Source organism: Nonomuraea sp. NPDC003214, assembly GCF_053590035.1.
The window spans coordinates 1-52,675 of record NZ_JBSFSX010000024.1 but is presented as its reverse complement, the minus strand read 5'-3'; the positions used below and the strand labels follow the sequence as shown (position 1 = coordinate 52,675).

The window sequence follows — 52,675 nt, the reverse complement described above, 5'->3', positions numbered from 1 at the left end:
CTCCAGGGGCGGGGCGGGGCTGCGCAGGTCGGGCGCGGGCCTGCCGTACGGGAAGAGCCTGTCGACCTCGTGCAGCCAGCGCACCTGCGGGATCACCCACGACGCGCCGGGACGCTCGCCGCCCGGTTCGAGCGAGCCGAGCAGGCGGGTGGCGGTCTCGGCGGCCTTCTCGGTGAGCAGCGCGGGGTCGAACCAGCTCCGCAGCGACCAGGCGCGGCGCTGCACGGCCCGTTCGACCAGGGTGGCGAGCAGGCACTCGCGGCGGCGGGCCGGCAGGTCGGACCAGGCGCCCGCCAGGCTGCGCGGGACGCCGGGCAGCGGCCGGTTGCTGACGAACGCGAGCACGACCGTGTCGCACCAGATGCGCAGCCACGCCCAGTCGGGGGCGTCGGCGAGCACGTCGGCCTCGCGCAGCTCGACGAGCGTGCACGCCTGCCCGGTGCGGCACTGCGCGCCGCAGGCGGCCGAGCGGCGGCCGCGGATCGGCGGCGGCGGGCTCGCCAGCAGCTTCTCGCGTGACTCGCCGAGCGGCACGCGGACGCGCAGCGGCCGGTCCATCCCGTCGGCGAACACGGCGGCGTCGCCCGGCGGCAGCGACACGACGTGGCGGGACTGCTCGTCGCTGAGGTTCATGGCGGCGCCGACGAGCCGGCGGTCGTCCTCGGCGGGCAGCCGGTGCACGACCTTGAGCGCGGTGTTCTTGACCACGTCGGGGACGAGCTTGGTGGGGATCTGCTCGGCCACGACGATGCCCTCGCCGTACGCCCTGATCTCGGCGAGCATGCCGGCCAGGAGCTCGACGGCGTGGGTGGCGGCCCGGCCGGCGCCCCGGTCGCGCAGCAGCCGGTGCGCCTCCTCGATGACGATGACGTGCCGCAGGTCGGAGGTCTTCTCCTGGCGGGCGCGCATCCGCAGGTGTTCGACGATGCGGATGATCAGCGTGCCCATGAGGAACGCCTTGTCCTCGTCGTTGGCGACGTCCTCGATGGCGAGCACGACGTTGCGGCGCATGAGGCCGCCGATGTCGGCGGGGTGGCCGCCCTCGAAGAAGCGGCCCGCCGAGCCGACGCGCAGCGAGCGCAGCCGCAGCGAGATGAAGCCTTCCACGTCGGCCTGCACCTCGCGGCCGTAGCCGATCTCCTTGATCACGTCCATGGCGTGCTGCTGGAGCTGTTCGAGCGTCGGCACGCTGGGCGGCACCTTGGAGCCCGGCACCGCGCCGCCGGTGACGACGTCCCAGCCGGTGGCCTCGTAGACGCGCTGGAGGGCCAGCGACATGATCTGCGGGAACGGCTCCTCGGCGTCGAAGGCGGCCATGAACAGCGCCCTGACCATGTCGATGTGCGCCTGGACGGGGTAGCCGGGCTCGGGCTCCAGCGGGTTGATGCTGAACGGCACGCCGCCGGGCGCCGACGGGTTGATCACCGTGACGGGGCCGATCGACTCCACCCGGCCGGCCATGGCCGCGTACTCGGACTTGGCCGCCTCGATCGCCAGCCACGGGATGCCGGCGTGGCTGAGCTGTTCCAGCAGGTGCCTGACCGTCTGCGACTTGCCCGAGCCGGTGGCGCCGGTGACGAAGGCGTGCCGGTTGAGCGTGGCCAGCGGCACCCGGAACGAGCCGACGCCGCGGTCCTGGCCGTCGAGGATCTCGCCCAGCTCCAGCTCGCCCTCGCCCGCCTCGGAGGTCACGTCGAAGAAGCCGGAGTCGAGCACCCGCACGCCCGGCACCTCCCGCCTGGGCAGCCCGGCGAGCGCCGCCAGCGCCCCCGCCGTGGCCGCGAAGGGGGCGGCGGCGCCGTCGGCGGGGTCCTGCATGGTGATGGCCAGCGCCTCGGGCAGCGCGTGCACCGAGCCCTGGGCGCTGCGCAGCCGGTACGGGTGGTGGCTCATCTCGACCGAGCCGACCAGGACGGGCGCGATCTGGCCCAGCTCCTCGGCGGTGGCGGCCCCGGCCAGCACCCGTACGTTCCACAGCCCGGCCTCGCGGAAGGCGTCGAGCTCCTGCATCCGGCGTTCGGCCCGCTCGGCGTCGAACCTGGACCGCTCGGAGGCGTCGCCGTACTGCCTGAGCACGTTGAGCTGGGTGCGCAGGTGGGCCACCTCGGCGTCAAGGAGGTCGGTCGGCTCGGCCACGACCAGCCAGGCGAACGGCCGCGACATGAGCGTGACCAGCGTCGACTCGAACAGCGTGGGCCGCTTCAGCTCGTCCGGGTCGAGCCCGGCGGAGTCACGCCGGCCGCCGAGCGGCGGCGCCTGGCGGCCCGGGCACGGCGTCCACACCAGGTCGGCCAGGTCGGCCAGGTACTCCTCGTCGAGCTCGACGCCGCGCGCGCCGCCAGGGAAGAGCAACGGCTGCGGCCCGGCGGGCCGGCCGGGCGCGTCGGGCGAGCGGCGCGGCTGGCGCGGCGGCGACAGCGGCCCGGCGTTGGTGATCAGTTCCAGCGGCGCGCCGGAGCCGCGCGACAGCCAGCCGATGACGAACGGCCGGTCCCGCTGGGCTGCCGACAGCACGGCGGGCAGCACGGTGACGAAATCCCACTCCGCCGACGAGCTGCGCGAGGGTGCTGCGATGGACTGGATCCGGTACCAGGGCCCGCTCAGCGACACACTCGGCTGCATTTCATCCCCCCACAGACGGTCGTTCAGTAAAACTCCGCCCCCCGCCAGCGCGGCACCTCGGCATTGACCATGTCATTGCCTGTCCTTGCGCCAGTCCAGGCGCGGCGGGGGCGGGCCCAGGTTCGGCGGCGGCTCGCCATCGCCGTTCTCCTGGTGTCCGGCGCCGAGAACGGCGTCGCGGACGTCCTCCAGCTCGCCCAACGTGGTCTTGGGAAAGGTGAGGATGGCCGGGTTGGCGTCGGCCAGGCGGACGCGCCGGCCCTGCGCGGTGGCGTCGGTGACGATCACCGACGTGGTGGGGAGCTGCTGGAGCTGGTGCGGTTCGACGAGGAACTCGCGCGAACGCTGGAGCACCCGCTCGGTCTCGGAGATCTTGTCGGCGGTCCTGCCCCACTCGGTGGACTCGGTGATGTCCTCGGCCAGGTCGGCGTGGCTCTCGGCGCGCTCCTGGCCGCCGTCGTCGAGCTGGTCGATGGTGGAGGTGTAGCCGCCGTCCAGGCGCGGCAGCGAGTCGCTGATCGTCTCGGTGAGCTGGGCCAGCTCCAGCCGGTGCTCGGTGCCGACGTGCTCGCTGGCGACGCGGGCGTCCTCGGCGTTGCCGAGCCGCATGAACGCCACCGCCGCGTGCCCCCGGCCGAGCCGCTCGCGCACGGTCGGGGTCAGCGACCGGTACGTGAGCACGAGCCCCGTACGGGAGGTCTCGCAGGCGTCCATCAGCCGGTCGAGCACGTCGCCGCGGAGCTTGTCCGCGCCCGCCACGATGATCGTGTGATACCAGGGCCGGTCGGAGGCGGGCGACTGGCGCAGGATGTGCGTGAGCGCCGTCGCGACGTACGTGCCCAGCACCCGGTTGCCGAAGACGCCCGCCTGGCGGTCCATGCTGACGACCCGCAGCCTCGCCGGGGGCAGCCGCACCGCCTGGGTGCCGAGCGTCTCCAGCTTGCGTAACTGCGACTCCAGCGCCCAGGCGCGCTCGATCACCACCCGGTCGCTGACGCCCCGCCCGAACAGCGTGCCGATGCGCTCCAGCTGCGACGCCGTGATCAGGCCGAACCGCAGGTCGTCGCGCGGGTCGCCGACCTGGGCGAGCGCCCGCAGCGCGGCCGTGACCTGGCTGATCGTGGCGTTCTCGCCGAGCACCTCCAGCACCCGCTCCAGGATCGCGTTGTCGAAGCTGAGGTCGCGGGTGGTGCGGTGCTCCTCGCTCACGCTGACCACGTGCGCCAGCACGTCGGCGAACGCCTCCGGCTTGAGCGTCGCGCCGAGGTCGAGCCGGGGCAGGTCGACGGGCAGCACCCAGACCAGCGGATCGTCGCCGCCCTTGCGGGCCAGCTCGATCAGGTCCTTGGCGATCGCGCCCTCCGACAGGTCGAGCACGGTCAGGTGGCCGCCGCTGTAGAGGCGGGTGGCGCCCAGCAGCGTGATCAGCGCCGACCAGCCGGGCAGCGTGCCGCCCGCCACGTCGACGCGGTCGATCTCGTCGGGGACGGCCACGGCGTACCAGTTGAGCTGGCGGTCGTGGCGCTCCTTGACCTCCTGCCACTCCCGGTAGCGCTGGGCGTGCTCCTCCTGGGCGCGGAACAGCTCCCGGTCGCGCTCCTGGCGCTGCCGGTCGGCCCGCGCCTGCTGCTCGGACACGCGGTACTTCACCGCCCGGTCGCCCTGGAGGATCGCGTACGCGCAGATCGCCGCCACACCGCCGGCCGCCGCTATCCCGAGGAGCGCGAACGACCAGTCCAGGTAGCCGGCGACGGCCACCACCAGCAGCAGCGCGGTCAGCGCCAGCATGAACATGCGCACGAACCGCACCGGCCGGTTGAGCATGTCCTCCTGGAGCCGCTCGCGGCGCAGCAGCTCGGGGTCCGGCCCGTCACCGGCCGCCGGCGCCTCCTCGGCGGGCGAGGGGCGCTTCGGCGGCGGGCCCGGATCGGGATGGAGCAGGAGATACTGCCAGCCCAGATAGATGCGGTCCGACTGGAGCTGTGCGTGATCGGGATGCACGTCCGCCACGTGACCCCCTCCGGCTGCCCTGTGTCATGACAGCGTAAAAGCTACAACCCCTGCTGTGGCAGGGTTCGCGGCAATTCGGCCAGCGCAATGGGCGCATTGGGGTGAGTGGGATGAGTGTGACCTATTACCATCCATACCCATGACGGAACCCTCCGGCGGCAGCGACAAGCCGAGACGCCCGGTAGCGGTGCCCGCCCTGGCCCTGGTGGCGCTCACCGCCATCGGCGTCACCGCCCTGCTCGGGGGCCTCAACGAGGCGCCCGAGGCCCCGCCGCCCAAGGTCAAGACCGGGCAGAGCTTCGACCAGGGCCAGTTCGAGACCCAGTTCGTGGAGTCGAAGGTCACGCTGGAGCGGGCGCAGATCGGGTCCGCCGAGAACAAGCGCTTCCTCGACGTGCTCTTCAAGGTCACCAACAAGACCGACGAGACCATCTCGGTCGGCCACCTGCCCAGCGACAAGGGCAGCGGCTACAGCTTCGGCGGCGCGCTGCTCAAGATGACGCCCGAGATCAGGACGAAGTCCGGCGGCCGGCTGTTCGTCACGTCCAAGGGCGCCGAGTCCGCCCAGCTTCATCCCGGCGTCCCCGTCACCGTGGTGGCCCGTTACGAGCTCGACGCCGCCGCCGAGCCGCCCGCGGAGGTCACCTACGAGCTCGGCGTGTACGAGTCCATCGAGAACCCTCTCACCGGCGAGACCAGCTGGATCCTGCCGAGCGAGGACGACCCCCTCGGCAAGCCGGGAGCGACCGAGGTGGCCGCCACGGTCACCCTGCCCGTCAAGCGTGAGGACGCCTGATGACCGCGCAGACCGTGGCCCCGCGCCGCTCCCGACGTCAGGCCCCGCGCCGCCGCGGCGCCGGCGCCGTCCTGCTCAGCACCCTGGCCGGGATCGTCCTCGCCGCCGGCGCCGTGGGCGTCCAGTCGCTGCGGCTCTCCGTCGAGGAGACGGGCGCCCCGCTCACGTACGCGGGCGCCAAGGGCGAGATGGTCGACGCCGGGCGCTTCTCCGTCCGCGTACGCGACGTCACCACCGCCAGGACCGTCAGGAACCAGGACGAGGTGGTGACCGCCGAGCAGGTGTTCCTCGTCGTCGAGGCCGAGGCGACCGTGCCGAAGGAACCCCTCCACCTGGGCCCCGCCGTGCTGCTCGCCGCCGACGGCAAGAAGTACACCGCCACGGACAAGGTCGACAGGATGGCGACGCTGGCGTACCCGTGGATCCAGCCGGGCTGGACGACCTCCGGGCGGTTCGTGTTCGAGGTGCCCGCCTCGGCGCTGGAAGGCGCGCAGGTCGTGTTCCGGCTGCCGATCGCCGGGCTGTACGTCGAGCCGATGCCGCCGGAGGCGCAGGTCGACCTGGGCATCGACGCGGCGACGGCCAAGAAGCTGAGTTCCGCGCCCGCGGACGTTGTCGACCTGGGCGAGAAGAAGTAGACGATGAGCACTGACGACCGCGACTGGTTCGCCCCGGCCTCCGGCCGCCCGGCCCGGCCCGACGACCGGCCCCCCGCCACCCCGCCCCCGGCCGGCTCGCCCCTGGGCGGCTCGCCGTACCCGGAGGGCCCGCCCCAGGGCGGTCGGCCGTACGCGCCCCAGGACCCGGGCCCTCAGCCCCCGTCGCAGGGCGGTCCGCCGTACCCCGGCGGGGCGCCGCAGGGCGGCCAGCCGCTCCCCGGTCGGCGCCGCCGTTCCAGGCCGGTGCCCCCCGGCCAGGGCACGCCCGGTCACGCCGCCCCGGCTCCAGGTCAGGGCAGGCCCGGGGCGCCTCCGGGGCAGCAGCCGTACCCGGGGATGCAGCGGCGCGTCGGCGCGCACCCGGACCAGCAGGTGTGGCCGCCCATGCGCCGGGAGTCCACCAGCTCCACGCAGCCGATCCCGGCGATCCCCAGCGCGGGCCCGCTGCCGCCCGGCGCGGCCCAGCCGCCCGGCCTCGCGCACCCGCCCGGCGCCCCCGCGCAGGGCCCGCAGGCCCGGCCGGGGGCGGCCTCCGGCGACGCGGAGCCGCCGGGCGACGACGACCGGACGGCGGCGCAGCCGCCCAAGCGCCCGCGTACAGTGCTGCTGGGGGTCGGCGCGGTGCTGGCGCTGGCGCTGAGCATCGGCCTGCCGACGGCCGACCGCTACCTGTTCTACAAGAGCGGCCAGCCGGGCGAGACCGTCCACGTGGTGCCCGCGGGCCAGGAGAAGACGTTCGAGCACGTGACGTGGAAGTCGTCGATCGAGCCGATGGAGGCCCCGCCCGGCGGCAGGCACAACACGCCCGACAAGCAGTGGCTCAAGATCGTCGTCACGCGGAAGGCGGCCGACGAGACCGGCGCGGTGCTCACCGGCGTGCCGGAGCTCACGCTGGAGGACAGGCGGGAGCGCACCTGGCGGGTGGAGATCGTGGAGAACGACCTGCCCACGGACAAGCACGAGGTCGGCGTCCCGTACTCCTACACGGCGGGCGCGGTCGTGCCGAAGGCGGTGGCCGCGGAGGTGGAGCTGCATCTCGCGCCGGACATCACCTACCGCTCCGACACCCCGGTGGACAAGCTCATGGCGATCAGCCCCGAGGACGAGGCGAAGGCCGCGCGCAACGACGTGCTGGTGTTCAGGCGGTGATGTCCTCGCCCTGCAGCCGTGCCCTGGTGGCCGCGATGTCGAAGGCCGCGGCCAGCACGCTGTAGGTCAGCACGGTCACCAGGAGCTCCTTGACGAACGTCACCGGGTAACCGGCGTAGAGCCACATGAACGGCACGTCCGACCCGACGAGCGTGCGCACGGCCCGTTCCAGGTAGTCGGCGCCCACGTGGATGCCGGTGTAGAGCAGGCACATGAGCCCGAACAGCGCGGCCCCGCCCTTGATGGTGATGCGGAAGGCGTTGACCACGGGCACCCAGCGCTCGATGAAGCCGCCGGCGACGCGGTCCACGGCCGACTGGGTGATGGTGTGCGACTTCTCCAGCCGGTCGACGCCCCGCTCCAGCTTGGTGCCGCGCAGCGCCCTGCGGGTGTCGTCCACGCTTCCGCCGAACACGAGGATGGCCACGGCCAGCCAGGTCAGCGGCACGGCGAGCGCTTCGGTGATGTGCGGCCAGACCTCGCCGAACCAGTTCCAGAACGCCTCCCAGCCGGGCACGCTCTGCTTGGCCTGCTCCCAGAAGCTCTTGGTGCCGTCGACGACGGCCCGGTGCTCGGCCCATTCGCTGCGGGCCAGCGCGATGTTGTAGAGGGCGTTCAGCGCGCAGAACACGAAGGAGAACTCGGCGAAGGCGGCGGCGATGCCGGAGTAGCGGCCGGTGCCCCGTTCGACCATCCGGCCGAACAGCAGCCGCAGCCCGAACGTCACGACCATCGCGGCGAGCGAGACCCGCCAGTCCAGGCTGACCAGCCCGAGCCCGTACGTGACCTCCTCGTTCGTGCCGTTGGCCACGTTGTTGAGTATGGGCGTGTAGAAGTTGTCGTCCAGGTTGTGGAACAGGTCCATCTGCTGGAAGTCGGCGGCGTCCTCGTAGAACAGCGACCAGGCCATGTAGATGACGGCGAAGGCGGGCGCGACCCGGTTCAGCGAGTACCAGAACTGCTCGTCCGGCTGCCCGTCCGCCCGTCTGGCCCGGGTCTCCATGAGCGCGCGGCGCAGCGACAGGAACATGCCGGTGATCACCGTCATCGAGACGAGGATGATCACGGTCAGGAGCACGTACGCGAGGATGAGCCGCGGCTGCCTGAAGCTGCCGTGCTGGACCTCGGTGGCCGCGTAGAGGAGTCCCCAGCGCAGCAGCTCGCCGACGGAGAACCACAGGATCAGAGGCAGCGCGCACCGCCCTGCGAGCCTGAGCGCGTGCAGGGGCAGCGAGAACGGCGACGGCACTCGCTGAGCCGGTTCGGGCCCAGGCCGGGGCGGTGCCATCACACCTGACGATCCGGACATCTGCTGAATCGTAGCGGTCTGCCCCAAGTGCCGCAGCAGCAACTACGGAATGCGGCCTCAGGCCCCCGCGTCCAGGCGGCGGGCCAGGTCAGCCAGCTCCGGCAGCCGCAGCACTCGGTCACCCGCGCCCGGCAGCGGCACGTGCAGCGGCTCCGTCCAGCCCGCCGGAATCGCGCCGGACCCGTGCACCGCGCCCGCCAGGCCGCCCGTCACCGCGCCCACCGTGTCGGTGTCGCCGCCCACGTCCACGGCCGCCCGCAGCGCGTCCTCGAACCCCGACGTGGTGCGCACCGCCCACACCGCCGACCCCAGGCACGGCCACACCGCGCCGTTGAACTCCGTCGCCTGGTCCGGATGCCAGCCGGGCGCCAGCACCACCGCGTAGCGCTCACGGTGCTCCGCCGGCACGTGCGCGAGCGCGTCGCCGATCGCCGCGAGCGGGTCGCCGCCGTCCAGCGCCACGCGCAGCAGCTCGTGGTAGATCGCCGTGCCCGCCCACGCCGCCGGGTCGCCGTGGGTCAGCGCCGCGATGCGCCGGGCGGCGTCCATGCTCGCCTCACGGCCCTGGCGGGCGAAGTAGACCGCCGACGTGGTCGCCCGCATCAGCGACCCGTTGCCGGCGGCGCGGCGGGTGCTCTCGAAGTGGAACGCGGCCGCCAGGTCCCACGGCATGCCGTTCGTCAGCACCTGCTCGGTCTGCAGGCCGATGTCCTTCGGCTCGGCCGCCGCCCACCGCTGGAAGCGCGCGAACACGTCCGGCAGGTCCAGGCCGCCGCGCTCCAGCAGCGACTCGCCCAGGTGGACGGCCATCTGCGTGTCGTCGGTCGCCTCGCCCGGGCCCCAGCCGCCGCCACCGCACATCTCCCCCTGGCCGCCCGCCTTCGGGAAGCGCGCGCTGAACGCGCCCGCGGGGCCGAACTCGAACGGCGCCCCCAGCGCGTCACCCACCGCCGACCCGACGACCGCCCCGACCACCCGTTCCGTACGCTCCATCCCGGCAGCCTACGACCCGCCCCTGCCCTCCTGGGAGACACTGCCCTTTTTGAGAGGCCATGCCCCATTTGAGAGGCCATGCCCTTTTACCGCCTCAGGCGGCCGGGCGGCAGGAGCGGCAGGGGCGGTAGCCGGCGGCGCGGGCCTGGGGAAGGGTGCGGAAGCCGTGCCGGTGCGCCGGGGTGATGCGCCGGGCGTTGTGGCAGGTCGGGAAGCAGACGATGCCGGTGGTGTCGCTGGCCAGGTAGAAGACGCGGGAGCCCGCCAGGGCGCGGAGCCGGCCGAGGTCGACGCCCTCGGCCGCGAGCAGGCGTTCCTTGGCTTCGGCGCCGAAGACGTACTCGCCGGTCGCGCCGTCGGAGCGGATGACGCGGTGGCACGGGACGAGCAGCGGCACCGGGTTGCCCGCCAGCGCCGTGCCCACGGCGCGGACGGCGGTGGGGCGGCCGATGCGGGCGGCGATCCAGGCGTACGGGCGGACCTCGCCGCGGGGGATCGCCCGGGCGGCCTCCAGCACGTCGCGCTGGAAGGGGGTCAGGTCGCGCAGGTCGAGGGCGAGCGTCGCGGCGCGGCCGGTGCGCAGGGCGGTCACGAGCCCGGCGGGCGGCCGGGCGGCGGGCAGCAGCGGCCGGGAGAAGCGGTCGTGGAAGGCCGCGGCGAACCCGTCGTGGTCCTCGCGCACGTACGCGATGCCCTGGTCGGTGAAGGCGACGGTCACGTCGCCGACGGGGCCGGGCACGCGCACCCAGCGGGCGGCGACGCGGTCGAGCAGCCCGGCGGGAGCGTCGACGCCGAGCCCGGCCAGCCGGGCGAGGAGCGGGTCGGTGGCGTGGTGGGTCATCGGGCACCTCCCAGGGCGCGCAGGCGCTTGAGTCCGCGCGAAATGTGCGACTTGACCGTGCCCTGCGGGATCTTGAGCACGGTGGCGATCTCGGCGACGGGCAGGTCGACGACGTGCCGGAGCACGACGGCGGCACGCTGGTCCGCCGGCAGGAGGCCCAGCAGGGCGTGCAGTTCGTCGCCCGTCTCGCGGCGGACGGCGCTCTCCTCGACGCCCTCGCGCGGGTCGGGCGTCTCGATGGGCTCGTCGCGCAGGTCGGGCGGGGGCTTGCGGGAACGGGTGCGGGCGCAGTTGCGCCAGAGGTTCATCAGGATCGTCAGCAGCCAGGCGCGAGGCTGAAGCGCGGCGATGCGGTCGGAGTCGTAGCCGGTCAGCGCCCGGTACGCGCGCAGGAACGCCTCGGCGGTCAGGTCCTCGGCGTCACTCCATGCCCCGCTGAGCCGCAGCGCGGTGGTGAAGACCACGCAGCGGTGTGCGGAGTAGAGCTCGGCGAAGCCCTCGTCGAGGTCGTCGAGCAGTGCTTTGCGCACCGGGTCGAGGCAGTCGGTCTGGCTCACGTTCAGGAGAACACCGGCGAGCGCGATTCGGTTGCACGCGAGAAGCCCGCGCCCCCGGGAAGGGGACGCGGGCTTCGCGTGACATGGGTCAAACCGCTACGGCCAGCTCGGAGACCTCGCCCAGCCGCGCTTCCACCTGGACGTCGCGGGTGACGCCGCCGCCGGCGATGATGCGCACGGTCCAGTCGCCGGGCGCCGCGAAGAAGCGGAAGACGCCCTCGTCGGACACGACGACCTCACCGGTGAACTCGCCGGAGTGGTCGAGCAGCCGCGCGTAGGCGGTGCCGGCGCCGGTCACCCGGCCCTGGATGACGGCCTGGTTGGACAGATCGATCCCGGCCGGCAGCGCGATGGTCTGCTCCGGCGCTCCGCAACCCTGTGCAGTGCTCATCAGCGGGCCTCCCCCAGCTCGATCGGAACGCCCACGAGCGAACCGTATTCGGTCCACGAACCGTCGTAGTTCTTCACGTTCGCCTGGCCGAGCAGCTCGTGCAGCACGAACCACGTGTGCGCGGAGCGCTCGCCGATGCGGCAGTAGGCGATGGTGTCCTTGCCGAAGTCGACGCCGGCGGCGCCGTAGAGGGCGCGCAGGTCGTCGTCGGACTTGAAGGTGCCGTCGTCGTTGGCCGCCTTGGACCACGGGATGTTGCGCGCGGTGGGCACGTGGCCGCCACGCTGCGCCTGCTCCTGCGGCAGGTGGGCGGGGGCGAGCAGCTTGCCGGTGAACTCGTCGGGCGAGCGCACGTCGACCAGGTTGAGCTTGCCGATCGCGGCGACGACGTCGTCACGGAAGGCGCGGATGCTGTCGTCCTGGTTGGACACCACGTAGGCGGTCTTCGCCCGCTGGGGAACGTCCTTGACCAGCTCGCGGGAGTCGAGCTCCCACTTCTTGCGCCCGCCGTCGAGCAGCTTGACCTGGTCGTGGCCGTAGAGCTTGAAGTACCAGTAGGCGTAGGCGGCGAACCAGTTGTTGTTGCCGCCGTAGAGGATGACGGTGTCGTCGTTGGCAATGCCGCGCTCGGAGAGCAGGGCTTCGAAGCCGGTCTTGTCCACGAAGTCGCGGCGGACCGGGTCCTGGAGGTCGGTCCTCCAGTCGATCTTCACGGCGCCACGGATGTGGCCCTTGTCGTAGGCGCTGGTGTCTTCGTCGACCTCGACGAGAACGACACCGGGGGTGTCGAGGTTGGCCTCGACCCAGTCGGCGTCCACCAGGACGGCGGAGCGGCTCATTGGGAAACCTCCAGTTTGGCGGCGGGCAGGAGACGGCGGGTCAGCGGATTTCTGTCGCAGCCGAGGCGCATTCCCCAGGCTGCAGTGAGGAGAGCATCCCGATGACACCCCTCGTGGGGGTGGTGATGGCAGGCGCCACGCCGGAGCACGGCAGATCGGCACGCATCAATGGGATGCTCCTGAAGGGTCGGGTGGGGGCGCGGTTGGAACGCGCGTAGACCGTCCTCAGGCAGCGCGACAGAGCGCGGTGGCGACGCGGCAGAAATCAACCGCGCGCCGCTTCGTCAGCAGCTCTGTCGATGGGTTCACAGCGACGACACTACATCGCCGTCTCGCCATCTGTCACATCTCGTCCGAGTCATGGGATGGATCGTGAGACAAAGCACTGGCCAGCGCGTGCAGCACGTCGGCCTTGCGCGGCTGCCCGGCCGCCTTCTTCACCACTTTTCCCGCGGAATCGAGCACGAGCACCGTCGGCGTCGCCGTCACGCCGATCCGCCGCACCAGGTCCAGCCGCGACTCGGCGTCGATCTCCACGTGGGCGACGCCGGGCACCAGGGCGCTCACGTCGCTCAGCACCCGGCGGGTGGCCCGGCACGGCTGGCAGAACGCGGTGGAGAACTGGACGAGCGTCGCCCGCTCCCCCAGCGCCGCGCCCAGCTCGGTCTCGTTCAGCAGCACGTCCGGTGCAACCAGCGGGGGCCTCCGGTCAATTCCTCGGGTCAATTCCTCGGCACGGCGCTCACGTACAGGTCGCCCTTGACGCCGACGACGTCGAGCCGGGCGATCTGATCCAGCGGGATGCGCGTGCGCACGGAGAACTGCGGCGCGGAGCCGGTCCAGGACCCGGCGGTGTCGCGCCCGCCGTCACGGCCGCGGACCACGATGCGGCCCTCCGCGTCCGGGGGCAGGCCGGTGACCACGACGTGGAGCTCGGCGCCGTCCTCGGCAGGCTGTGCCCGCACGGTGACGTCGCGGCCCTGCCGCGCGCCGGCGAACTCGCGCTCCTCCGCCGATTCCATGAAGAGCGACGGCGCCTCGGACTCGCGCGCCGACGGGGTCGCCTTCGTGCGCTCGCTGGACGACGGGAGCGGCTCCGCCTGGTCGGACCCGGTGGACGACGGCAGCGGCATCGCACGCTCGGGCCTGCCCGTCGACGGGAGCGGCATCGCCTGGTCGGCCGCCTCCTCGCTCGTCAGAGGCTGGTTCACCGTCGACCGGGCGGCGGGCGCCGAGGCGGCCTGCTCCGTGGCGCCGCCCTGCTGGGTGACGCCCCACACCGTGCCGCCCACGACGAGCGCCGCGGCCGCCGCGGCGACGACGGTCAGCCGCCTGCCGCGCCGGTGACGCCTGGCGCGGTCGTCGAGCAGCCGGTCCAGCACCGCCCGGGGCGGGCTGGCGACCAGCTCCACGTCACGTTCCGACACCTTGCCCAGGAAGCCGGCGACCCCCTCCAGGTCCAGCAGCTCGGCCCCGCACGCCTCGCACGTGGCCAGATGGGTGTCGATCTCCTCGGCCTCGTCCGGCTCCAGTGCGCCCAGCGCGTGCGCGCCGAGCGACAGCCGCACCTCCTCGCACGTCATCACGGCGCCAGCCCCCGCTCCTCCAGGGCGAGCTTGAGCGCCCGCAGCGCGTAGTAGGTGCGCGACTTGACGGTGCCCGGCGGGATCCCGAGCTTCGCCGACGCCTCCTTCACCGATCTCCCCCGGTAGTAGACCTCCAGCAGCACGTCCTTGTGCTCGGGCCGCAGCTCGGCCAGCGCCTCGGCCACGGCCCACGACTCGACGGCGCGCTCCAGGTCGTCGTCCGCCGGCAGCACCGCCAGCGCCTCGTCGCCGATCTCCGGCGGGCGCGCCTTGCGGGCCCGGTGCTGGTCGACGACGAGGTTGCGGGCCACGGTGAACAGCCAGGCCCTGATCGGCCGGTCGGCGAGCGCGTCAGGATGCCGCCACGCCCGCAGCAGCGTCTCCTGCACCACGTCCTCCGCCCGTCCCGAATCGCCCGTCAGCCGCAGCACGTATCCGTACAGTGGCCCTGCGTGCTCGTCGAACAGGCTTCTCACAAGCTCCTCGTCGGCGGTGCCAGCTGGACTCACACCCTCTTCACGTACGGGGCGCCGGACCGGTTCAGCGTCGTCCACGGAATCAGCCACGCAGCGGCACGTCGGTCCCCTCGGCGGAGATCTGCAGCCCGCCGGCCACGCTCTTCACCTCGGTGACCTTGACGTCGAAGGGCAGCTTGCCCTTGAACGGGACCGTGTAGTTGACCAGCCGGGCGAGCTGGTCGGGCACGCCCTCGATCTTCTCGGCCTGGAGCCGGATGCCGCCGTCGGCGAGCTCGGCCCGCATCTCGGCGGTGAACTTCACCTTCTGCGCCCCCACCATCAGCTCGCCGGAGGCGACGAACCTGTCGCCCTTGCCGCTGACCTTGATGCCCTGCGGGGCGAAGCGGTCGATCGTGGCGCTGGACACGGTGCCGGTGACGGCCAGGCGGCCGGCCCGGATGTCGGCCCGGTTCTGGATGACGTCGGTCAGCGGGGCGGTCACGTCGTAGGCGGCGCCCTTGAGGTTCTCGATCGGCACGCCGCCGTAGCTGAGCGTGCCGAGGTCGAAGCGCACCTCCGGGTAGTGGCCCGAGATCGCCTGGGTGAGGAAGGGGATGCCCTCGATGGTGACCTCGGGGGTGCCGGTGACGTCGGTGGCGGCGGCGATGCGGTTGGCCAGGTCGCGCTGCACGCCCGCGACCGCGACCCGGTCGAGGACGACCAGGAGGACGATCAGCAGCATCAGGAAAACGAGCAGCTTGCGCATCGGGCTCCCTGTCTCACGCGGGGGGTCATGAGCTTATCGACTGATTCCCCGCCAAAGCGCGCCATCACCCACCGGCGAACGGCGGCAACACCTCGACGGTCACGCCGTCGCCGAGAGGCACCTCGTCATGCGGCCTCTTACCGACGGGAGAACCATCGATCAAGAATGACGACCTGCTCACGATCCGAGCGAGTTCGGCGCGGTTTTCTGTGATTTTCGTCATGAGTTCGCCAAGCGTGGCGGCCTCGAACGTTTCTTCCGCCACTCCGGCCGCCTGCTTCGCCGCCGCCCAATAACGCACTTTTCCCAAGGCCATCAGTACCTCACCGTAGATTCTCCACCATTGTGCACGTTCGTTAACACGGATGTTTCATGAGAGCCGTTGTTCACCCCCTGGACGCGCAATGTCCGCGACAAAGCCGTGGGATATCCTCGCCTACGGGACCTGGGCGACGTAGCCCCCGGGTCCCTGCGCGTTTAGGAGGCCGAGATGAGCAACCTGCTCCTGCTGACCAACGCCCTCGAACCGTCGTCCGAGGTGCTGCCGGCGCTCGGGTTGCTGCTCCACTCGGTCCGCGTCGCGCCCGCCGAGGCGTCCGCGCTCATCGACGCCCCGCCGTCCGACGCCGTGCTCGTCGACGCCCGCAAGGAGCTCGTGCAGGCCAAGAGCCTGTGCCGGCTGATCCGCACCACCGGGATCGACTGCCCGCTGCTGGTGATCGTCACCGAGGGCGGGCTGGCCGCGATGACCGCCGAGTGGGGCGTGGACGACGTCCTGCTCGACAGCGCCGGGCCGGCCGAGGTGGAGGCGCGGCTGCGGATGGCCGTGGGCCGCATGTCGCAGGGGTCGGCCGAGGAGGTGCCCGACGAGATCCGCAGCGGCGACCTGTCGATCGACGAGGCCACCTACACGGCCCGGCTGCGCGGCCGGGTGCTCGACCTCACGTTCAAGGAGTTCGAGCTGCTCAAATACCTGGCTCAGCACCCCGGCCGGGTGTTCACCAGGGCGCAGCTCCTCCAGGAGGTCTGGGGCTACGACTACTTCGGCGGCACCCGCACGGTCGACGTGCACGTGCGGCGGCTGCGGGCCAAGCTCGGCACCGAGTACGAGTCGCTGATCGGCACCGTGCGCAACGTGGGTTACCGCTTCGTTCCCGATCGGGCCGATTCCGCGCACGTATGAACCGTTGACACCTGCCTTGATCGGAGTTCAACTGATCTGACAAGTGTCGAGTCGTGGACGCCGCCGTCCCGGGGAATGGTGGTGGCGGTGAGCCCTTTCCGGTCGCTGGCCGACGAGAAGGCCCGGATCTACCGGCGCAACGAGCACATCTGCTCGCCGCTGCGCCCGGCGAGCCGGGTGCACCTGATCGACTACGGCTTCGCCCGCGAATACCTGCCGGGCGGCGACCGCGAGGTCATCCACGACCTGCGCTCCGCCGGCGACCTCGTGGGCGAGCTGGCGTTCTGGAGCCCCGGCGAGCGGGTCAGGATCGACGCGCTGACCGAGGTGCGGGCCTGGCCGATCGACCTGCGGCGGCTGCGCGAGCACGTGGCGGCCAGCAGCGCGGCGGCGACGGCGCTGGTGCAGGAGCTGTTCGCGCGCAACGTGGCCGCCCGCCGGCACGAGGCGCTGTCGCGGGCGCCCGTCGCCGCCCGGCTGGCCGTGTGGCTCTTACAGCTCGACGAGCGTTACGGGCTGGCCTCCGAGGCGGCGCCGCCGCTGTCCATGGAGACGCTGGCCGACCTGGTCGGCAGCTCCGCCGACGTGGTGCAGCGGCAGCTCGCCGACTGGACGCGGCGCGGCTGGCTGGTGCGGCCCGGCTACCGGAAGCTGGTGATCGCCGACCCGGTCGCGCTGCGGGCCGCCGCCGGGAGCTGGGAGCACCTGGCCGAGCCGTGGACGGGCCGGGTGACGCCGTTCCTGGCCAAGCCGGACGCGCCGCTCGTCGCCGGCGAGGTGCCCCGGCCGGCGCAGCTCCCCGCCGACGTGCCCGACTTCACCGGCCGCCAGCAGAGCCTCGACCTGCTCACCTCCTGGCTGGAGCGGCCCCGCCGGACGAACACGCTGGTGGTCCAGGGCCTGCCCGGCGTCGGCAAGACCGCGCTGGTCACGCACTGGGCCCACCTGCACGCCGGCCGGTTCCCCGACGGGCAGATCGTCATCGACCTGCGCGGCCAGTCGCCCAGCCAGCCGCCGATGAACCCGGCCGAGGCGCTGGGTCAGATCCTGCGCTCGCTCGGCGTCGGCGAGCACATGCCCGCCTCCGACGAGGCCGAGCTGATGCTGCTCTACCGCAGCAGGCTGGCCGGGCGCCGGCTGCTGATCATCCTGGACAACGCCGCCGACCCGGCCCAGGTGCGCGCGCTGCTGCCGGGCAGCAAGGACTGCGTGGTGCTGGTGACCAGCAGGACCAGGATGGGGCCGCTGCGCGCCACCGGGCACGCCGACCTGATGGACGTGCCCGTGCTCGACCCGGGCAACGCGGTGGCGCTGCTGGTGGCGGTGCTGGGCGAGGAGTCGCCGCGCGCCGCCGACCGCGACGGGCTGGCCGAGCTGGCCCGCGTGTGCTCCTACCACCCGTTCGCGCTGCGCATCTCCGCCGCCAAGCTGGCCGAGAACCCGGAGCTCAGCGTCGCCTCCCGGGTGCGCGAGCTGCGCCGGCCCGACCTGCGGCCGACGTTCTCGGGCGACCCGGAGGAGGCGTTCCGCTCGGCGCTCGACCTGGCGTACGAGTCGCTGGACCCGGCACAGCGGCGGGCTTTCCGGCACGTCGGGCTGCTGCCGGGCGGGGCGTTCACGCCGGAGGTGCTGGCCGCGACGCTCGGCGTGCCGGTGAGCGAGGCGGTGACGGCGCTGGCGGGGCTGCACCGGGCGTACCTGGTCGAGCCGCTGCCCGGGGCCCGCTACCGGGTGCACGACCTGGTCAAGGGGCTGGCCAGGGAGCTGGGCAGGCACGCCGAGGCGGGCGTGCGCGAGGCGAGGGTGCGGCTGCTGGACCACTACCTGGCCAAGGCGGCCGATCCGGCGACGCCGGGCGAGTGGTTCGAGGCCGAGCGCCGGGCGCTGGTCTCGGTGACGCGGCTGGCGGAGGAGACCGGCGCGCACGGCATCGCCTGGCGGCTGGCCGAGGCGGTGTTCGAGCCGTTCAGGCGGTTGCGCTACTACGAGAACAACCTGGAGATCCAGCAGGCCGGGCTCGACTGCGCGCGGCAGGTGGGCAACCGCCGGGCGATCGCGGTCATGCGCAGCCATCTGGGCTCGATCCACCGCGCCATCGGGCCCTCCACGCGCGCCGCCCGCTACATCGGCGAGGCGCTGGCCGACTTCGACCTGCTCGGCGACCGGGAGGGCCGGGCCAGGGCGCTGAACGACCTGGCCGAGGTGCACGGCATCGCGGGCAACGGCGAGGAGGCGCTGAAGTGCGCGGGCGAGGCGCTGGAGCTCTACCGGGAGATCGGCGACCTGACCGGGGTGGCCGACAGCCTGCACACGCTGTCGCGACTGCACCTGTCGCAGAACCGGCACGAGCTGGCCCTGGACCACGCCGGGCAGGCGCTGGAGGTGCGCGAGGAGCTGGGCGACCGCCGGGGCACCGCGCAGAGCCTGATCATCCTGGCCCGGGTGCAGCAGAGCCTCGGCGAGCCGAACGCCGCCCTGTCGGAGGGGCTGGAGGCGCTGTCCATCTGCCACGAGCTGGGCGACGAGCACGCCGAGGCGGAGACGCTGCTCTGCCTGGCCGACGTGTACGACGCGCTGCGGCTGCCGCAGGACGCCCAGCGTGACGCGGAGCGGGCGCTGGCCGGCTACACGGCCACGGGCGACCAGCACGGCTACGGCCGGGCGCTGTGCACGCTGGGCCGCATCGCGCGCAACGGCTCCCGCTACGACGAGGCGCTGGACCGGTACGAGCAGGCGCTGGCCGTACAGGTGGAGCTGCACCACGAGCAGGGCCGGGCCGAGACGCTGGGGGACATCGGGCTGGTGCACTGGCGGCTGGCCGACTACCTGCGCGCCGACGACCACCTGAGCCAGGCGCTGGCGATCAGCCGGGTGATCAGCGACCTGCCGGCCGAGGCGCGGATGCTGAACCGGCTGGCGCGGGTGCGGCGGCGGCAGGGGCAGCCGCAGGTGGGGTTCGTGTACGCGCTGGAGGCGCTGGACATCGTGCAGGGGCTGGGCAACCGGCGGGCCGAGGCGGACGTGCAGGAGACGCTGGCGTACACGTACCTGTCGCTGGACCGGCACCGGGACGCGCTGCGGGCGGCGCTGGCGTCGCTGGCGATCCGGGAGGAGGTCCGCGACGACCGGGCCAGCGCGCTGCTGTCGGTGGCGCAGGCGCTGCACACGGCGGGCCGGCCGGCGGCGGCGCTGGAGTACGCGGCGCGGACGGTGGAGCTGCAGCACGAGACGGGCACGCGGGACCGGTGGGCGGCGGCGCTCACCACGCTGGCGATGATCCTGCTCGACCTGGACCGGCCGGAGGAGGCGCGGGCGTACGCCGAGCAGGCGAGGGACGTGCACCGGGGCTGCGGGACGCGGCGTGACCTGGGGTGCGCGCTGCGGGCGCTGGGGCTGATCGCGCGGCGGCAGGGTGACGCGGTGGCGGCGGCGGAGCTGCTGGGCGAGGCGGTGCGGACGCTGGAGGAGGTGGGTGACGTGTTCGAGGCGCGGAAGGCCGCCGCAGAACTCCGCGAAATGTCGTGATTTTTTGGGCCTTAGGTCGCAGATCTTGGCCCGGGTTCCCCCGTTAGCTGGTCTCACCAGCTACTCCAAGCGGAGGTGATCCGGATGCTCAAGAACCATCTGCGTCAAGACCTTCAGTGGCTCAGGCGACAGGCGCGCAAGGACAGGCGGATCACGCTGACCGTGCTCGCCATGGTGTCGATGGCCTGGGTGCGCCAGCTCGTCCCCGGGGCCGCGCCGCCCGCCTCCGCGCCGCTGCTCGCGCTCTCCGCCGGCCTGCTCGCCTTCTCTGCGGCCGGCTGGCTGGTGGCCGCGTTCTTCGTGGCCAGGGCCGGGCGGCGGCGCGGGCGCGAACCCGTCGAGGCGCTGCGCTGGGCGGGGCGGATCTCCCGGGCCAAGGAGTGGGCGTTCGGCTCCCTCGCCGCCTACGTGGCCTGGCACGTGCTGCAGTTCGTGACCGCGCTGCTGCTCGCCTGAGTCACGTGCAGTCCGGCGGGAACGCGGCCCGGTGCGGCCCGTGGTCGGGGTCGAGCTCGTGCCTGATCCCGCGGCAGGCGTCGAGCATCGCCCCGTACAGCGACCACAGGCCGACGTGCTCGGTGTCCTTGAAGGTGTCGGCGACGGCGCGGTCCTCCTGCTCGCCGTCGCGCAACGCCTGGCGCAGGGCGGCGAGGTCCTCCTCGGTGCCGCAGCCGACCTGGAGGCCGCCGAACGCGGAGAAGGCGCGCGAGATGGCCTCCAGCTCGTCGCCCAGCGCCACCGGCAGCAGCGCCGCGTCCACGTCCGGCAGCCCGCGCGCGCCCACGACCAGGTCGTTGAGCGCCCTGGCGATGCCGCGCAACTGCTGGCAGGCGTGGTCCAGGGCGGTCATGGCCTCGGCGACCTGGTCCAGCCGCTCCTCGTATCGGCGGGGCCGCACGCTCAGCCGTACGGACTCGACGGCCTGCTCGGCGACCTCCTCGCTGTCGTCGAGGTCGCGGGCCAGCTCCCGGGAACGGTCCAGCCACTCGCGCGACTCGTTCTCGCCCCACCGGCCGTACAGGCCCTCGGCGATGTCGCGGGCCAGCTCCGCCAGGTCGGCCGAGCGCGCGGCCAGGTCCTTCTGCGCCTCCTCGATGTAGCGCGGCGGCAGCACGAGCAGGTTGGCGCCGATCCCGACGCCGACGCCGAGCAGCAGGTCGGCCAGCCGGTACATGCTGTAGGTGCTGCCCAGCGCGAACACGAGCAGCGCGGTGATCGGGATCTGCACGTTCTGGCTGGGCAGGTTGAGCAGCCGGGTCAGCACCAGCCCGGCGGCCACCAGCAGGCCCAGCGTGACCGCGTTCGCGCCGATGAACATGATCAGCGCGATCGCCGCCGTCACCCCCACCACGACCGCGCCGATCTGCTGGGCCCCCCGCACGACCGTGCTGTAGGCGGTCACGGACACCGTGGCGAGGACGCCGATCGGGGCCAGCACCGGCATCGGCGTCTTCATCACCACGGCCGCCAGCCACCAGGCCACCATGCAGGCGACCGTCACCTTGACCGTCTGGGCCAGGGACTCCCGCTCGGTGCGCAGCCAGTCGCCGAGCCCCAGCCGCCGCGCCTGCTCCAGCACGACCTTGCCGTGCCGGGAGATGCGCTTCAGCGGCGGCAGGCTCCTGCCCCGTCTGCGCGATTCCTCCTCCACACCCGGGTCCTACCCAGCATCACAGTGGGTAGGAGCCTGGTGACTGGAGGTGTCACAGGTGGATGTCGAAATATCGGGGCAGCTCGTGGTGCCCGAACACGCCCTCGGCGTGGTGGTGTTCGCGCACGGCAGCGGCAGCAGCAGCCTGAGCCCGCGCAACCGCTTCGTCGCGGACGCGCTCAACGAGGCGGGGCTGGGCACGCTGCTGTTCGACCTGCTCACGCCGGAGGAGGAGGCCGACCGGGGCAACGTGTTCGACATCGAGCTGCTGGCCGGGCGGCTGCTCGCGGCGACCGCCCTGGTGCGCGAGGACCCGGGCGCGACCGGGCTGCCGGTCGGCTACTTCGGGGCCAGCACCGGCGCCGGGGCCGCCCTGTGGGCGGCCGCCGAACCGGACAACATCGTCGCCGCCGTCGTCTCCCGAGGCGGCCGTCCCGACCTGGCCGGGCCGCGCCTGGCGTCGGTACGGGCCCCGACGCTGCTCGTGGTGGGCGGCGCCGACGAGCCGGTGATCGAGCTGAACGAGGCCGCCCAGCGGGAGCTGAACGCCGAGAGCGAGCTACGGATCGTCCCCGGGGCCACCCACCTGTTCGAGGAGCCCGGGGCGCTCGAGACGGTCGCCGACCTGGCCCGCGACTGGTTCACCCGGCACTTCACCGGCCGTTGACCGGGCTCCAGGTGTATTCGACGACGTCCAGCTCGAACCCGGCGTTGAAGCGTTCCACGAACGCGCGGCCGGGCCTGCCGCCCATCCGCTCGTAGAAGGCCCTGGCCGCGGCGTTGTCGCGCAGGACCTCCAGGTAGACGGTCTTGCCCGGGTGGTGCTCGGCGGCCCAGCCGAGCCCCCGGTCCATCAGCCGGCGGCCCAGGCCGGACCGCTTGAGCGTGGGCCGCACGTGCAGGTTGTCCAGCAGCACCCGGCCGTCGCGCTCCGGCACCAGATACGCGAACGCGCTCACACCCGCCTCGTCCTCGGCCACCAGCAGGCAGGGCGGGTCACCGCCGTTGAGGTGGACCTCGCTCTCGGCCCTGGCCCGCCACAGCTCGCGATGGGTCGCGGGCAGCGGCCCCTCCAGGTAGGACTCCGGCATGATCCCGGCATAGGCGGTGCGCCAGCTCTCGGTGTGGAGAGCCGCGATGGCGTCGGCATCGGCCGCGACGCCCGTTCTGATGTTCACGGAAGCCGAGGCTACCGGCGGGCCTTGCGCCCCTCCGACACCCGCTTCCACACGAACACCCCGACGGCCAGCACGATCAGCCCGATGACCACGTACGTGAGAATGCCCACATACCGTTCGACCAGTGACCACTGCTCGCCCAGCAGGTAGCCGGCCATGACGAGGGCGGTGTTCCACAGGAAGCTGCCCAGCGTGGTGAAGAGCGTGAACGCGGGCAGCGGCATCCGCTCCACGCCGGCCGGGATGGAGATCAGGCTGCGGAAGATCGGCACCATCCGCCCGAAGAACACCGTCTTGCGCCCGTGGCGTTCGAACCACGCCTCGGTCTTGCGCACGTCGTCGACCTTGACCAGCGGGACCTTCTCGGCCAGCGCGTGCATCCTGTCGCGCCCCAGGGCCGCGCCGATGCCGTACAGCGCGAGCGCGCCCGCCACCGACCCGACCGTCGTCCACACCAGCACCTGCCAGAGCACCAGCTCCCCCCGGCTCACCGTGAACCCGGCGAGCGGCAGGATCACCTCGCTCGGCACCGGCGGGAACAGGTTCTCCAGCGCGACGGCCAGGCCCGCCCCCGGCGCGCCCAGCGATTCCATCAGACCCGTGACCCAGTCGACGATCCCGTCTGCCATGCCTTGTCTCTAGCCCGTGGCGGCGTGCCTATGCGCTACATCTTCGGCCGGGCAACGTTGTGGCAACCCTCCATAACCCCGGCGGACGTTCTGGTGTGGGATCGGACCCGGCAGCAAAAACCTAGCTGAGGAGCGGGAATGTACCGATTGCGCCTCCCCATCGTGGACGTGGCCCGGGTGGCCGTCTTCGCCGCGCTGATCGCCGCGCTCGGCCTCGTCCCGGGGCTCAACCTGTTCGGCCCGGTGCCGATCACGCTCCAGACGCTCGGCGTCATGCTCGCCGGGGCGATCCTCGGCTCCTGGCGGGCCGCGCTGGCGATCGCGGTCTTCATCCTGCTGGTCGCGGCCGGGCTGCCGCTGCTGGCGGGCGGGCGCGGCGGGCTGGCGGTGTTCACCGGGCCGTCGGTCGGGTTCCTGCTCGGCTGGCTGCCCGGCGCCGCCCTCATCGGGTGGATCGTCGAGCGCGGCGGGCGCTCCCCGGGCATCGGACGGCTGCTGGTAGCCTCCCTGGCCGGTGGCCTCGGGGTCGTCTATCTGGTGGGCATCCCGCTGTGGGCGCTCGTCGGCGGGCTGACGCTGGGGCAGGCGGCCCTGCTCACGCTGGGGTTCGTGCCGGGTGACGTGGCCAAGGCGGTGCTGACGGCGTTCGTGGCGCGCGGGACCCAGCGGGCCTACCCCGACGCGGTCCCGGCCGTGCACCGCGAACGGCTCCGAGCCGGAAAGGAACTCTGAACCTGGCATGCCAGTCGCAGCACAGGTATTGCGGCACGCCGCGTCCCGTCCCGGCCGCCTCGCGCTGGCCGGGCCGTCGGGCGAGCTCTCCTACGGCGCCCTGGCCAGGCGGGCCGAACGGCTCGCCGCCGCCCTCGCCCCTCTCCCGGCAGGCGCCGCGACGCCCCTGGCCGTGATCCGCGCGGCCGACCCCGTCGACCAGCTCACCGCCGTGCTGGCGGTCGACCTGCTCGGCGGGACGCCGCTGCTGTGCGACCCGGCCCGCGAGGCGCCGCCCGAGATCCCCGCGGCCCTGACCCTCGACGCCGTCCCGGCCGGCCTGCCGGACGCCGCCTTCACCGGCCGCCCGGCACGGCCCGGCGACCTGGCGTGGGCCTGCTTCAGCTCGGGCAGCACCGGCCGCCCGCGCGCCGTGGTGCGCACGCGCGGCTCGTGGACCGGCTCGTTCGAGCCGTTCAGCGAGCTCACCGGCATCACCGCCGACGACGTGGTGCTGGTGCCCGGGCCGCTCGTCTCCTCCCTGTACGGGTTCGCGGCCGTGCACGCGCTGGCCGCCGGGGCGACGGCGCTGGTGCCCGGCCGCTGGTCGCCCGGCGCGCTGGCCGGGCAGCTCGCCCGCGCGACGGCCGTGCACCTGGTGCCGCACCGGCTGCCCGAGCTGCTGGCCGATCGGCCGGCGGGCAGCCCGCTGCGGGTGGCCGCCGTGGGCGGCGCGGCACTGGCCGAAGGGCTGCGCGAGCGCGCCGGGATGCGGGTGGTGTCCTATTACGGGGCCACCGAGCTGTCGTTCGTGGCCGCGGACGCCGACGGCACCGGGCTGCGGCCGTTCCCCGGGGTGGAGATCGACGTCCGGGTCAAGCCGGGCCGCGACCTCGGCACCGTGTGGGCCCGCTCCCCCTGGCTGGCCGAGGGCTACGCGGCCGGGGCGAGCGGACCGCTGCTCCGCGACGGCGACGGGTGGATGAGCGTCGGCGACCTGGCCGAGCCGTACCGGCCGGGAGAGTCGCTGCGGCTGCGCGGCCGGGGAGACGGCGCGATCCAGACCGGCGGGGCGACCGTGGTGCCCGAGGACGTCGAGGAGGTGCTGCGGGCCGTGCCCGGCGTGGGCGACATCGTGGTGATCGGCTCGCCCCATCCCGACCTGGGCTCGGTGGTCACCGCGATCGTCGAGGCGGCCGGCGCGCCACCGCCCAGGTCCGCGCTGGAGGCCGTCGCACGCGGCGGGCTCGACCTGGCGCAGCGGCCCCGCCGCTGGTACGCGGTCCAGGAGCTGCCGCGCACCGCGACGGGCAAGCCGGCCCGCGCGCTCGTCGCCGCCCGGCTCGCCGACGGCGACCCGGCCCTGCGGCGGCTGTCCTGATGGACGCGCCCGTGGTGGTGGCCGCGCGCCGGACGGCGATCGGGACGGCCGGGCACGCGTTCAAGGGCGTGGGCGCCGACCGGCTGGCCGCCCCGGTGATCGCGGCGGTCGTCCGCGACGCGGCCGGGCTCGGGCTGCCGGTGGACGACGTGATGCTGGGCAACTGCATGGGTCCCGGCGGCAACCTGGCCAGGGTGTCGGCGCTGGGCGCCGGGCTGGGCCACGAGGTGCCGGGGGTCACGGTCGACCGGCAGTGCGGGAGCGGCCTGGCCGCCGTCCTGCTCGCCGGGCAGGCCGTACGGAGCGGTGAGGCGGAGCTCGTCGTGGCGGGCGGCGTGGAGAGCGCGTCCACCGCGCCGCTGCGCACCCGCCGTGGCGAGGCCGAGCCGTACGAGCGCGCGCCGTTCGCCCCCGACGGCCATCCCGACCCGGAGATGGGCGCGGCGGCCGAGGCGCTGGGCGTGGCCAGGGGTGTCGAGCGGGACCGGCAGGACCGCTACGCGCTGGCGAGCCACGCCAAGGCGGTGGCCGCGCGGGAGGCGGGCCGGTTCGCGGCGGAGATCGTTCCCGTCGAGGGGCGCGACAGCGACCAGCGGCCCCGGCTGCTGCGCGAGGGGTCGCTGGGGCGGCTGCCGGCGGCGTTCGTGCCGGGCGGCGCGGTGACGGCCGGCAACTCGGCGCCCAACAGCGACGGCGCCGCCGCGGTCGCCGTCGTGCCCGAACGGCTGCGGGCCGGGCTGCCCGGGCTGCGGCTGGTGGCCGGGACCGTCACCGGATGCGATCCGGCGCTGCCCGGATGGGGGCCGGTGCCCGCCGTCCGCCGCCTGCTCGCCCGTACCGGAGTGACGATGGAGCAGGTCGCGGCGGTGGAGATCGTGGAGGCGTTCGCGGCGCAGACGCTGGCGGTGACCGACGCGCTGGGGCTCGACCCGCTCGGCGCCGACGCCGGGCGGGTGTGCGCCGACGGCGGCGCGCTCGCGCTCGGGCACCCGTGGGGGGCGAGCGGGGCGGTCGTGGTGACGCGACTGTTCACGCGGCTCGTCCGGGCGGGCGCGCCGGCGGGGACGCTCGGGCTGGCGACGGCGGCGGTCGGCGGCGGGCTCGGGGTCGCCGCCCTGTTCGAGGTGGTGTGAATGATCGACCTGGCTGACGTGCACGTCCGGCTCGGGCAGCGCGACGTGCTGCGCGGCATCACCGCCACGCTCGCGGAGCGGCGGATCGGCGTGGCCGGCGCCAACGGCTCCGGCAAGAGCACGCTGGCCCGGCTGTTCAACGGGCTGGCGCTGCCCTCGTCCGGCACCGTGACCGTGCTCGGCGACGACACGCGGCGGCACGCGGCGCGGATCCGGCGGCGGGTGGGGTTCCTGTTCACCGATCCGGACGCGCAGATCGTGATGCCGACCGTGGCCGAAGACGTGGCGTTCTCGCTGCGCCGCCACAAGCTGCCGGCCGCCGAGGTGACGCGGCGGGTGTCGGCCGTGCTGGCCCGCTACGGGCTCGACGGGCACGCCGACCACCCGGCCCACCAGCTCTCCGGCGGGCAGAAGCAGTTGCTGGCGCTCTGCTCGGTCCTGGTGCTGGAGCCGGAGATCCTGGTCATGGACGAGCCCACGACGCTGCTCGACCTGCGCCACTCCCGGCTGGTCGCCGAGGTGCTGCGCGAGCTGCCGATGCAGGTGATCGTGGTGACGCACGACCTGCCGCTGCTCGACGGGTTCGACCGGGTGCTGGTGCTGGACGAGGGCCGGATCGTGGCCGACGCGACCCCCGAGTCGGCGCTCGCCCACTACCGGAAGCTCATGGCGTGAGCGGCGCGAACGGCCTGGCCGGCATCTACGTGCCCGGGAGCTCGCCGCTGCACCGGCTGCCGGTGGGCGTCAAGCTGCTGGGCCTGGCGGTGTGCTGCACGGTGCTCGTGCTGCTGCGCTCCCCGTGGGCGATGGGGGCGGCGGCGCTGGTGACCGCCGGGCTCTACGCGCTGTCCGGGGTGGGCGCGGCGGCGGCCTGGGCGCAGATCCGGCCGGTGCGCTGGTTCGCGGTGGCGCTGTTCGCCGTGCAGTGGGTGATCGCGGGGCTGCCGACGGCGGCGATGCTCACGTCCAGGCTGGTCCTGGCGGTGGCCCTGGCGGCGCTGGTCACGCTCACCACCCGCACCTCCGCCATGCTGGCGACGCTGGAACGCGGCCTGCGGCCGGCCCGGCGGCTCGGCGTGGACCCGTTCCGGCTGTCGCTGCTGCTGTCGCTGACCATCAGGACCGTGCCGGTGATGGCCGGGCTGGCGGCCCGGGTCAGGGAGGCCCAGCGGGCGCGGGGGGTCGAGTGGAGCCTGCGCGCGTTCGCGGTGCCGCTGGTCGTCAGCGCGCTGCGGCACGCCGACGCCCTGGGCGAGGCGCTCAGCGCGCGCGGCCTCGACGACTGATCAGTCGATCGCGGTGTCCCCGAGCGACTCCAGCAGCCCGCGCAGCAGGGCGACGAACGTGTCGCGGTCGGCCGGGGCCAGGCCGGACAGCAGGCGGGCCTCGTTCGCGACGTGCTCGACCAGGACCTTGTCGACGAGCTCCAGCCCGCGCGGGGTGAGCCTGATGCGGACCGAGCGCCGGTCCTCCACGTCGCGCACCCGCTCGACCAGGCCCTTGGCCTCCATCTTGTCGATCCGGTTGGTGATCGCGCCCGAGGTCACCATCGCCGCCTTGAGCAGCGTCCCGGCGCTCAGCTCGTACGGGGCGCCGGAGCGGCGCAGCGTGGCCAGCACGTCGAACTCGAAGCTCTCCAGCCCGTGCGCGCCGAACACCTCCTTGATCCCGCGCTCCAGCAGCCGCGACAGCCGCGACACCCGGCCGACGACCTCCATCGGCCACACGTCCACGTCCGGCCGCTCGCGCCGCCACTGAGCGGTGACCGCGTCCACCGCGTCGCCCATCGGTAATCCTCTCAACATTAAGAGACTTGACGTTCGCTGAATCAATATGCTGTTATCTCAACGTTGAGATTATCAATGAGGAGGGAACGTCATGGCAACCATCGCCGCGCCGGCGGCCGTCCGCCCGAGCCGCGTCGGCGACCTCGTGCTGGCTGCCCTCGCCCCGATGAGCTGGGGCACCACCTACGTCGTGACCACCACGCTGCTGCCCCCCGACCGGCCGCTGCTCGCCGCCACCCTGCGCGCCCTCCCCGCCGGGCTCGTGCTCCTCGCCGTCGCCCGGCGGCTGCCCACCGGCTCGTGGTGGTGGAAGTCCGCGGTGCTCGGCATGCTGAACTTCGGGGCGTTCTTCCCCCTGCTGTTCTTCGGCGCCTACCGGCTGCCCGGCGGCGTCGCCGCCACCATCGGGTCCGTGCAACCGCTGGTCGTGGCGCTCCTGTCGATCCTCGTCCTGTCCACGCGCCCCGCCCGAGCCGTCCTGTACGCCGCCCTGGCCGGCACCGGCGGCGTGGCCCTGCTGACGCTCACCTCCGAGGCCCGGCTCGACCCGCTCGGCATCCTCGCCATGCTGGCCGCCACCTCCCTCATGGGCCTGGCCATCGTGCTGGCCAAGAAATGGGGACGGCCCGAGTCGCCGCTCGTCATGACCGGCTGGCAGCTCACCATCGGCGGCCTGGCCATCGCGCCGCTCACCCTGGCCGTCGAGGGGCTGCCCGCCACCCTCACCGTGCCCAACCTGCTCGGCTTCGCCTACCTGGGCGTGTTCGGCACCGCGATCGCCTACGCGCTGTGGTTCCGCGGGATCGACCGGCTCGCGCCCACCTCCGTGTCGCTGCTCGGCCTCACCAACCCGCTCGTGGCCACCGTCGCCGGGCTCGCCGTGCTCGGCCAGACGCTCAACGGCTGGCAGATCGCCGGCTTCGTCCTCGCCCTCGGCGCGCTCGTCGCCGGTCAGACCTTCGCCAGGAAGTCCTGAGGACGCTCACCGATCCCCGGGCAGCGCCCGGCCGCCGTGCTCCCGCTCCTCGACGAACCGGGCGATGACCCGAGCGCACTCCAGCGCCTCGGCCTTCGCGGTGTCGACCTCCAGGTCGTAGCGCACCCCCTGATGCACGATCCCGGCCTGCGACACCGCCATCCCCGCCACCCGGTCGCCGCGCGCCGTCTCCCGCGCCGCCGCGACCGCCGCCTCGCACCTGACGCCCACCCACGCCACGTCCAGCCCGGCCAGGGCCCGCACCCACCGCTCCTGCGAGGCGGCCCCGCCCAGGAACACCTCGTCCACGATCACCCGCGCCCCCGCCCGCGCCATCGCGGCGACCCCGGCGGTCCAGGCGGCGTCCAGCCTGCTGAACTCCGGCCCGACGCTGATCCCCCCGTCGGGCGCGAACTCGATCCCCGCCTCCGACGAGCGCATGGCGACGGGCATCGCCTCGATCATCGTGTCGACCCCGAGCGTCAGCCACGGCTCCGGCAGGATCGCCTGCAGACACCGCGCGATCCCGGACTTCCCCGAGCTGGACCCGCCATTGAGCACGATCACCTGAACAGCCATCGCGCCACGATACCGACCCCCGCCTCCCGGCGAGCGGTCAGCGGACGTACACGGCCGGGGCGGGTGGGGTGGGCATGGCGTTCCCGATGAAGAAGCTCGGGTGCGGGGGCTGGTTGTAGGCGGTGTTCTGCCAGGCGAGCGCGACCCGGTACTGCGGGTCGTGCAGCAGGGTGTGGATCTTGGTGGTGGTGACGTGCGGCGTCGCGTAGATGCGCAGGGCGCGGTTGTCGGTCGTCGGCCAGATGACCTCTTCGCGCCAGTCGCCCAGGATGTCGCCCGACAGGGACGGGGTGGCCTTGGTGCCGTTGTTGGAGTGGACGCCCGAGGCGGTCAGCAGCCGGGTCTCGCCGCCGGTGCCGTACTTGTCGACCCTGGTCTGGTCCAGCAGTTCGCGGACGGGGTCGCCGTCCCACCAGGACAGGAAGTTGGCCGAGGACGGCTGGCGGCCGATGACGGCGCCGGAGGTGTCGCGCAGGCCGTTCTGGCCGGCGCCCGCGGCCCAGGACTCGGCGCCGGGGCTTCCCGCGTGGATGTCGCCGGCGACGCCGCGGCCGGGGCCCTCGCCGGAGGAGCTGCCGGTGCGCCACAGGGCCGAGCCGGTGCGGGCGTCCAGCATGTAGAGGCCGGGAGGGGAGGACGATTCGGAGATCTTCACGTACTCCTGGCCGGGCCTGCCGGGGTCGAGGTCGCCGAGGTGGGCGGCGTCGCCGTGGCCCCAGCGGGTGTTCCACAGGCCGCGGCCGTCGTCGTCGATGGCGGCGGCGCCGTACACGATCTCGTCGCGCCCGTCGGCGTCGACGTCGCCGATGGTGAGCGAGTGGTTGCCCTGCCCGGCGTAGGCGCTGTTGCCGGGGCTGTTGGAGTCGAACGTCCAGCGCTTGGTGAGGCGGCCGTCGCGGAAGTCCCAGGCGGCGATGACCGAGCGGGTGTAGTAGCCGCGCGCCATGATGAGCGAGGGCCGTTCGCCGTCGAGGTACGCGGTGCCGGCCAGGAAGCGGTCGACGCGGTTGCCGTAGCTGTCGCCCCAGGAGGAGACGTCGCCGCGCGGCGGGTCGTAGGGCACGGTCGACATGGCGGCGCCGGTCTGCCCGTTGAACATGGTGAGGAATTCGGGCCCGGTGAGGATGTAGCCGGCGGAGTTGCGGTGGTCGGCTCCGGCGTCGCCGATGACGGCGCCTCGGCCGTCGACGGTGCCGTCGGCGGTCTTCATCGCGACTTCGGCCTTGCCGTCGCCGTCGTAGTCGTACACCTGGAACTGGGTGTAGTGGGCTCCGGCGCGGATGTTGCGGCCGAGGTTGACGCGCCACAGCCGGGTGCCGTCGAGCTTGACGCCGTCGACGTAGACGGGGTCGGTCACGCCGGACTGGGAGTTGTCCTTGGCGTTGTTCGGCTCCCACTTCAGCACGAGGTCGAGGCGGCCGTCGCCGTCGAGGTCGCCGACGCTCGCGTCGTTGGCGTGGTGGCCGGAGGACGGCGGGCTGACGGGCACGTCGAGGTAGCCGTTGCCGAAGCGCAGCGACGGCTCGGACGCGGGCCCCTCGGCGCCCCCGGTGACGGGCCGGACGGTGTAGGTGGCGTCGGCGGCGGCGCCGGGATCCAGGTAGTTGGTGGAGTTCGTCACGGTGGCGATGCGGGTGCCGCCCCGGTAGACGTTGTAGGCGGTCTCGCGGGCCTCGGTGCCGAGCAGCCGCCAGGACACCAGGTTGCCGCTGCCGGAGCGCACGCTGACCAGGCCCCGGTCGAGGTCCTCGACCTGCTTGCCGCCCTCGGGACCGGGCGACGGCGACGGCTCGGCGCCGGTGCAGGCGACGCCGTTCAGGGCGAAGGACTCCGGTACGGGGTTCGCACTGCCGTTCCAGGACGCGTTGAACCCGAAGCCGACGCTGCCCCCGGCCGGGAGGGCGGCGTTGTAGCCCACGTCGGTCATGGTGACGGCGGCGCCGCTCTGGCTCGCCTGGGCGTTCCACGCCTGGATGATCTGCTGCCCGGCCCCGTACGTCCAGGTCAGCCGCCAGCCGTCGACGGCGTCGCCGAGGTTGCGGATGGTCACGTCGCCGGTGAACCCGCCGGACCACTGCGAGGCGACGGCGTAGTCCACGTCGCAGGCCACGGCGGCGGAGGCGGGTAACTGCACGGCCAGCGCGCCCGCGACCGCGAGCCCGGCCGTGGCGGCCAGGCAGGCGTTGAATCGATTCATCGCGAAGTCCCAACTACGGGGAGGACTGAGACGCCTCAGACGCTAGGAGCCGCCCGCGCGGTGGTCAATCACGCGGGCGGCCGCCGTTGTATCGATTCAGGTCAGGCCCCGGCCGGAGCTGAAACTTTCAGCCCGGTCCAGAAGGCGTACCGGTGCTCCCCGGCGAAGTCGACGGGCCCGGTCGCGTCCGGCGCGAGCGCCTGCACGTACGGCTCGGGCGCGGTGAAGGCGGGCCAGCCGGGGTCGCCGTCGCGGGCGAAGGCGGCCCAGCGGCCGATCATGTACTCGGCCAGCCGCCGCTGCCCCTCGTCCAGCGGCTCGTTGTAACCCACGTCGAACAGGTACGGCAGGTCGGCGGCATGATAGGCGCCCATGTCGTACGGCTTGGGGAAGGCCGCGAACCAGGGCGCGGCGGCGTCGGCGAACTCGTAGGCGTAGGCGGCGGTCCGCCGCGACAGAGCCGCCCCGGTGTCGAGCGCGTGCCGCGCGTACTGGGCGTCGGTCAGCGCCGTGGCCAGCGCCTGACCCGGGGAGGCGTAGGCGTCCGCCGGGTACTCGGCCAGCACCGCGTCCGCGTCGCCGCCGAAGGCCGCGCGCACCTCGTCCGCGTAGCGCCCGGCGGGGATCGGCCCGCCGTGGACGGCCATCTCCAGCCCCCACACGTGCATCCGCTGCTCGTGCCGGTTGATCCCGAACAGCACCGGAACCGGGTGGAAGTCGCCGGCCCGCACCGCCGCCGCCGGATCGACCGGCAGCGCCCCGCCCCCGGCGACCGGCCCGAACCCGGGCTGCGCGGGGTCGGCGGCAGCCCGCAGCAGCTCCTCGACCGGGACCTCGCGCAGCCGGCCCAGGTCGGCCAGGCCGAGCCGCGCGACCAGCGCCTCGCCCTCCCGCTCGGCCTGCGCGCGGGGGCGCGGGTTGTTGCCCAGGGCGAGCGAGGGCGCCCACGGCGCGGTCACCGGCGCGCTCTGCAGGATCGCCCGGTGGAACAGCCCTGCCGATCCCGGCATCACCAGGTGGGCCCCGGCGGCGACGCCTCCGGACGACTCGCCGAACAGCGTCACGTTGCCCGGGTCGCCGCCGAACGCCGCCGCGTTGCGCCGCACCCAGCGCAGCGCCTCCTGCTGGTCGAGCAGCCCGCAGTCGGCCGACTCCGGGTCGAGCGCCGGATGGGCGAGGAAGCCGAGCGCGCCGAGCCGGTAGTTGACGGTCACCACGACCACCCGGCCCTGGACGGCCAGCCGCCGGGCGTCGTAGAGGTGACCGGCGCCGTCCTTGAAGCTGCCGCCGTGCAGCCACACCATCACGGGCAGCCCGGCGCCCTCGCGGGGCGCGGTCACGTTCAGGTAGAGGCAGTCCTCGCTGAGGCTCCCGGCTCCCAGGTGGTCGCCGGTCTGCGCGCACATCGGGCCCGGCCGGGTGGCGTCCAGCGGCTCGGTCCAGGCCGCCGCCGGTCGCGGCGCGCGCCAGCGCAGCTCGCCCACGGGCGGGGCGGCGTACGGGATGCCGAGGTAGGCGCGGTGGCCGGCGGTGACGAGCCCGCGCACGGGGCCACGGTCGGTGAGCACGATGTCCATGCCCGGAACCGTACCCCAGATTTGGGCGATCGCGCAAGACGAACGCCTAAGGCGAACGCTCGTCCTCCCGGCGGGCCTTGGCGCGGCGCTTGCCCTCGTGCATCGCCTGCACCCGCGCCACCGGGATCGTGTGCCCCTCCTCGATCAGGTCGGCGGGCAGCCGCTGCTCGGCGGGCATCAGCTCGGCCCACGGGTCACCGTCGCCGAGCCTGTCCACAGCGGTGTGGACGGTGAAGTCACGCGGCGACACCCGGTCCAGCTCCTCCCACGCCACCGGGAACGAGACCGGCGTGCCCGGCCGGATGCGCGGGCTGTAGGCGGCCACCACCGTCGCCCCGCCCGCCCGGGTCGAGTCCAGGAACACCTTGCCGCCCCGGTCCTCCCGGATGAACGCCGTCGTGGCCAGCGACGGGTCGATGCGCTCGGCGCGCGCCGCCAGCGCCCGGGTGGCCGCCGCCAGGTCCTCCATGCCGATCCCGGCCACCACCGGCACGAACACGTGCACCCCCTTGGCCCCGCTGGTCTTGACCGCCCCGGCCAGCCCGCAGTCGGCCAGCGCCTGCCGTACCAGCATCGCGGCGGCCACCACCGCCCCGAACCCCTCCCCCTCGGGCGGGTCGAGGTCGAGCACCAGGTGGGTGAAGTGATCACCCCGCACCAGCGCCGGGTGGTACTCGACCGCCCGCTGGTTGCCGAACCACAGCAGCGTCCGCCGGTCGTCGCACAGCGCGTAGGTGACCCGCCTGCGGGACGCCTCCGCCCACATCGACGTCGTACGGATCCAGTCGGGGGCGTACTTGGGCAGGTTCTTCTGCATGAAGGGAGCCTGGCCGGGTCGCACCCGGATCACCGACAGCGCCCGCTCGCGCAGCCCCGGCAGCATCCGGTCGCGCACCGCGTCGAGGTAGTCGACCAGGTCCCGCTTGGTCGCCTCCGCGCCGTCGAACAGGGGCTGGTCGAGGTTGGTCAGCGCCACCCCGTCGCGTGTCTCATCGCTGGTCACCCGGTCTACGATGCCCACCCGGACCGGATCGACGCAAGCATGGTCAAAACGCGGTCAAAGGCGGCGGCACTGGCCTTCCTTGTCGCCGTCGACGGAGTTGCGGCCGCCGGTCGGCCGCGGGCTGTTGTCCTCGCACTGCAGGTTGCCGTCGACCTTGTTGCGGTGGACGCGGACGCCGCCGCGGTTGTCCTTCACCTGGATGTCGCCGTCCACCCGGTTGCCCTCGACGCGCTGGCGGCGGTCGTTGTCCTCAAGCTGGATGTTGCCGTCGACCCGCGAGGAGGTCACCGTGGTGGCGCCCCCGTCCTCCACCTGGATGTCGCCGCCCACCACCGAACGGGAGGTGACCGACACCGAGCGGGCGCCATCGGCCTGCACGTTGCCGTCGACCTTCACCCGCTTGGCCAGCAGCGTCGCGCCCTTGCCCACCTTCACGTCACCCTCGACCCGGGTGCCGGACAGCTTGCACGTGGCGCCCTTCGGCACATACAGGCTGTCCACGCTCACCGCGCCGATCGTGCCCCGGCAGGTCCTGTCGTCGGCGAGCGCCGGACCGGCTGCCACGAACCCGCCGAACACGGTGGTCAGCGCGGCGCCTGCCAGAACCAGCTTGACGTTCCTCATGTCGTTTCCTTCCCATCGGTGCGGACATGAAGAAGCATCTCGATCAGCGGTGAGGGCCCGGTGAGGCGAACATTAGCCCTTTCTCATCCAAATGCCCCAGATCGCCCCAGAACGTCAGACCCACAGATAGTCGTAGTCGGGCGACGCCGGGCGGATGTGCAGGCCGCCATCGCGTACCTGCCACTCGTCCTGGCCGTGGACCTCGTGGAAGACGAGGAACAGGCCGCACACGCGGTCGCCGTCCTCGTCGGCGGCCGGCAGCGCGGCGACCGCGCGGACCCGCTCCTCCAGGTCGGCCAGCAGAGGCGCGGGGACGGCCCGCAGGTAGGAGGCCACGTCGAACCAGCCCTCCGGGAACGACCAGCCCGGGTCGTCCCCGATGACCCGCGCGGCCTCGTCCCGCAGCCCGTTGAACTCCAGCCAGCCGCGAACGTAGACGATGGCGCCCATGAGCCCATCATGGTGCCATGACCGTCCCCGACCTTCCCGCCGACGGCGGTTTCCTGCTGCGGCCGTGGCGGCTGACCGACCTGCGCGCGGTCGCCGAGGCCGCCGCCGACCCGTACATCCCGTTGATCACCTCCGTTCCGGCGGTGTACTCCGACGCCGAGGGCGCGGCCTTCGTCCGCCGCCAGTGGGCCAGGGCCGCCGACGGCGTGGGCTACTCGTTCGCGATCGCCCGCGACGGCCGCGCCGTCGGCCAGATCGGGCTGTGGCCCGGCCCCCACGGCCGCGCGAGCGTCGGCTACTGGGTGGCCGGATCGGCCAGAGGGCAGGGGGTGGCGTGCGCGGCGCTGCGCGCGGTGGCGTCCTGGGCGTTCGGCGAGCTGCGGATCGCGCGGCTGGAAGCGCACGTCGAGCCGTGGAACGCGGCGTCGTGGAAGGCCGCCGAGAAGGCCGGGTTCACGCGGGAGGGGCTGCTGCGGAAGTGGAAGGAGGTGGGTGGGGAGCGGCGGGACATGTACGTGTACGCCAGGGTCGCGGGCTGAGGTTTTCCGCAGGCGGGTGTGCGGTCCGCCGCATGGTACGGCCCCTCCGGCGTCCCTAGCGTTGAGGTCATGATCCTGACGAAGACCGTGGCGCTCGCCCTCGCCCTGACCACCGTGGCGCCGACGCACGAGCAGTTGAGGACCCAGCTCGACGCGCTGGTGGACGCGAAGGCCATGACGGCCGCGCTGGCGCTGGTGCGCGAGGACGGCCGCGACCGGGCGATGGCCGTCGGCGTGCGGGACGTGCGCTCGAAGGCGCCCGCCGACCCGCGCGGCTACTTCCGCGTCGGCAGCGTGACCAAGACGTTCGTGGCGACCGTGCTGCTGCAGCTCGCCGACGAGGGCAAGCTGTCCCTCGACGACCTGGTGAGCAAGCACCTGCCGGGCGCGCTGCCCGAGGACAGCCAGGTCACCGTCCGCCAGGCGCTCAACCACACGAGCGGCGTCTTCGACTACGCGGGCGCCGGCATCCCCGGCTGGTCGGCGCGCGACTACCGGCCGAGGGAGACGCTGTACGACCAGACGCCGCAGGAGCTGCTGGCCGTAGGCCTGTCGAAGCCGCCGTACTTCAAGCCGGGCCAGGGCTGGCGCTACTCCAACACGAACTACGTGATCGCCGCCATGCTCATCGAGAAGCTGACCGGCAACCCGTACGCGAAGGAGATCGAGAACCGCATCCTGCGCCCGCTGGGCCTGCGGCACACGCTGCTGCCCGGCCACCGCAAGGACCTGCCGAAGCCGCACGCGCGCGGCTACGCGCCGTACCAGGGCAAGATGGTCGACGCGACCCGGATGAACCCGTCCCTGGAGTACGGCGCGGGCGAGATGATCTCGACGACGGCCGATCTGGCGACGTTCCTGGACGCGCTGCTCGGCGGCAAGCTGACCAGCGGGCAGGCGCTCAAGCAGATGCGCACGATGGAGAACGCGGGCCAGGGCATGGGCTACGGGCTGGGCCTGCAGGCGTTCCCGCTGCCGTGCGGGGGCAAGGTGTACGGGCACAGCGGCGGCACGTTCGGCTACCTGACCTACGCGCTGCGCTCGGACTCGGGCCGCACGCTGGTCCTCTCGGGCAACCCGTACACGGGCGAGACCCCCGCCGACGCGCTGCCGAAGGTGCTGGCGACGGCGTTCTGCTGAGCGAAGGCTCAGTCGAGCACCGCCTCGACCAGGAACCGATGGTTGCGCACCGGGAAGCCGCCGTCGGACGTGATCCGCTCGTGCAGGGCGCGGAGCGGGCCCGCGTGGCGTTCGTGGTCGAAGCCGCGGATCTGCCACGGGACGGCGCGCAGGTGGAAGACGACGGCGCCGATGTCGTGGAAGACGTACTCGGTCATCTCCTCCCGGGCGTCGGCGATGCGCAGGCCCGCGCGGCGCAGGCGGCGTACCGCGACGTCGAGCGTCCACCCGTCCGTCGTGGCGGCGGGCGGAGCGCAGAGGGCGGCGTTCAGCTCCAGGTCGTTGCGGCTGCCGACCTGCTGGGTGAGCAGTCGCCCGCCGGGTTCGAGCACGCGGGCGACCTCGGCCGCGTCGAGCCCGCCGTGCCGGTTGAGCACCAGGTCGAAGGCCGCGTCCCGGGCGGGCAGGCGCTCCGCGGAGCCGCCGAGCACGGCCACGCCCAGCGGCCCGAGCCGCCGGGCGGCGACGGCCAGGTTGGGCGGCCAGCCCTCCAGAGCGACCGTGCGCGGCGGCAGCGGCGCCAGGGAGGCCAGGACCTCGCCGCCGCCGGTGTCGACGTCCAGCGGGCGGCGCGCCGAGGCGAGCAGCGCCGACGCGCGGGCCGCGTAGCTCCACGACGGCGTCCCGCCGCTCGTCCTGCCCCGCAGCCAGGCGAAGTCCCATCCGCGCACGGACGCCCGGACCGCCTGCTCCACCAGATCCTCGTAGCCGGTCACCCGATCACCGTAGTGACGCCCGGCCGCGATCACAGCCCCTTTTCCGGCCAGGGTCACCGTCAGGGTATCTTGACGGCATGACCTTGAAGCTGAGCGACATCCCCGGCCACGAGGGGTTCACGGCACCCGTGCTTCCCGACGGCGAGCTCGCCCGCTCGGGCAGCGCGTTCACCAGGACCTTCATCGGCTACCAGGCCGCCTGCTCGTGCGGCTGGGCCGACCGGCGCCGCTTCCCGCCCTCGCCGCAGGGCGCGAAGGAGGCCGAGGAGCAGTGGTACAAGCACGCCGGCCCGCTGCTCGCCGCCGCTCCGCCCAACTGGCTGGTGATCAAGTCGAACCTGCTGTGCGAGCAGGTCGCGAACCTCACCGGCGACCGCCCGCTCGCCGCCCTCACCCTGCTCGCCCAGGTGGAAGCCTGGCAGCGCGCCCTGCTCGACCGGGCCGTGGCCGCCGCCAGGGCCGGAGGGGCGTCGTGGTCGCAGGTCGGCGACGCGATGGGGATCTCCAAGCAGGCCGCCCACGAGCGGTTCAGGGACGCCGAGCCGGTCTGAGCTCACCAGCTCAGCGCCTTCGGCCGGCCCGCCGGCTCCGGCTCCCGCCCGCGCAGCACCGCCACCCCCAGCGGGACCAGCGCCACGCACAACAGTACGGTGACCAGCACGTCCGGGATCGAGGCGCCCTTCAGCACCCCCACCCAGGTGCCGCCCGCCAGCAGCAGCATCAGCGCGCGGGCGGTGCCGAAGACGCCCGCGCGCCAGGCGGCCACGGCCAGCAGGAGCGTGCCCGCGTACTGGCCGACGGAGGCCATGACCGGGATGTGCCACGGCCCGTACGCGATGTCCACGTACTCGGCCATCACCCCGTCCGTCGCCCGCCCGAGCCCGGCGGATTCGGTGAGCTGGAACGCGGTCTGGTCGGCGCCCGCGAAGTACAGCCGGGCGAACAGCCCGGCGACCAGCAGCGCGCCGCCCCAGAACGCGAGCCCGCCCCCGGCCCGCTGCGCCAGCGCGACGAACGCCGGGAAGAGCAGCATCATCCCCAGCGCGAACACCCCGTACGCGAGCGTGATCAGGGCGGGCTCGGCGGTGTAGGCGAGCAGCTGCCCGTAGGCGGCGAACGGCTGCTCGTCGGCCCACGCCCGCTGCTCGGGGCTGAGCGCGGTTACCGTGGCCACGTAGCGCAGCAGGTAGCCGGCGGCCAGCACGACCGGCCCCGCCACCAGGGCCGCGCCGCCGATCCATCGTCCGGGAAAGTACGCGTTCATGCCGGGTGAGCGTGCCACCGGCAGCCCCGGCCGATCATCTGCCGATCGTCACCCCACCCCCCTGTCGAAAGTAAGGCCCTTCCCGCATGATGATCGAATGCCCGACTGCCCGTTCTGCCTTCCCCGGATCGAGCCGGACATCGTCCTGGCCGACGAGCACTGCTACGCGATGTTCAGCCGCGACGCCGTCCCAGAAGGCTCGGCCATGGTGCTCCCGCTCGCCCACCGCGAAACCGTCTTCGACCTGACCCCCGAGGAGTGGATGGCCACCCGGCTGCTGCTCGACGCGATGAAGCGCAGGCTCACCGGCTCCCATGCGCCCGACGGCTGGAACGTGGGCTGGAACGTCGGCCCGGTCGGGGGTCAGAGCGTCGCGCACGCGCACTGCCACCTGGTGCCGCGGTACGCCGGGGAGCCGCTCGCCGGACGCGGCATCCGCGCGTGGATCAAGGACCCCGCCAATCGGCCTCCCGGTGGCATGATGGGTAACGTCTGAATTCGGGGAGGTTTGTCGTGGGGGTGTCGTCCGTCGAGCTGCGGCCGGTGACGGAGGCGGATCTGGAGATGTTCCGCCGTTTCGCGACGGAGCCCGGCCTGATCGGGCTCGACTGGGGCGGTTTCCGCGACGCCCGGGCCCACGCGCGGCGCTTCGCCCTCGACGGCTACCTCGCCGCCGACCACAGCCGCCTCATCGTGACCGCGGACGGCCGGACCGCGGGGTTCGTCGACTGGCGGGAGAGCGGCTACGGCCTGGCGAAATACTGGGAGATCGGCATCGCCCTGCTGCCCGACTGGCGTGGCCGCGGCGTCGGCTGGCGGGCGCAGGCGGCGCTGTGCGACTACCTGTTCACGCACACGCCGGCCGAGCGGATCGAGGCGCGCACCCATCCGGAGAACATCGCCGAGCAGAAGTCCCTGGAGAAGGCCGGGTTCCGGCTGGAGGGCGTGCTGCGCTCGATCGAGTTCCGGGCGGGCGCGTGGCGCGACGGCTGGGTGTACGGCCGCCTGCGCGGCGACACGCCCTGACCCCGGCCCGCCATGACGCGCCACCGACGGTTCCGGTGATGTCGGCGCCGGTCGCTAGCATTCGCTGACTGGTTTTCCACGCTGGGAGTCCTGATGCGACTGGTTTCCGCTTCGCTCGCCCTGTTCGCGGTCCTCGTGGCGGGGTGCGCGTCCGCCGGAGAAGAAAAGGCGATCGCCATTCCCGACAGCGCGGTCGGCACGCAACTGGAGTGGTATCTGGACGCGGTCAACCGCACTCCGATTTCCGGCGACGAGCTCAAGGAGCACCTCAGCCCGGCTTTCCTGAAAGAAATCCCGGCCGCGCGCTTCAACGAGCTCGCCAAGGGCCTGGCCGGGCTGAAGCTGGACGAGTTGAGCAGCACGAAGCCGACCGAGCTGATCGGGCTGACGTCCATCCCGGCCGGGCAGAAGTACGACACGCGGATCTCCGTCGGTGACGACGGCAAGATCGACTACCTGCTGCTCGAACCCCAGTAGTCACCGCAGGTCAGTCGCGGTCGGCGTGACCCGGCCTGCGCCGCTGGACGTAGAGGCGGTTGCCCTGCGGGCCGGTCCATTCCAGCCGTACGACGCCGGGCACCGCCGTGTCGGGCAGGCGTGACGGGTCGGCCCAGTAGCCGAAGTTCGGGTTGCGGAAGAACGTCGCCCACAACTGCCCGCTGCGGTCGGCGAAAATGTTGTTGTGCCCGGCCCCGACCCCAGCGGTCCACCGTTCCGAATAGGGGCCTTCGAAACGGTCGGAGACGGCGATGACCGCATCATATTGATATTGCGTGCGCCCAGGTCCTGGCGGGTCGTAGGCGTAACGGGTGCTGCCGTCGGCATTAACCGAGGTCCGGTTCCACGCCGCGTGCAGGAGGAAATACTTGCCGCCGTGCTTGAACACGTACGCGCCTTCGAGATAAGGCTCCGGCGTGTAGAGCCGCTGCTGAAACTGCGGCAGGCCGGTCGCCGGGACGATGTCCTCCATGTCGTCCCGGAATTTGGCGTACAAGTTGTTGTGCAGCACCAGCCAGGCGTCGTCGCCCTCGGTGTAGAGGCTGCCGTCGATGTGGTGGTAGGCGCCGGGCTCGATGAACTTGGGCCCGCCGATGAACGGGTCGCCGAACGGCTTGTCGTGGTTGCCTTCCACGAGCCGGTACGGGCCCTCGATCCCGCCCTCGCTGACGAGCATGAACGAGCCGACCTTGCGCGAATGGTCACCCATGCACGCGACGATGTACCACCGGCCGCGGACGTAATGGACCTCCGGCGCCCACGCCTGGCCGCGCTTGCCGAACTGGTCGTCGTGCCAGTATTCCTGCCACGGCGCGACGACCATGCGCCCCGGCCGGTTCTCGCCGGCGAACTCGGGCGACCACACCTTGCCCTTCTCGGCGCCGGGCCGGATGCCGGTCGTGTCGACGAGCCGCCACGGCCCGCGCAACGAGGGCGCGATCCACACGAAGATGCCGTCGTTCCACGGCCCTGCCGCTTCCAGGCCGGGCACGCGGGTGGTGCCGGTGGCGACGTAGACCGGCCGTCCGCCGACGACGAAGCAGTTGACGTACGTGTCGCGCATCCAGACCCGGCCGCGCTCGCGGTCGCGGGGGCGCAGTTCGAGCGGGAGGATGAAGGAGTTGTCCGGGCGCGGCCACAGGTCGGGCCGGGTGTCGGCGAGGCCGTAGGGCTGCGGGTCCGGCCAGTTCGCCGGGTGCCGGCGCAGCGCCGAAGCGGCCTGTGCGGCGGCTGCGGGGAGCGCCGCCGTCCCCACGAGCCCGGCGACCCCGGTCAGCAGGGACCTGCGGCCGACGGACAACCGGTTGTCGGAACTCGTCATCAGTAACGTCCTCCCACGTCGGCTCCGGCTGCGCGGCCCGTTCCCGCACAGCGGCGCGTGCCGCAGAGTCTGCCCAAGCCGCTCAAATTTGGTCAATAACGCGGAAAAAATCGGCCGAGGAGACCGGGACCGCTGACGGGAATGCGTCATCGCAGGTCAGAGCGCCGGTGGGCGGGGTCGGGGTGCCGCCGGCCGCGTCCCGTAACGTTCACATAACAGAGCGGGCCGTCGTCACTCCGGAAGGCTGATGACGACCTTGCCGCGAGCCGCCCCCTCCGCCAGGTAGCGGATGGCCTGGGGCACCTCGTCCAGCGCGAACGTCCTGTCGACCACCGGCGTGATCGCGCCCGACTCCAGGTGTCCACGCAGGACGGCGAGCTGCGCCTGCTTGTCGGGGGTCGCGGCGTTCACCTTCGGCAACTGCTTCCTGAACGGCGAGAGCGCCATCAAGCGGACGAAATGCGGCAGGCTCCCCAGCCAGCGGCTGCCGACGCCGCCGAAATGGTCGTGCCCGATGAGGACGTACATCCCGTCGGGCGTCAACGCCTTACGGCAGTCCGCGAAGGAATGATTTCCCGGGACATCGAAAATCAGGTCGTACCGCTCGCCCGTCCGGGTGAAATCCTCCCGCGTGTAGTCGATGACGTGATCGGCCCCGAGGTCCCGCACCAGATCCAGCTTCGCCCCGTGGTCGACCCCGGTGACGGACGCCCCGCCGGCCTTGGCCAGTTGCAGGGCGAGGGCCCCCACCCCACCGGCCGCGCCGTTGACCAGCACGCGCTGCCCGGCCCGCACCCGCCCCTCGGGCAGGTTCTGCAGGACGATCAGCCCGGCCGTCGGCACCGACGCCGCCTGCTCGAACGACACATTGCCCGGCTTCGACGCCAGCGCGCTCTGCGGAACCGCGACGTACTCGGCGAACGCGCCGCCGTTGCGCCACTGGTAACCCCGTACCGTCTCCCCGAAGACCTCGTCACCCGGCCGGAACCGGCTCACGTCCTTGCCCGCCGACACCACCAGGCCCGCCATGTCGGTGCCGGGAATGCGCAGCTTCGGCCTGGTCAGCCCGTTCCCCATCAGGCGCAACACGTAAGGACGGCCGCTCACGACATGCCACACGTCCGGATGGACGGACGCCGCGCGCACCCGCACCAGCACCTCGTCGTCACCGGCCGCCGGCCTGTCGACCTCGCGCACCTCGAGAAGGTCCGGCGACCCGTACGCCCGCTGAACGACCGCTTTCACTTCGACCTGCCCGGGGCGGTGAGATTCACGTTGAGGTGGTATTCGAACCAGGGGCCGCGCACCGGCCGGACGTCCTCCCGCTCGGCGAACGTCCAGTGCGGCCCGCCCGGCGGCGTCCACACATATCCATAAGGCTGATTGTCCATGTCCCGACCCTGTGCGAAGTAGACCAGGTCGTCCTCGCGGTGAATCGTCTCGAACGAGAGCTCCCCGATATTCCGCGCCCCGAGCTCGTCGCCCTCGCCGAGCGTGCGGGCGACCTCCTCCATCGCGGCGGCCGAGCGTACGAAACGCTCATTCTCCAGAGCCGCCCGTTCCTGCTTTCCCGGAGCCAGCATCAAGACCCCGGCCAGCAACGCCACCCCGGCCACGAGCACCACCACCAGATAGGCGACCCTGCGTAACGCGGACTCCCCCGCAACCGCCGTCCCATTCATGGCCCCATCTTCACACGCGCGCGGTTCCGGCGATATCGAGATCAGCCGAGAAGCGGAAACTCGGCCCGCTCGTGCCACCGGTCGCCGTCACTCACGTAAAGGCTGATCGACGTGACCTGCGCCGCGAACGGCAGCCGCGCGCTCACCTCGGCCTCCACCTCGCCGAGCACCCGCTCGTCCTGACCATGAGCGACCGTGAGATGCGGTACGACCTCCGCGAACTGCCCGCCATAAGGAGGCGCCTCCGGCCACCGTTTCACCACGGAAAACGGCCGCACCTTTCGAAACGGACGGCGAAAGGGGCGTGCGCGCCGAGAATCAGCCCGAGTTCGCGCTCCGTCGCCGCGTCGATCCGGCCGGCGTCCAGAAAAGGTACGAGCACCGTGACGTGCGCCGGAACCCCCGTTTCCGCGAAAGAATCGAAACGCCGCCGCCAGTGCGCGACGAAAGGCTCGGCCTCCTTCACCACGGCCAGCAGCGCACTCTCCCCCGCCCGGCCTTTTCCCGTGCTCCCGTCCGGCATGACACCATGATGGCAGCACACGCCGGTTTCCCCGCACGGAGGAACGATGAATATCGGGGCTGTTGAAATCCTTCTCATCGCGGTGCTCTGGGTCATCCCCGCGATGCTTTTCTTCTTCGGCCTCTATTGGACGATCCGCCTGGCGATCAGGCACGAGATGCGCCGCGCGTCGCCCCCGCATCAGAGAGAGCGGTGAACCCCGCCCGTCGACGGTCGGCGGACCATGAAGACGTCCACCTCGTCCTCGATCTCCACCGCGAACCGGTGCCGCTCGTACAGCCGCCGAGCCGCGCTGCCCTGCAACACGTCCAGCCAGACCACGGCGCCCTCACGGTCACACCGTTCCAGCAGGCTGCGCAGCACGGCGCCGCCGATGCCCCTGCCCTGCGTGGCCGGGTCCAGGTAGAAGTGCTCCAGCCAGTACGCGTCACCATCGGGCCGCAACGCCACGCATCCGGACCAGGCTCCGGCGACCTCGATCACCCAGGTGTGCGCCGGGGTGAACGCCTTCCGCAGCCGCTCCCGCACGTGTACGGCGTCGTACCGCCCTAGCCGCTCCAGATCCGGCCTCAGCACCACGGCCCGCAACTCGGCCACCGCATCCACGTCCGCGGCCGAAGCCGGACGAAGCTCCCAATCCGCCACGACGGCGATGATATCGGCGCTATGGTCCTTGACCATGACCGAGCCCGCCTACCTGAGTTCCACCCGGCAGGCGTACGACACCGTCGCCGCCGACTACGCCGAACTCCTCCGCGACGAGCTCGACACCAAGCCGCTGGACCGCGCCATGCTGGCGGCCTTCGCCGAACTCGTACGGACTCCGGAGACCGGTGAGGTGGCCGACCTCGGCTGCGGTCCCGGGCGGATCACCGCCCACCTGCGGGACCTCGGGGTGAACGCGTTCGGCATCGACCTCTCGCCGGAAATGGTGGCGATCGCCCGCCGGACGTACCCCGGGCTGCGGTTCGAGGAAGGCACGATGACCGCGTTGAACCTGGCGGACGAGGCCGTCGGCGGCGCCGTCGCCTGGTATTCGACCGTCCACACCCCACCGGCGGTGCTGCCGACCGTCTTCGCCGAGATCCACCGCGTGCTCGCCCCCGGCGGCCACTTCCTGATCGCGTTCAAGGCCGGCGACGAACACCGCCACGCCCAGCGCGGCTACGGCCACGAGCTGTCCCTCGACATCTACTGGACGCCGCCCGAGCTCATCGCCGAACTCCTGACCGGCTCCGGGCTCGTCCTCGACGCGCGGCTCATCCGCGAGCCCGACGACACCGAGAAACCCCGCTCAGGCCCGCAAGCCTTCTTCCTCGCCCACAGAACGCCATGAGCACCGACGAACCCTGCGTCTTCTGCGCGATCATCGCAGGCCGGGCCGAGGCCGGCATCGTCCACGCCGACGAAACCGTGGTGGCCATCCTGGACCACCAACCGGCCACCCCCGGTCACGTCCTGGTGATGCCCCGCAGGCACATCCCCAGCCTGGCGGAGGCCGACGACGCGACCGGCGCCGCAATCTGGCGCGCGGCGCGGCGCATAGCGACCGCCCTGCGCCGGTCGGGGCTCCGCTGCGACGGGATACGCCTGTCCCTGGCGGACGGGGAAGCCGCCGGTCAGGAGGTCTTCCACCTCCACCTGCACGTCGTGCCGCGCTTCCCGGGTGACGGCGTGACGGTCACGGCCGACTGGAAGGAGCGCCCCCGCGAACTTCTCGACCAGGACGCCGCCCGGATCCGCAACGCCCTGCCCTGACCACCCCCGTACGGAACTCCTGCGCCGCGTCACATCCGGGCGCGCAGCACGTCGACCTCGCAGCCTGGCAGGGACGGGTCGAAGCCGTGCTCGGTCAGCCAGCGGATCCCCAGCAGGCTCCGCAGCGACCACCACCCGTGGATCACGTCGAGATCGACGTCCGCCCCGTAGCCGGCGACGACGTCGTCCAGGTGCTCCTCGTGTCCCAGCGTCAGCGTGGCGAGGTCGTACAGGGCGTCCCCTCGACTGGCCTCGGACCAGTCGATCACGCCGGTGACCTCGTCCCCGTCCACGAACACGTGGCTGACCTGCAGATCGCCATGCGTGAACACCGGCGTCCACGGCCGGAGCGCGGCCTCGGCCACCTCGCGGTTGCGCGTGACCAGGTCGGCGGGAAGCACGCCGTTCGCCACGAGCCACTCGCATTCGCCGTCGAGCTGCGACGCGACCTCGTCGAGGCTCCGGCCGGGCCACGGCGGCAGCGGCGCCTCGTGCAGCTTGCGCACGGCGGCGCCGGCCGCGGCCCACGCCGCCGAAGACGCGGTCGACGGCTCGCCCAGCCGGCCGAGCGCCCGCCCCGGGAGAGCGGCGAGCGCGAGCACCGGCGGCTTGCGCCACAGGACCTCCGGGGTGGGCACCGGCGCCATGCCCATCGCCTCGACCTCGACGTCGGTGCGAGCCTGATCGGCGTCGATCTTCAGGAACACGTCACCGGCACGCAACGTCGCCCGCTCACGATGGGCGACCACAACCCGGACCTCTGTCACGCCGGCCATTATCGTCACCAGGTACCGGTAAATCCCGCGATTTATGCTCACGTACGGGAGGACTGAACGGTGCACCAAGGGCCCACCGCCTCGAAGGCAGCCGGCGGCACCGGCATGGCTGACCTCGGCGTACGCGCTCGCGCCAAGAAGGTCGGCGTCCGGGCGGGCGTGGCAGGCGATCCCAGTACGCCCCCCGAGATCCTGCGGGCCATGACCACGGACTCCTCGCGCAGGGTTCGACAGACCCTCGCGGCTCGGGCCGATGCGCCGGCTGACGTGCTCCGTGAACTCGCCGGCGACCCGGACCTGAAGACCCGTCGAACCGTAGCCGAGAATCCCGCCTGTCCACCTGACGTTCTGGTGGCGCTGATGGAAGACCCTCACCAGTCGGTCCGGTGGTCACTGCCGGACCATCCTGCCGCCGACGCCGAGCTGCACCGTGCCATCTGCCGGTCCGCGGACGAGGTTCTGCGCAAACTGCTCGCTGGGCGTCGAGGACTGGACGAGGAAACCAATGCGGCACTGGCCGGGGATCGCTCGGCGATCGTCAGGGCGAGCCTGGCAGCGCATACCGATGCCCCGGACATCCTCGACACCCTCGTGGCCGACGCCGATCCGCAGGTACGCGTCGGTGCGGCGCGGAACCTCCGCCTCACGGTGGATCAACTTCGCCTTCTCGCGAACGACAGGTCCGCCGTCGTGCGCGAAGCCGCGGTGCAGCCGGAGTGGCTCCCTCTCGACGAGCTGTGGCGCCTCGCCCGTGATCGATCGATCTACGTGCGATGGTGCCTGGCCATGGACCCCACCACGCCGGAAGCCGTCTTACGGATACTCGCCGAAGATCCGCATCCCGATGTGGAGGCCCATGCCCGGGCGAACCTGTCGCAGAGAGCGACGTCAGCCGGCGAGTCCCCGAGCGCAATGAGGCTGGTCGACGAGGGAGACTGACGGGATGAGATGGAACGTCTGGGTCGCCGATTGGCAGATGCAGTGCTGCGGCGAGCCGTTCAGCGTCGGCGCGACGGTCTCGTGGACCCTGGTCCCGGCCGACCGGGCGTGGCTGGCCCAGGCCCTCGGCGAGGAGACCGCCGCCACGATCGAGTGGAGCGAGGAGCACCACGACGAGCCGTCCCCCGACCAGATGCGCGTCGAAGCCCGGGTCGCTGGCATCTCGGCGGTCCACGCCCGCATGCGGCTCGCCGAAGGGAAGGACCCCTACTCCTACCCGGTCGACGGAGTCCTTTCGCCGCTGACCTCCGCCGATGGGTGGACTCCGAACCAGGGCGAGCGGGAGTTCATCGGCTACCTCGTCACCCTCACCGCCGACGAAGACCCCCTCACCTGACCTGGGCGTCAAGCGGTGCTCCGGGTCATCTCCCGCAGTTCGCCCCGGGTCGACTCGCAGTCCATCGCCCGCAACCGGGCCAGCACCGGCCCGGCGTCCGCGTTGAACCGCAGCTCCTCCGGGCAGCCCTCGACGATCCGCCACAGCAGCGCCATGGCCGCGCCGGAGTCGCCGTCCATCGCGTGCGCGGTCGCCACGGCCAGCAGGTGCCGCGCCTGGCGGTCCTTGTCGGGGAGGCGGTCCACGTCGACGCCCGCCGCCAGGCGGATCGCCTGCGCGTACCGGCCCGTACGGACCGAGACCGCCACCCGGTGCAGCTCCACCTCCAACGCGAACTCCGGGCCCAGCCGATCACCGATCTTGCGGGCGTGGTTCAGCAGCTCCTCGGTGCGGAGCACGTCGCTCTCCTCCGCAGCGGCGAGCGCGGCCGTCAGGTAGCAGAGCCCGGTGACTTCCAGCGACTCGGGCCGGTCTCCGATCACCGCCTGGCACAGCCAGTGCGCGTCGGCGTACCGGCCGAGCGAGACGAGCACGCCCGCCACCTCGACCTGGGTGATCGCCGAGCCTCCGGAGGAGGCCACCGCGCGGTCGGCGGCGACCAGGGCCAGGGCGTGCTGGCCGCAGCTTCGCAGCAGCGCCGCGAACAGCCGGTACACCTGGGTGAGGCCGGCCGTACCGGCTTCCCGGTCCGCGCCGGTGGCGCTCCTGGCCGACAGATCGGCCATCGACAGCAGCGGCGGCAGGCGGCGGCGCGTCTCGGTGTAGCGGCGGGGCGAGCGCTGCCAGATCTCCCACGCCGCCATCACATGGTGCCGCACCCGCGGCACGCTCTCGGCCGCCTCACCGGTGAACCGGCCCGGCAGCAGCAGCGCGTTCCCCACGTCGTCGGATTCGCCGGGGTCGCGGGCGGGTGGGAGTTTCGTCGGGCCGCCGACGAGCTCGGAGAGGTCCTCGACGCGGAGCACTTCGGCGATCCGCATGATGGTCGACAGCCGGTCCAGGGGTTTCACCCCGTTCTCGACCAGCCGGAGCCATTCCTCGCTGCAGCCGACCAGGTCGGCCAGGGTTCGCCTGGTAAGGCCGCGCGAGCGGCGTCTGGCCATGATCCGCGCGCCGTCCACCAAGAAATCGCCGACCATATCGCCACATTAGGTGACGAATTTCCAGGCCCTCGATGGCCGGAAATGACGGCAACTCTTTGCCGCCCATACCCGCCTGAAATGTCGGCTATTCTGGAGGGTCGCGAAGACGCAACTCCAGTTGGATCCAGCCGGTCGGGCTCCGCCGACACTGCCGCTACACCATTCGGCAGGAGGAGACCACGATGGCGATCGACGTCGAGTCGATTCGGAAGGAATTCCCGTTCTTCGAAACCGCCCCTGACGGTTCCCGCCCACCCGTCTACCTCGACAGCGCCGCCACCACGCAGAAACCCGCCGTCGTCCTGGACGCGTTGAACGACTACTACATCCGCGCCAACGCGAACGTGCACCGCGGCGTCTACCGGCTGGCCGTACGGGCGACCGAGCTGTACGAAGGCGCCCGAAGCAAGATCGCCGCGTTCGTACGGGCCCCGCGAGCCGAGGAGATCGTGTTCACCAAGAACGCGACCGAGGCCGTCAACCTGCTGGCCAACGCGGTCATCTGGGCGGACGGGCGGCTCCGCGTCGGCCCCGGCGACGAGATCGTCCTGACCGAGATGGAGCACCACTCCAACCTGATCCCCTGGCGGCTGCTGGCCGAGCGGGTGGGCGCGAAGGTGAGATACCTGGGCATCACCGACGACGGCCGCCTGGACCTTGCCGACCTGCGCGAGAAGATCAACGATCGGACCAAGGTCGTCTCGGTCGTCCACGCCTCGAACATCCTCGGCACGGTGAATCCCATCGCCACGATCGCCGCCCGCGCGCACGAGGTCGGCGCCCTCATGGTCGTCGACGCGGCCCAGTCGGTCCCCCACCTCGGCATCGACGTCACCGCGCTGGGAGCCGACTTCGTCACGTTCTCCGGCCACAAGATGTGCGGCCCCACCGGGATCGGCGCCCTGTGGGGCAGGTACGAGCTCCTGGAGGCGCTCCCGCCCTTCCTCGGCGGCGGCGAGATGATCGAGCACGTCGCGGTGGACGCCATGCACTACGCCGCGCCCCCGCTCAAGTTCGAGGCCGGCACGCCCCCGGTCGCGCAGGCCGTCGGCCTCGGCGCCGCCTGCGACTTCCTGAGCAAGATCGGTATGGACGCGATCGCCGCCCACGACCAGGCCCTGATCGAGTACGCGCTGGACCGGCTCGGCGACGTGCCCGGCGTCCGCTTCATCGGCCCGACCGATACCGTGGACCGGCTGCCGCTGCTCTCGTTCGTGGTGGACGGCATCCCGCTGCAACGTATGCGGACGAGCCTGGACGAGGCGGGCATCGCCGTCCGGTCCGGCAACCACTGCGCGCAACTCGCGTGCAGCCGGTTCGGCGTCCCCGCCGCGATCCGGGCCTCGTTCTACCTGTACAACTCCGCCGACGAGGTCGACATCCTCGCCGAGACCATGGAAGCGGCCACGAGGTCCCGGGCCACCATGACCGCGGACACGTCATTCGATGTCAGCCAGGTGCGCCCGTACAAGGACATCCTGCTCCCGTCGATCTTCCAACCGTGGGCGGAGCACCTGGTCGAAGCGCTGGCGCCGGCCCCCGGCACCAAGGCACTGGACGTCGGCACCGGCCCCGGCACCGTCGCCCGGGCGCTGGCCAAGGCGGTCGGCCCCACCGGCGCCGTGGTCGGCACCGACCTCAACCCCGCCATGCTCGCCCTCGCCGCCGAACTCCCTCCCGTCGACGGCGCCCCCATCCAGTACGCGGAATGCGGCGCCACCCTGCTGCACGTCTCCGACCAGGCGTTCGACCTGATCACCATGCAGCAGGTCCTGCAGTTCGTCCCCGACCGCGGCGCGGCGCTGGCCGAGATGCGACGGGCCGCCCGCCCCGGCGCGCGGATCGCCATCGCCACCTGGCAGCCGCTGCACCGCAACCCGCTCTTCCGCGCCCTGCACGACGCCGTGGCCTCGGTCCTCGGCCCCGACAAGGCGGACCTCTTCCAGGAGCCCTGGTCCCTGCCCGGGGCCGAGGTGGCCACGCTGGCGAGGGAGGCGGGCTTCGCCGACGTCGAGCTGCGTGAATGGACGTTGCCGGTCACCGTTGCCGGCGGGCCTGACGCGATCTGCTGCCTGTTCGACTTCTCCGCGGTGAGCCCGTACATCGGCTCGCTCCGCGCCGACCTCACGGCCGCCGTACGCGCCAACCTGGCGCACTGCACGGATGAGACCGGCGTCCACTCGGAGACCGCGGCGACCCTGGTGACCGCCCGAGCCTGACCCCTTCCTTTACCGTGAGGGCCACCTCCCGCCGGGAGGTGGCCTTTCCCCTCATCGGAGCTGGCCATCCGATCCGACGAATGGTCCGTTCCCCGCCGAGGTCACACTGGCCGATCGCACGGTGATCGTGGCGTGACGTGGAGATGGGACGCTTCCTCGATGGACCTTGCGGAGTTCGCCGCGGTGAAGCAGTCGGTGATGAGCGAGTCCTTCCCGAGCGCCGGGGACGACCTGGATGGCATGGCGATGGACTTCGACGCCTACCTGTGGCAGTCGCCGTTGATCAACGAGGTGTCGGTTCGCCGTACCGGCGACAGGAGCAGCCTGATCGCTGCTACGTGCCAGGCGGTGCCGGGGTGTTCGATGGCAGAGCTCGCCGCGGAGCTGGAACGGGTCTGGTCGCAGGATCTCAGGTACTCCCACTTCGAGGCCCACGTGATCACTGCCGATGAGCGGGAAGTCCGCCTCGACGGAGTGACGCAGATCGCCCCGGACGGCTTCTATGTAACGGCCTCCATCATCGCTGAGACCGCTCATGAGGCAGATGAGCACAGCTGACTCGCTCCTACTCCCCGCTGATCGCCTCCTGAACGGGCACGCGAGGGGCTGCCGGCGGTTCCCCGAGATCCCCTTGTTTCCTCCGCTGACGGGCGCGCAGCCGGCACGACCTACTCGTAGATCGTTGCCGCTCCCAGCGCGTTGGCGAAGAACGACCAGGAGGCATCGTCCGGGACGGGACGCCCCGTGTTCGTGTAGTAGCCAGGGGACGCCCTGATCCATGCGGCCAACGCGTCCAAGAAGCGCTCCAGGCGGTCGTTCTCCCAGACTGCTCCGTTGACCAACTCTGTGTGGATGGCCTCAACGTAGCGGGCAAGATCTTCGCGGGTCTCGACGGCGTCGGCGGCAGCCGGCGATATGTCGTTCTGTCCCATGAGTTCCATGATGGAAGGCTCACAGCAAACCCGCACCCCGCCCGCCTGCACATCCCGTCTTGCCGTCGCCCAGCCCGCCGGATACCAGGGCAGCAGGTGGAGCACCACCTGAATCGCCCCGGCTTTGGTGGAGACCTCAGCGGTTGATTGCTAGGGCTTCGTGGGGATGGTGGTGAGCGTAGTAGATGGCCTCGAACTCGTCGG

At 72.5% G+C, this 52,675-nt stretch carries 59 protein-coding genes and 2 pseudogenes (1 of these 61 cut by a window edge); 27 read left to right on the top strand and 34 right to left on the bottom strand.

What is annotated here, in order from left to right; all coding sequences use genetic code 11:
• Both ACWDXC_RS41990 and ACWDXC_RS41985 read right to left on the bottom strand, forming a co-directional pair.
• A protein-coding gene (locus ACWDXC_RS41990) for an ATP-binding protein (protein ID WP_449992145.1) crosses the window boundary here: on the bottom strand, window positions 1–2,622 show its 5' portion. The gene continues 354 nt to the left of window position 1, outside the view; only the first 2,622 of its 2,976 coding nucleotides appear in the window; its start codon is at window positions 2,620–2,622; the stop codon falls past the left edge of the window.
• Between the two features lie 72 nt (window positions 2,623–2,694).
• Window positions 2,695–4,632 (bottom strand): hypothetical protein, encoded by a 1,938-nt coding sequence (locus tag ACWDXC_RS41985; protein ID WP_219519253.1) that lies wholly within the window; start codon window positions 4,630–4,632, stop codon window positions 2,695–2,697.
• Window positions 4,633–4,771: 139 nt separating this feature from the next.
• Between ACWDXC_RS41985 and ACWDXC_RS41980 the strand changes: the two genes are divergently transcribed.
• The 3 genes from ACWDXC_RS41980 to ACWDXC_RS41970 are packed head-to-tail and all read left to right on the top strand — an operon-like array spanning window position 4,772 to window position 7,236.
• Complete coding sequence (locus tag ACWDXC_RS41980) at window positions 4,772–5,428, top strand: hypothetical protein (protein WP_449992142.1); 657 nt, start codon at window positions 4,772–4,774, stop codon at window positions 5,426–5,428.
• Complete coding sequence (locus ACWDXC_RS41975) at window positions 5,428–6,066, top strand: hypothetical protein (protein WP_364167301.1); 639 nt, start codon at window positions 5,428–5,430, stop codon at window positions 6,064–6,066. Before ACWDXC_RS41980 ends, ACWDXC_RS41975 begins: the two co-directional genes overlap by 1 nt.
• 3 nt (window positions 6,067–6,069) lie before the next feature.
• On the top strand, window positions 6,070–7,236 hold the full coding sequence (locus ACWDXC_RS41970) for a hypothetical protein (RefSeq protein ID WP_449992138.1): 1,167 nt from the start codon (window positions 6,070–6,072) through the stop codon (window positions 7,234–7,236).
• Here ACWDXC_RS41970 and ACWDXC_RS41965 read toward each other — a convergent pair.
• The 12 genes from ACWDXC_RS41965 to ACWDXC_RS41910 all read right to left on the bottom strand — a co-directional run bounded on the left by ACWDXC_RS41965 (window position 7,226) and on the right by ACWDXC_RS41910 (window position 15,292).
• The gene (locus ACWDXC_RS41965) at window positions 7,226–8,485 is read right to left on the bottom strand and encodes a hypothetical protein (RefSeq protein WP_219518541.1); all 1,260 of its coding nucleotides are present in this window, start codon (window positions 8,483–8,485) and stop codon (window positions 7,226–7,228) included. The two genes, ACWDXC_RS41970 and ACWDXC_RS41965, sit on opposite strands and share 11 nt — an antisense overlap.
• Window positions 8,486–8,602: 117 nt before the next feature.
• Window positions 8,603–9,538, bottom strand: a complete 936-nt coding sequence (locus ACWDXC_RS41960) for an ADP-ribosylglycohydrolase family protein (protein ID WP_449992135.1) — start codon at window positions 9,536–9,538, stop codon at window positions 8,603–8,605.
• 94 nt (window positions 9,539–9,632) lie between these two features.
• Entirely contained in the window at window positions 9,633–10,379 is a 747-nt protein-coding gene (locus tag ACWDXC_RS41955; RefSeq protein ID WP_449992133.1) for a methylated-DNA--[protein]-cysteine S-methyltransferase, read from the bottom strand.
• Window positions 10,376–10,936 carry an RNA polymerase sigma factor gene (locus ACWDXC_RS41950; RefSeq protein ID WP_308126233.1) on the bottom strand — a complete coding sequence of 187 codons (561 nt, stop codon included), beginning with the start codon at window positions 10,934–10,936 and terminating at the stop codon, window positions 10,376–10,378. The genes ACWDXC_RS41955 and ACWDXC_RS41950 overlap by 4 nt, the downstream gene beginning before the upstream one ends.
• Before the next feature lie 88 nt (window positions 10,937–11,024).
• Window positions 11,025–11,327: a DUF1416 domain-containing protein gene (locus ACWDXC_RS41945; protein WP_219518549.1), complete on the bottom strand. Its 303-nt coding sequence runs from the start codon at window positions 11,325–11,327 to the stop codon at window positions 11,025–11,027.
• Complete coding sequence (locus ACWDXC_RS41940) at window positions 11,327–12,166, bottom strand: sulfurtransferase (protein ID WP_219518553.1); 840 nt, start codon at window positions 12,164–12,166, stop codon at window positions 11,327–11,329. The genes ACWDXC_RS41945 and ACWDXC_RS41940 overlap by 1 nt, the downstream gene beginning before the upstream one ends.
• A gap of 225 nt (window positions 12,167–12,391) precedes the next feature.
• Window positions 12,392–12,505: a putative leader peptide gene (locus ACWDXC_RS41935; RefSeq protein WP_442937724.1), complete on the bottom strand. Its 114-nt coding sequence runs from the start codon at window positions 12,503–12,505 to the stop codon at window positions 12,392–12,394.
• Between the two features lie 3 nt (window positions 12,506–12,508).
• Window positions 12,509–12,841 carry a TlpA family protein disulfide reductase gene (locus ACWDXC_RS41930; RefSeq protein ID WP_246646931.1) on the bottom strand — a complete coding sequence of 111 codons (333 nt, stop codon included), beginning with the start codon at window positions 12,839–12,841 and terminating at the stop codon, window positions 12,509–12,511.
• A gap of 47 nt (window positions 12,842–12,888) precedes the next feature.
• Window positions 12,889–13,749, bottom strand: a complete 861-nt coding sequence (locus ACWDXC_RS41925; protein WP_449992188.1) for a zf-HC2 domain-containing protein — start codon at window positions 13,747–13,749, stop codon at window positions 12,889–12,891.
• Window positions 13,749–14,261 carry a sigma-70 family RNA polymerase sigma factor gene (locus ACWDXC_RS41920; protein ID WP_219518558.1) on the bottom strand — a complete coding sequence of 171 codons (513 nt, stop codon included), beginning with the start codon at window positions 14,259–14,261 and terminating at the stop codon, window positions 13,749–13,751. Before ACWDXC_RS41920 ends, ACWDXC_RS41925 begins: the two co-directional genes overlap by 1 nt.
• A gap of 49 nt (window positions 14,262–14,310) precedes the next feature.
• Complete coding sequence (locus tag ACWDXC_RS41915; RefSeq protein ID WP_449992128.1) at window positions 14,311–14,976, bottom strand: LmeA family phospholipid-binding protein; 666 nt, start codon at window positions 14,974–14,976, stop codon at window positions 14,311–14,313.
• Between the two features lie 64 nt (window positions 14,977–15,040).
• Window positions 15,041–15,292 (bottom strand): MoaD/ThiS family protein, encoded by a 252-nt coding sequence (locus ACWDXC_RS41910; RefSeq protein WP_219518564.1) that lies wholly within the window; start codon window positions 15,290–15,292, stop codon window positions 15,041–15,043.
• A 174-nt stretch (window positions 15,293–15,466) separates the two neighbouring features.
• On the opposite strand from ACWDXC_RS41910, the gene ACWDXC_RS41905 reads away from it, so the two are divergent.
• The 3 genes from ACWDXC_RS41905 (at window position 15,467) to ACWDXC_RS41895 (ending at window position 20,140) form a co-directional block, all read left to right on the top strand.
• Window positions 15,467–16,159 (top strand): response regulator transcription factor, encoded by a 693-nt coding sequence (locus ACWDXC_RS41905; protein ID WP_219518567.1) that lies wholly within the window; start codon window positions 15,467–15,469, stop codon window positions 16,157–16,159.
• 87 nt (window positions 16,160–16,246) lie between these two features.
• Window positions 16,247–19,684, top strand: coding sequence for a tetratricopeptide repeat protein (locus ACWDXC_RS41900; RefSeq protein WP_449992124.1), 3,438 nt, complete (start codon window positions 16,247–16,249; stop codon window positions 19,682–19,684).
• An 84-nt stretch (window positions 19,685–19,768) separates the two neighbouring features.
• The gene (locus ACWDXC_RS41895) at window positions 19,769–20,140 is read left to right on the top strand and encodes a hypothetical protein (protein WP_375072451.1); all 372 of its coding nucleotides are present in this window, start codon (window positions 19,769–19,771) and stop codon (window positions 20,138–20,140) included.
• A gap of 1 nt (window position 20,141) precedes the next feature.
• On the opposite strand, the gene ACWDXC_RS41890 is transcribed toward ACWDXC_RS41895, so the two are convergent.
• On the bottom strand, window positions 20,142–21,335 hold the full coding sequence (locus ACWDXC_RS41890; RefSeq protein ID WP_449992121.1) for an FUSC family protein: 1,194 nt from the start codon (window positions 21,333–21,335) through the stop codon (window positions 20,142–20,144).
• A gap of 58 nt (window positions 21,336–21,393) precedes the next feature.
• On the opposite strand from ACWDXC_RS41890, the gene ACWDXC_RS41885 reads away from it, so the two are divergent.
• Window positions 21,394–22,002, top strand: a complete 609-nt coding sequence (locus ACWDXC_RS41885) for a dienelactone hydrolase family protein (RefSeq protein WP_449992118.1) — start codon at window positions 21,394–21,396, stop codon at window positions 22,000–22,002.
• On the opposite strand, the gene ACWDXC_RS41880 is transcribed toward ACWDXC_RS41885, so the two are convergent.
• Window positions 21,989–22,513 carry a GNAT family N-acetyltransferase gene (locus tag ACWDXC_RS41880; RefSeq protein ID WP_357584373.1) on the bottom strand — a complete coding sequence of 175 codons (525 nt, stop codon included), beginning with the start codon at window positions 22,511–22,513 and terminating at the stop codon, window positions 21,989–21,991. The two genes, ACWDXC_RS41885 and ACWDXC_RS41880, sit on opposite strands and share 14 nt — an antisense overlap.
• 11 nt (window positions 22,514–22,524) lie before the next feature.
• The gene (locus ACWDXC_RS41875; RefSeq protein ID WP_364167334.1) at window positions 22,525–23,142 is read right to left on the bottom strand and encodes a DedA family protein; all 618 of its coding nucleotides are present in this window, start codon (window positions 23,140–23,142) and stop codon (window positions 22,525–22,527) included.
• 138 nt (window positions 23,143–23,280) lie between these two features.
• On the opposite strand from ACWDXC_RS41875, the gene ACWDXC_RS41870 reads away from it, so the two are divergent.
• The 5 genes from ACWDXC_RS41870 to ACWDXC_RS41850 are packed head-to-tail and all read left to right on the top strand — an operon-like array spanning window position 23,281 to window position 27,653.
• Window positions 23,281–23,874: a biotin transporter BioY gene (locus ACWDXC_RS41870; RefSeq protein ID WP_449992113.1), complete on the top strand. Its 594-nt coding sequence runs from the start codon at window positions 23,281–23,283 to the stop codon at window positions 23,872–23,874.
• Between the two features lie 7 nt (window positions 23,875–23,881).
• Window positions 23,882–25,234 (top strand): AMP-binding protein, encoded by a 1,353-nt coding sequence (locus ACWDXC_RS41865; RefSeq protein ID WP_449992111.1) that lies wholly within the window; start codon window positions 23,882–23,884, stop codon window positions 25,232–25,234.
• Window positions 25,234–26,367, top strand: coding sequence for a thiolase family protein (locus ACWDXC_RS41860; protein WP_449992108.1), 1,134 nt, complete (start codon window positions 25,234–25,236; stop codon window positions 26,365–26,367). The genes ACWDXC_RS41865 and ACWDXC_RS41860 overlap by 1 nt, the downstream gene beginning before the upstream one ends.
• Window positions 26,368–27,042, top strand: coding sequence for an energy-coupling factor ABC transporter ATP-binding protein (locus tag ACWDXC_RS41855; protein ID WP_449992105.1), 675 nt, complete (start codon window positions 26,368–26,370; stop codon window positions 27,040–27,042).
• Window positions 27,039–27,653 carry an energy-coupling factor transporter transmembrane component T family protein gene (locus ACWDXC_RS41850; RefSeq protein WP_449992103.1) on the top strand — a complete coding sequence of 205 codons (615 nt, stop codon included), beginning with the start codon at window positions 27,039–27,041 and terminating at the stop codon, window positions 27,651–27,653. Before ACWDXC_RS41855 ends, ACWDXC_RS41850 begins: the two co-directional genes overlap by 4 nt.
• Here ACWDXC_RS41850 and ACWDXC_RS41845 read toward each other — a convergent pair whose 3' ends face one another.
• Window positions 27,654–28,154, bottom strand: a complete 501-nt coding sequence (locus ACWDXC_RS41845; RefSeq protein ID WP_449992100.1) for a MarR family winged helix-turn-helix transcriptional regulator — start codon at window positions 28,152–28,154, stop codon at window positions 27,654–27,656.
• 91 nt (window positions 28,155–28,245) lie between these two features.
• Between ACWDXC_RS41845 and ACWDXC_RS41840 the strand changes: the two genes are divergently transcribed.
• Window positions 28,246–29,130 carry an EamA family transporter gene (locus tag ACWDXC_RS41840; RefSeq protein WP_449992097.1) on the top strand — a complete coding sequence of 295 codons (885 nt, stop codon included), beginning with the start codon at window positions 28,246–28,248 and terminating at the stop codon, window positions 29,128–29,130.
• Window positions 29,131–29,136: 6 nt separating this feature from the next.
• Here ACWDXC_RS41840 and cpt read toward each other — a convergent pair whose 3' ends face one another.
• The 6 genes from cpt to ACWDXC_RS41810 form a co-directional block, all read right to left on the bottom strand.
• Window positions 29,137–29,709, bottom strand: coding sequence for a chloramphenicol phosphotransferase CPT (gene cpt / locus ACWDXC_RS41835; RefSeq protein WP_449992094.1), 573 nt, complete (start codon window positions 29,707–29,709; stop codon window positions 29,137–29,139).
• A 37-nt stretch (window positions 29,710–29,746) separates the two neighbouring features.
• Window positions 29,747–31,906, bottom strand: a complete 2,160-nt coding sequence (locus ACWDXC_RS41830; RefSeq protein WP_449992091.1) for a rhamnogalacturonan lyase family protein — start codon at window positions 31,904–31,906, stop codon at window positions 29,747–29,749.
• A 101-nt stretch (window positions 31,907–32,007) separates the two neighbouring features.
• The gene (locus tag ACWDXC_RS41825) at window positions 32,008–33,483 is read right to left on the bottom strand and encodes a carboxylesterase/lipase family protein (RefSeq protein WP_449992088.1); all 1,476 of its coding nucleotides are present in this window, start codon (window positions 33,481–33,483) and stop codon (window positions 32,008–32,010) included.
• Between the two features lie 46 nt (window positions 33,484–33,529).
• Window positions 33,530–34,486, bottom strand: a complete 957-nt coding sequence (locus tag ACWDXC_RS41820) for a DNA polymerase domain-containing protein (protein WP_364167363.1) — start codon at window positions 34,484–34,486, stop codon at window positions 33,530–33,532.
• A 54-nt stretch (window positions 34,487–34,540) separates the two neighbouring features.
• Window positions 34,541–35,110: a DUF4097 family beta strand repeat-containing protein gene (locus tag ACWDXC_RS41815; RefSeq protein WP_219512528.1), complete on the bottom strand. Its 570-nt coding sequence runs from the start codon at window positions 35,108–35,110 to the stop codon at window positions 34,541–34,543.
• 114 nt (window positions 35,111–35,224) lie between these two features.
• A complete protein-coding gene (locus tag ACWDXC_RS41810) occupies window positions 35,225–35,560 on the bottom strand; it encodes a hypothetical protein (RefSeq protein ID WP_375072460.1) in 336 nt (111 codons plus the stop codon).
• 17 nt (window positions 35,561–35,577) lie between these two features.
• Between ACWDXC_RS41810 and ACWDXC_RS41805 the strand changes: the two genes are divergently transcribed.
• Window positions 35,578–36,099, top strand: coding sequence for a GNAT family N-acetyltransferase (locus ACWDXC_RS41805; RefSeq protein ID WP_449992083.1), 522 nt, complete (start codon window positions 35,578–35,580; stop codon window positions 36,097–36,099).
• 69 nt (window positions 36,100–36,168) lie between these two features.
• Entirely contained in the window at window positions 36,169–37,239 is a 1,071-nt protein-coding gene (locus ACWDXC_RS41800) for a serine hydrolase domain-containing protein (RefSeq protein WP_449992080.1), read from the top strand.
• Between the two features lie 8 nt (window positions 37,240–37,247).
• Here the strand turns inward: ACWDXC_RS41800 and ACWDXC_RS41795 are convergent, their stop codons facing one another.
• A complete protein-coding gene (locus tag ACWDXC_RS41795; protein WP_449992078.1) occupies window positions 37,248–37,994 on the bottom strand; it encodes a class I SAM-dependent methyltransferase in 747 nt (248 codons plus the stop codon).
• Window positions 37,995–38,071: 77 nt separating this feature from the next.
• On the opposite strand from ACWDXC_RS41795, the gene ACWDXC_RS41790 reads away from it, so the two are divergent.
• The gene (locus ACWDXC_RS41790) at window positions 38,072–38,545 is read left to right on the top strand and encodes a hypothetical protein (protein WP_449992075.1); all 474 of its coding nucleotides are present in this window, start codon (window positions 38,072–38,074) and stop codon (window positions 38,543–38,545) included.
• Between the two features lie 2 nt (window positions 38,546–38,547).
• Here ACWDXC_RS41790 and ACWDXC_RS41785 read toward each other — a convergent pair whose 3' ends face one another.
• Window positions 38,548–39,258, bottom strand: coding sequence for a hypothetical protein (locus ACWDXC_RS41785; protein ID WP_449992072.1), 711 nt, complete (start codon window positions 39,256–39,258; stop codon window positions 38,548–38,550).
• Window positions 39,259–39,355: 97 nt separating this feature from the next.
• On the opposite strand from ACWDXC_RS41785, the gene ACWDXC_RS41780 reads away from it, so the two are divergent.
• The 3 genes from ACWDXC_RS41780 to ACWDXC_RS41770 all read left to right on the top strand — a co-directional run bounded on the left by ACWDXC_RS41780 (window position 39,356) and on the right by ACWDXC_RS41770 (window position 40,761).
• Window positions 39,356–39,754 (top strand): HIT family protein, encoded by a 399-nt coding sequence (locus ACWDXC_RS41780; protein WP_449992069.1) that lies wholly within the window; start codon window positions 39,356–39,358, stop codon window positions 39,752–39,754.
• Between the two features lie 17 nt (window positions 39,755–39,771).
• Window positions 39,772–40,284: a GNAT family N-acetyltransferase gene (locus ACWDXC_RS41775; protein WP_449992066.1), complete on the top strand. Its 513-nt coding sequence runs from the start codon at window positions 39,772–39,774 to the stop codon at window positions 40,282–40,284.
• A 93-nt stretch (window positions 40,285–40,377) separates the two neighbouring features.
• A complete protein-coding gene (locus ACWDXC_RS41770) occupies window positions 40,378–40,761 on the top strand; it encodes a Cpe/LpqF family protein (RefSeq protein WP_449992064.1) in 384 nt (127 codons plus the stop codon).
• Between the two features lie 10 nt (window positions 40,762–40,771).
• On the opposite strand, the gene ACWDXC_RS41765 is transcribed toward ACWDXC_RS41770, so the two are convergent.
• From ACWDXC_RS41765 to ACWDXC_RS41750, 4 genes and pseudogenes are all read right to left on the bottom strand, one after another.
• Window positions 40,772–42,103: a family 43 glycosylhydrolase gene (locus ACWDXC_RS41765; protein ID WP_449992062.1), complete on the bottom strand. Its 1,332-nt coding sequence runs from the start codon at window positions 42,101–42,103 to the stop codon at window positions 40,772–40,774.
• 231 nt (window positions 42,104–42,334) lie between these two features.
• Window positions 42,335–43,348, bottom strand: a complete 1,014-nt coding sequence (locus ACWDXC_RS41760; protein ID WP_449992059.1) for an NAD(P)-dependent alcohol dehydrogenase — start codon at window positions 43,346–43,348, stop codon at window positions 42,335–42,337.
• Entirely contained in the window at window positions 43,345–43,785 is a 441-nt protein-coding gene (locus tag ACWDXC_RS41755; RefSeq protein ID WP_449992056.1) for a hypothetical protein, read from the bottom strand. Before ACWDXC_RS41755 ends, ACWDXC_RS41760 begins: the two co-directional genes overlap by 4 nt.
• 41 nt (window positions 43,786–43,826) lie before the next feature.
• Window positions 43,827–44,308 (bottom strand): annotated as a pseudogene (locus ACWDXC_RS41750) (2'-5' RNA ligase family protein).
• A gap of 46 nt (window positions 44,309–44,354) precedes the next feature.
• Between ACWDXC_RS41750 and ACWDXC_RS41745 the strand changes: the two are divergent.
• On the top strand, window positions 44,355–44,504 hold the full coding sequence (locus ACWDXC_RS41745; RefSeq protein ID WP_449992055.1) for a hypothetical protein: 150 nt from the start codon (window positions 44,355–44,357) through the stop codon (window positions 44,502–44,504).
• Here ACWDXC_RS41745 and ACWDXC_RS41740 read toward each other — a convergent pair.
• Window positions 44,489–44,953, bottom strand: a complete 465-nt coding sequence (locus ACWDXC_RS41740) for a GNAT family N-acetyltransferase (RefSeq protein WP_449992054.1) — start codon at window positions 44,951–44,953, stop codon at window positions 44,489–44,491. The genes ACWDXC_RS41745 and ACWDXC_RS41740 overlap by 16 nt on opposite strands.
• A 34-nt stretch (window positions 44,954–44,987) precedes the next feature.
• On the opposite strand from ACWDXC_RS41740, the gene ACWDXC_RS41735 reads away from it, so the two are divergent.
• Both ACWDXC_RS41735 and ACWDXC_RS41730 read left to right on the top strand, forming a co-directional pair.
• Window positions 44,988–45,644, top strand: coding sequence for a class I SAM-dependent DNA methyltransferase (locus ACWDXC_RS41735; protein ID WP_357584417.1), 657 nt, complete (start codon window positions 44,988–44,990; stop codon window positions 45,642–45,644).
• Window positions 45,641–46,066: an HIT family protein gene (locus ACWDXC_RS41730; RefSeq protein WP_449992050.1), complete on the top strand. Its 426-nt coding sequence runs from the start codon at window positions 45,641–45,643 to the stop codon at window positions 46,064–46,066. The genes ACWDXC_RS41735 and ACWDXC_RS41730 overlap by 4 nt, the downstream gene beginning before the upstream one ends.
• 29 nt (window positions 46,067–46,095) lie before the next feature.
• On the opposite strand, the gene ACWDXC_RS41725 is transcribed toward ACWDXC_RS41730, so the two are convergent.
• The gene (locus tag ACWDXC_RS41725; RefSeq protein WP_449992047.1) at window positions 46,096–46,842 is read right to left on the bottom strand and encodes a phosphotransferase family protein; all 747 of its coding nucleotides are present in this window, start codon (window positions 46,840–46,842) and stop codon (window positions 46,096–46,098) included.
• Between the two features lie 105 nt (window positions 46,843–46,947).
• Here ACWDXC_RS41725 and ACWDXC_RS41720 point away from each other — a divergent pair, with 105 nt between their 5' ends.
• Both ACWDXC_RS41720 and ACWDXC_RS41715 read left to right on the top strand, forming a co-directional pair.
• Window positions 46,948–47,781, top strand: coding sequence for a hypothetical protein (locus ACWDXC_RS41720; RefSeq protein WP_449992045.1), 834 nt, complete (start codon window positions 46,948–46,950; stop codon window positions 47,779–47,781).
• Window positions 47,782–47,785: 4 nt separating this feature from the next.
• Window positions 47,786–48,178: a DUF6578 domain-containing protein gene (locus tag ACWDXC_RS41715; protein ID WP_449992042.1), complete on the top strand. Its 393-nt coding sequence runs from the start codon at window positions 47,786–47,788 to the stop codon at window positions 48,176–48,178.
• An 8-nt stretch (window positions 48,179–48,186) separates the two neighbouring features.
• Here the strand turns inward: ACWDXC_RS41715 and ACWDXC_RS41710 are convergent, their stop codons facing one another.
• Entirely contained in the window at window positions 48,187–49,317 is a 1,131-nt protein-coding gene (locus tag ACWDXC_RS41710) for a helix-turn-helix domain-containing protein (protein WP_449992039.1), read from the bottom strand.
• 185 nt (window positions 49,318–49,502) lie between these two features.
• On the opposite strand from ACWDXC_RS41710, the pseudogene ACWDXC_RS41705 reads away from it, so the two are divergent.
• The 3 genes and pseudogenes from ACWDXC_RS41705 to ACWDXC_RS41695 form a co-directional block, all read left to right on the top strand.
• Window positions 49,503–50,732, top strand: a pseudogene (locus tag ACWDXC_RS41705) (aminotransferase class V-fold PLP-dependent enzyme); the annotation flags it as partial.
• Window positions 50,715–51,539, top strand: a complete 825-nt coding sequence (locus tag ACWDXC_RS41700; protein WP_449992185.1) for a class I SAM-dependent methyltransferase — start codon at window positions 50,715–50,717, stop codon at window positions 51,537–51,539. The pseudogene ACWDXC_RS41705 and the gene ACWDXC_RS41700, both read left to right, overlap by 18 nt.
• A 159-nt stretch (window positions 51,540–51,698) precedes the next feature.
• A complete protein-coding gene (locus ACWDXC_RS41695; RefSeq protein WP_449992037.1) occupies window positions 51,699–52,097 on the top strand; it encodes a hypothetical protein in 399 nt (132 codons plus the stop codon).
• Between the two features lie 110 nt (window positions 52,098–52,207).
• Here the strand turns inward: ACWDXC_RS41695 and ACWDXC_RS41690 are convergent, their stop codons facing one another.
• Window positions 52,208–52,471: a DUF7660 family protein gene (locus ACWDXC_RS41690; RefSeq protein WP_449992035.1), complete on the bottom strand. Its 264-nt coding sequence runs from the start codon at window positions 52,469–52,471 to the stop codon at window positions 52,208–52,210.
• Window positions 52,472–52,675 lie beyond the last annotated feature (204 nt).

What these genes read in the sequence shown, in the direction of transcription:
- ACWDXC_RS41700 (WP_449992185.1), top strand. Translation starts at nt 50,715, where the DNA reads ATGGAAGCGGCCACGAGGTCCCGGGCCACCATGACCGCGGACACGTCA.
- ACWDXC_RS41690 (WP_449992035.1), bottom strand. Translation starts at nt 52,471, where the DNA reads ATGGGACAGAACGACATATCGCCGGCTGCCGCCGACGCCGTCGAGACC.
- ACWDXC_RS41780 (WP_449992069.1), top strand. Translation starts at nt 39,356, where the DNA reads ATGCCCGACTGCCCGTTCTGCCTTCCCCGGATCGAGCCGGACATCGTC.
- ACWDXC_RS41970 (WP_449992138.1), top strand. Translation starts at nt 6,070, where the DNA reads ATGAGCACTGACGACCGCGACTGGTTCGCCCCGGCCTCCGGCCGCCCG.
- ACWDXC_RS41825 (WP_449992088.1), bottom strand. Translation starts at nt 33,483, where the DNA reads ATGGACATCGTGCTCACCGACCGTGGCCCCGTGCGCGGGCTCGTCACC.
- ACWDXC_RS41785 (WP_449992072.1), bottom strand. Translation starts at nt 39,258, where the DNA reads ATGAACGCGTACTTTCCCGGACGATGGATCGGCGGCGCGGCCCTGGTG.
- ACWDXC_RS41975 (WP_364167301.1), top strand. Translation starts at nt 5,428, where the DNA reads ATGACCGCGCAGACCGTGGCCCCGCGCCGCTCCCGACGTCAGGCCCCG.
- ACWDXC_RS41905 (WP_219518567.1), top strand. Translation starts at nt 15,467, where the DNA reads ATGAGCAACCTGCTCCTGCTGACCAACGCCCTCGAACCGTCGTCCGAG.
- ACWDXC_RS41800 (WP_449992080.1), top strand. Translation starts at nt 36,169, where the DNA reads ATGATCCTGACGAAGACCGTGGCGCTCGCCCTCGCCCTGACCACCGTG.
- ACWDXC_RS41860 (WP_449992108.1), top strand. Translation starts at nt 25,234, where the DNA reads ATGGACGCGCCCGTGGTGGTGGCCGCGCGCCGGACGGCGATCGGGACG.
- ACWDXC_RS41725 (WP_449992047.1), bottom strand. Translation starts at nt 46,842, where the DNA reads ATGGCCGGCGTGACAGAGGTCCGGGTTGTGGTCGCCCATCGTGAGCGG.
- ACWDXC_RS41770 (WP_449992064.1), top strand. Translation starts at nt 40,378, where the DNA reads ATGCGACTGGTTTCCGCTTCGCTCGCCCTGTTCGCGGTCCTCGTGGCG.
- ACWDXC_RS41960 (WP_449992135.1), bottom strand. Translation starts at nt 9,538, where the DNA reads ATGGAGCGTACGGAACGGGTGGTCGGGGCGGTCGTCGGGTCGGCGGTG.
- ACWDXC_RS41805 (WP_449992083.1), top strand. Translation starts at nt 35,578, where the DNA reads ATGACCGTCCCCGACCTTCCCGCCGACGGCGGTTTCCTGCTGCGGCCG.
- ACWDXC_RS41715 (WP_449992042.1), top strand. Translation starts at nt 47,786, where the DNA reads ATGAGATGGAACGTCTGGGTCGCCGATTGGCAGATGCAGTGCTGCGGC.
- ACWDXC_RS41695 (WP_449992037.1), top strand. Translation starts at nt 51,699, where the DNA reads ATGGACCTTGCGGAGTTCGCCGCGGTGAAGCAGTCGGTGATGAGCGAG.
- ACWDXC_RS41875 (WP_364167334.1), bottom strand. Translation starts at nt 23,142, where the DNA reads ATGGCAGACGGGATCGTCGACTGGGTCACGGGTCTGATGGAATCGCTG.
- ACWDXC_RS41815 (WP_219512528.1), bottom strand. Translation starts at nt 35,110, where the DNA reads ATGAGGAACGTCAAGCTGGTTCTGGCAGGCGCCGCGCTGACCACCGTG.
- ACWDXC_RS41730 (WP_449992050.1), top strand. Translation starts at nt 45,641, where the DNA reads ATGAGCACCGACGAACCCTGCGTCTTCTGCGCGATCATCGCAGGCCGG.
- ACWDXC_RS41940 (WP_219518553.1), bottom strand. Translation starts at nt 12,166, where the DNA reads ATGAGCCGCTCCGCCGTCCTGGTGGACGCCGACTGGGTCGAGGCCAAC.
- ACWDXC_RS41845 (WP_449992100.1), bottom strand. Translation starts at nt 28,154, where the DNA reads ATGGGCGACGCGGTGGACGCGGTCACCGCTCAGTGGCGGCGCGAGCGG.
- ACWDXC_RS41955 (WP_449992133.1), bottom strand. Translation starts at nt 10,379, where the DNA reads ATGACCCACCACGCCACCGACCCGCTCCTCGCCCGGCTGGCCGGGCTC.
- ACWDXC_RS41810 (WP_375072460.1), bottom strand. Translation starts at nt 35,560, where the DNA reads ATGGGCGCCATCGTCTACGTTCGCGGCTGGCTGGAGTTCAACGGGCTG.
- ACWDXC_RS41870 (WP_449992113.1), top strand. Translation starts at nt 23,281, where the DNA reads ATGTACCGATTGCGCCTCCCCATCGTGGACGTGGCCCGGGTGGCCGTC.
- cpt (WP_449992094.1), bottom strand. Translation starts at nt 29,709, where the DNA reads ATGGCTGTTCAGGTGATCGTGCTCAATGGCGGGTCCAGCTCGGGGAAG.
- ACWDXC_RS41735 (WP_357584417.1), top strand. Translation starts at nt 44,988, where the DNA reads ATGACCGAGCCCGCCTACCTGAGTTCCACCCGGCAGGCGTACGACACC.
- ACWDXC_RS41980 (WP_449992142.1), top strand. Translation starts at nt 4,772, where the DNA reads ATGACGGAACCCTCCGGCGGCAGCGACAAGCCGAGACGCCCGGTAGCG.
- ACWDXC_RS41840 (WP_449992097.1), top strand. Translation starts at nt 28,246, where the DNA reads ATGGCAACCATCGCCGCGCCGGCGGCCGTCCGCCCGAGCCGCGTCGGC.
- ACWDXC_RS41925 (WP_449992188.1), bottom strand. Translation starts at nt 13,749, where the DNA reads ATGACGTGCGAGGAGGTGCGGCTGTCGCTCGGCGCGCACGCGCTGGGC.
- ACWDXC_RS41915 (WP_449992128.1), bottom strand. Translation starts at nt 14,976, where the DNA reads ATGCGCAAGCTGCTCGTTTTCCTGATGCTGCTGATCGTCCTCCTGGTC.
- ACWDXC_RS41830 (WP_449992091.1), bottom strand. Translation starts at nt 31,906, where the DNA reads ATGAATCGATTCAACGCCTGCCTGGCCGCCACGGCCGGGCTCGCGGTC.
- ACWDXC_RS41745 (WP_449992055.1), top strand. Translation starts at nt 44,355, where the DNA reads ATGAATATCGGGGCTGTTGAAATCCTTCTCATCGCGGTGCTCTGGGTC.
- ACWDXC_RS41935 (WP_442937724.1), bottom strand. Translation starts at nt 12,505, where the DNA reads ATGGCGAGACGGCGATGTAGTGTCGTCGCTGTGAACCCATCGACAGAG.
- ACWDXC_RS41910 (WP_219518564.1), bottom strand. Translation starts at nt 15,292, where the DNA reads ATGGCCTTGGGAAAAGTGCGTTATTGGGCGGCGGCGAAGCAGGCGGCC.
- ACWDXC_RS41945 (WP_219518549.1), bottom strand. Translation starts at nt 11,327, where the DNA reads ATGAGCACTGCACAGGGTTGCGGAGCGCCGGAGCAGACCATCGCGCTG.
- ACWDXC_RS41865 (WP_449992111.1), top strand. Translation starts at nt 23,882, where the DNA reads ATGCCAGTCGCAGCACAGGTATTGCGGCACGCCGCGTCCCGTCCCGGC.
- ACWDXC_RS41755 (WP_449992056.1), bottom strand. Translation starts at nt 43,785, where the DNA reads ATGAATGGGACGGCGGTTGCGGGGGAGTCCGCGTTACGCAGGGTCGCC.
- ACWDXC_RS41765 (WP_449992062.1), bottom strand. Translation starts at nt 42,103, where the DNA reads ATGACGAGTTCCGACAACCGGTTGTCCGTCGGCCGCAGGTCCCTGCTG.
- ACWDXC_RS41720 (WP_449992045.1), top strand. Translation starts at nt 46,948, where the DNA reads ATGGCTGACCTCGGCGTACGCGCTCGCGCCAAGAAGGTCGGCGTCCGG.
- ACWDXC_RS41710 (WP_449992039.1), bottom strand. Translation starts at nt 49,317, where the DNA reads ATGGTCGGCGATTTCTTGGTGGACGGCGCGCGGATCATGGCCAGACGC.
- ACWDXC_RS41790 (WP_449992075.1), top strand. Translation starts at nt 38,072, where the DNA reads ATGACCTTGAAGCTGAGCGACATCCCCGGCCACGAGGGGTTCACGGCA.
- ACWDXC_RS41895 (WP_375072451.1), top strand. Translation starts at nt 19,769, where the DNA reads ATGCTCAAGAACCATCTGCGTCAAGACCTTCAGTGGCTCAGGCGACAG.
- ACWDXC_RS41855 (WP_449992105.1), top strand. Translation starts at nt 26,368, where the DNA reads ATGATCGACCTGGCTGACGTGCACGTCCGGCTCGGGCAGCGCGACGTG.